This is a genomic window from Bradyrhizobium archetypum, from assembly GCF_013114835.1.
Taxonomy (GTDB): Bacteria; Pseudomonadota; Alphaproteobacteria; order Rhizobiales; family Xanthobacteraceae; genus Bradyrhizobium; species Bradyrhizobium archetypum.
In genome coordinates, this window is sequence record NZ_JAAVLW010000003.1 from 170,036 (window position 1) to 225,999 (window position 55,964).

The 55,964-nt window shown below is 63.4% G+C and carries 54 protein-coding genes and 1 tRNA gene (1 of these 55 cut by a window edge); 32 read left to right on the top strand and 23 right to left on the bottom strand.

Annotation, left to right across the window (positions count from 1 at the left end; all coding sequences use genetic code 11):
* The first annotated feature begins 27 nt into the window (after positions 1-27).
* Positions 28-813 carry a CarD family transcriptional regulator gene (locus tag HCN50_RS09435; protein ID WP_235976873.1) on the top strand — a complete coding sequence of 262 codons (786 nt, stop codon included), beginning with the start codon at positions 28-30 and terminating at the stop codon, positions 811-813.
* A gap of 358 nt (positions 814-1,171) precedes the next feature.
* Complete coding sequence (locus HCN50_RS09440; protein WP_171709378.1) at positions 1,172-1,543, top strand: hypothetical protein; 372 nt, start codon at positions 1,172-1,174, stop codon at positions 1,541-1,543.
* 117 nt (positions 1,544-1,660) lie between these two features.
* Here HCN50_RS09440 and HCN50_RS34750 read toward each other — a convergent pair whose 3' ends face one another.
* Positions 1,661-1,780 carry an IS3 family transposase gene (locus tag HCN50_RS34750; protein WP_171709963.1) on the bottom strand — a complete coding sequence of 40 codons (120 nt, stop codon included), beginning with the start codon at positions 1,778-1,780 and terminating at the stop codon, positions 1,661-1,663.
* 549 nt (positions 1,781-2,329) lie between these two features.
* On the opposite strand from HCN50_RS34750, the gene HCN50_RS09450 reads away from it, so the two are divergent.
* Positions 2,330-3,958, top strand: coding sequence for a peptidoglycan-binding protein (locus tag HCN50_RS09450; RefSeq protein WP_171709379.1), 1,629 nt, complete (start codon positions 2,330-2,332; stop codon positions 3,956-3,958).
* Positions 3,959-4,091: 133 nt separating this feature from the next.
* Here HCN50_RS09450 and HCN50_RS09455 read toward each other — a convergent pair whose 3' ends face one another.
* Together HCN50_RS09455 and HCN50_RS09460 are read right to left on the bottom strand one after the other, a co-directional pair.
* On the bottom strand, positions 4,092-5,579 hold the full coding sequence (locus HCN50_RS09455; protein WP_171709964.1) for a M48 family metalloprotease: 1,488 nt from the start codon (positions 5,577-5,579) through the stop codon (positions 4,092-4,094).
* Positions 5,580-5,679: 100 nt separating this feature from the next.
* Positions 5,680-6,468, bottom strand: a complete 789-nt coding sequence (locus HCN50_RS09460) for a thermonuclease family protein (protein ID WP_171709380.1) — start codon at positions 6,466-6,468, stop codon at positions 5,680-5,682.
* Between the two features lie 232 nt (positions 6,469-6,700).
* Between HCN50_RS09460 and HCN50_RS33050 the strand changes: the two genes are divergently transcribed.
* The 4 genes from HCN50_RS33050 to HCN50_RS09480 all read left to right on the top strand — a co-directional run bounded on the left by HCN50_RS33050 (position 6,701) and on the right by HCN50_RS09480 (position 10,266).
* Complete coding sequence (locus HCN50_RS33050) at positions 6,701-6,886, top strand: hypothetical protein (protein ID WP_210264863.1); 186 nt, start codon at positions 6,701-6,703, stop codon at positions 6,884-6,886.
* Positions 6,887-7,340: 454 nt separating this feature from the next.
* Positions 7,341-8,549, top strand: coding sequence for an ABC transporter substrate-binding protein (locus tag HCN50_RS09470; RefSeq protein ID WP_171709381.1), 1,209 nt, complete (start codon positions 7,341-7,343; stop codon positions 8,547-8,549).
* A 156-nt stretch (positions 8,550-8,705) separates the two neighbouring features.
* Positions 8,706-9,500 carry an enoyl-CoA hydratase gene (locus HCN50_RS09475; protein WP_171709382.1) on the top strand — a complete coding sequence of 265 codons (795 nt, stop codon included), beginning with the start codon at positions 8,706-8,708 and terminating at the stop codon, positions 9,498-9,500.
* Between the two features lies 1 nt (position 9,501).
* Entirely contained in the window at positions 9,502-10,266 is a 765-nt protein-coding gene (locus HCN50_RS09480; protein ID WP_171709383.1) for a VOC family protein, read from the top strand.
* 163 nt (positions 10,267-10,429) lie between these two features.
* Here the strand turns inward: HCN50_RS09480 and HCN50_RS09485 are convergent, their stop codons facing one another.
* Genes HCN50_RS09485 through HCN50_RS09495 form a run of 3 tightly spaced genes read right to left on the bottom strand, consistent with a single transcriptional unit; the run spans position 10,430 to position 13,512 of the window.
* Positions 10,430-11,230: an enoyl-CoA hydratase/isomerase family protein gene (locus HCN50_RS09485; protein WP_171709384.1), complete on the bottom strand. Its 801-nt coding sequence runs from the start codon at positions 11,228-11,230 to the stop codon at positions 10,430-10,432.
* 17 nt (positions 11,231-11,247) lie between these two features.
* Positions 11,248-12,408: an acyl-CoA dehydrogenase family protein gene (locus HCN50_RS09490; protein ID WP_171709385.1), complete on the bottom strand. Its 1,161-nt coding sequence runs from the start codon at positions 12,406-12,408 to the stop codon at positions 11,248-11,250.
* Between the two features lie 36 nt (positions 12,409-12,444).
* Positions 12,445-13,512, bottom strand: coding sequence for an acyl-CoA dehydrogenase family protein (locus HCN50_RS09495; protein WP_171709386.1), 1,068 nt, complete (start codon positions 13,510-13,512; stop codon positions 12,445-12,447).
* Between the two features lie 277 nt (positions 13,513-13,789).
* Between HCN50_RS09495 and HCN50_RS09500 the strand changes: the two genes are divergently transcribed.
* Positions 13,790-14,572, top strand: a complete 783-nt coding sequence (locus HCN50_RS09500) for an SDR family NAD(P)-dependent oxidoreductase (RefSeq protein WP_171709387.1) — start codon at positions 13,790-13,792, stop codon at positions 14,570-14,572.
* 80 nt (positions 14,573-14,652) lie between these two features.
* On the opposite strand, the gene HCN50_RS09505 is transcribed toward HCN50_RS09500, so the two are convergent.
* The gene (locus HCN50_RS09505) at positions 14,653-14,931 is read right to left on the bottom strand and encodes a GlsB/YeaQ/YmgE family stress response membrane protein (protein WP_171709388.1); all 279 of its coding nucleotides are present in this window, start codon (positions 14,929-14,931) and stop codon (positions 14,653-14,655) included.
* A gap of 162 nt (positions 14,932-15,093) precedes the next feature.
* Positions 15,094-15,672: a YidB family protein gene (locus tag HCN50_RS09510; RefSeq protein ID WP_171709389.1), complete on the bottom strand. Its 579-nt coding sequence runs from the start codon at positions 15,670-15,672 to the stop codon at positions 15,094-15,096.
* Positions 15,673-15,809: 137 nt separating this feature from the next.
* On the opposite strand from HCN50_RS09510, the gene HCN50_RS09515 reads away from it, so the two are divergent.
* Positions 15,810-16,838 (top strand): 2-dehydropantoate 2-reductase, encoded by a 1,029-nt coding sequence (locus HCN50_RS09515; RefSeq protein WP_171709390.1) that lies wholly within the window; start codon positions 15,810-15,812, stop codon positions 16,836-16,838.
* A complete protein-coding gene (locus tag HCN50_RS09520; protein WP_171709391.1) occupies positions 16,835-17,026 on the top strand; it encodes a hypothetical protein in 192 nt (63 codons plus the stop codon). Before HCN50_RS09515 ends, HCN50_RS09520 begins: the two co-directional genes overlap by 4 nt.
* A 69-nt stretch (positions 17,027-17,095) precedes the next feature.
* On the opposite strand, the gene HCN50_RS09525 is transcribed toward HCN50_RS09520, so the two are convergent.
* Positions 17,096-17,734: a hypothetical protein gene (locus HCN50_RS09525; protein WP_171709965.1), complete on the bottom strand. Its 639-nt coding sequence runs from the start codon at positions 17,732-17,734 to the stop codon at positions 17,096-17,098.
* Between the two features lie 254 nt (positions 17,735-17,988).
* Positions 17,989-18,945 (bottom strand): AraC family transcriptional regulator, encoded by a 957-nt coding sequence (locus tag HCN50_RS09530; protein ID WP_171709392.1) that lies wholly within the window; start codon positions 18,943-18,945, stop codon positions 17,989-17,991.
* A 267-nt stretch (positions 18,946-19,212) separates the two neighbouring features.
* Here HCN50_RS09530 and HCN50_RS09535 point away from each other — a divergent pair, with 267 nt between their 5' ends.
* Both HCN50_RS09535 and HCN50_RS09540 read left to right on the top strand, forming a co-directional pair.
* Complete coding sequence (locus HCN50_RS09535) at positions 19,213-19,581, top strand: cupin domain-containing protein (RefSeq protein WP_171709393.1); 369 nt, start codon at positions 19,213-19,215, stop codon at positions 19,579-19,581.
* Positions 19,582-19,639: 58 nt separating this feature from the next.
* On the top strand, positions 19,640-20,599 hold the full coding sequence (locus tag HCN50_RS09540; protein WP_171709394.1) for a tripartite tricarboxylate transporter substrate-binding protein: 960 nt from the start codon (positions 19,640-19,642) through the stop codon (positions 20,597-20,599).
* Positions 20,600-20,753: 154 nt separating this feature from the next.
* On the opposite strand, the gene HCN50_RS09545 is transcribed toward HCN50_RS09540, so the two are convergent.
* The gene (locus HCN50_RS09545) at positions 20,754-21,287 is read right to left on the bottom strand and encodes a PRC-barrel domain-containing protein (protein ID WP_171709395.1); all 534 of its coding nucleotides are present in this window, start codon (positions 21,285-21,287) and stop codon (positions 20,754-20,756) included.
* A gap of 542 nt (positions 21,288-21,829) precedes the next feature.
* Between HCN50_RS09545 and HCN50_RS09550 the strand changes: the two genes are divergently transcribed.
* Positions 21,830-21,906: transfer RNA gene (locus tag HCN50_RS09550), tRNA-Arg, on the top strand.
* A gap of 16 nt (positions 21,907-21,922) precedes the next feature.
* Here HCN50_RS09550 and HCN50_RS09555 read toward each other — a convergent pair.
* The gene (locus HCN50_RS09555) at positions 21,923-22,885 is read right to left on the bottom strand and encodes an alpha/beta hydrolase (RefSeq protein ID WP_171709396.1); all 963 of its coding nucleotides are present in this window, start codon (positions 22,883-22,885) and stop codon (positions 21,923-21,925) included.
* A 235-nt stretch (positions 22,886-23,120) separates the two neighbouring features.
* Here HCN50_RS09555 and HCN50_RS09560 point away from each other — a divergent pair, with 235 nt between their 5' ends.
* A complete protein-coding gene (locus HCN50_RS09560; RefSeq protein ID WP_171709397.1) occupies positions 23,121-23,363 on the top strand; it encodes a hypothetical protein in 243 nt (80 codons plus the stop codon).
* Positions 23,364-23,650: 287 nt separating this feature from the next.
* Here the strand turns inward: HCN50_RS09560 and HCN50_RS09565 are convergent, their stop codons facing one another.
* Positions 23,651-25,498 carry a di-heme-cytochrome C peroxidase gene (locus tag HCN50_RS09565; RefSeq protein ID WP_171709398.1) on the bottom strand — a complete coding sequence of 616 codons (1,848 nt, stop codon included), beginning with the start codon at positions 25,496-25,498 and terminating at the stop codon, positions 23,651-23,653.
* A gap of 117 nt (positions 25,499-25,615) precedes the next feature.
* Between HCN50_RS09565 and HCN50_RS09570 the strand changes: the two genes are divergently transcribed.
* Both HCN50_RS09570 and HCN50_RS09575 read left to right on the top strand, forming a co-directional pair.
* Complete coding sequence (locus HCN50_RS09570; RefSeq protein ID WP_171709399.1) at positions 25,616-26,299, top strand: alpha/beta hydrolase family protein; 684 nt, start codon at positions 25,616-25,618, stop codon at positions 26,297-26,299.
* A gap of 175 nt (positions 26,300-26,474) precedes the next feature.
* Positions 26,475-27,209, top strand: coding sequence for an aspartate/glutamate racemase family protein (locus HCN50_RS09575; protein WP_171709400.1), 735 nt, complete (start codon positions 26,475-26,477; stop codon positions 27,207-27,209).
* Here the strand turns inward: HCN50_RS09575 and HCN50_RS09580 are convergent.
* The 3 genes from HCN50_RS09580 to HCN50_RS33580 all read right to left on the bottom strand — a co-directional run bounded on the left by HCN50_RS09580 (position 27,201) and on the right by HCN50_RS33580 (position 29,512).
* On the bottom strand, positions 27,201-27,983 hold the full coding sequence (locus HCN50_RS09580; RefSeq protein WP_171709401.1) for an SDR family oxidoreductase: 783 nt from the start codon (positions 27,981-27,983) through the stop codon (positions 27,201-27,203). The two genes, HCN50_RS09575 and HCN50_RS09580, sit on opposite strands and share 9 nt — an antisense overlap.
* A gap of 132 nt (positions 27,984-28,115) precedes the next feature.
* Complete coding sequence (locus HCN50_RS09585) at positions 28,116-29,090, bottom strand: ketopantoate reductase family protein (RefSeq protein WP_171709402.1); 975 nt, start codon at positions 29,088-29,090, stop codon at positions 28,116-28,118.
* Between the two features lie 197 nt (positions 29,091-29,287).
* Positions 29,288-29,512, bottom strand: coding sequence for a hypothetical protein (locus HCN50_RS33580; protein ID WP_235976875.1), 225 nt, complete (start codon positions 29,510-29,512; stop codon positions 29,288-29,290).
* Positions 29,513-29,536: 24 nt separating this feature from the next.
* Here HCN50_RS33580 and HCN50_RS09590 point away from each other — a divergent pair, with 24 nt between their 5' ends.
* From HCN50_RS09590 to HCN50_RS09620, 7 genes are all read left to right on the top strand, one after another.
* The gene (locus HCN50_RS09590; protein ID WP_235976876.1) at positions 29,537-30,628 is read left to right on the top strand and encodes a Spy/CpxP family protein refolding chaperone; all 1,092 of its coding nucleotides are present in this window, start codon (positions 29,537-29,539) and stop codon (positions 30,626-30,628) included.
* 75 nt (positions 30,629-30,703) lie between these two features.
* The gene (locus HCN50_RS09595; RefSeq protein WP_171709404.1) at positions 30,704-31,501 is read left to right on the top strand and encodes an enoyl-CoA hydratase-related protein; all 798 of its coding nucleotides are present in this window, start codon (positions 30,704-30,706) and stop codon (positions 31,499-31,501) included.
* The gene (locus tag HCN50_RS09600; protein ID WP_171709405.1) at positions 31,502-32,308 is read left to right on the top strand and encodes an aspartate dehydrogenase; all 807 of its coding nucleotides are present in this window, start codon (positions 31,502-31,504) and stop codon (positions 32,306-32,308) included.
* Positions 32,309-32,384: 76 nt separating this feature from the next.
* On the top strand, positions 32,385-33,749 hold the full coding sequence (locus tag HCN50_RS09605) for an FAD-dependent oxidoreductase (RefSeq protein ID WP_171709406.1): 1,365 nt from the start codon (positions 32,385-32,387) through the stop codon (positions 33,747-33,749).
* 21 nt (positions 33,750-33,770) lie between these two features.
* The gene (locus tag HCN50_RS09610) at positions 33,771-34,775 is read left to right on the top strand and encodes an ABC transporter substrate-binding protein (RefSeq protein WP_171709407.1); all 1,005 of its coding nucleotides are present in this window, start codon (positions 33,771-33,773) and stop codon (positions 34,773-34,775) included.
* Between the two features lie 139 nt (positions 34,776-34,914).
* Positions 34,915-35,688, top strand: coding sequence for an ABC transporter ATP-binding protein (locus tag HCN50_RS09615; protein WP_171709408.1), 774 nt, complete (start codon positions 34,915-34,917; stop codon positions 35,686-35,688).
* On the top strand, positions 35,681-36,505 hold the full coding sequence (locus tag HCN50_RS09620) for an ABC transporter permease (RefSeq protein WP_171709409.1): 825 nt from the start codon (positions 35,681-35,683) through the stop codon (positions 36,503-36,505). The genes HCN50_RS09615 and HCN50_RS09620 overlap by 8 nt, the downstream gene beginning before the upstream one ends.
* Positions 36,506-36,626: 121 nt before the next feature.
* Here the strand turns inward: HCN50_RS09620 and gtdA are convergent, their stop codons facing one another.
* Positions 36,627-37,667, bottom strand: a complete 1,041-nt coding sequence (gene gtdA, locus HCN50_RS09625) for a gentisate 1,2-dioxygenase (protein WP_171709410.1) — start codon at positions 37,665-37,667, stop codon at positions 36,627-36,629.
* A gap of 107 nt (positions 37,668-37,774) precedes the next feature.
* Here gtdA and maiA point away from each other — a divergent pair, with 107 nt between their 5' ends.
* Both maiA and HCN50_RS09635 read left to right on the top strand, forming a co-directional pair.
* A complete protein-coding gene (gene maiA / locus HCN50_RS09630) occupies positions 37,775-38,407 on the top strand; it encodes a maleylacetoacetate isomerase (RefSeq protein WP_171709411.1) in 633 nt (210 codons plus the stop codon).
* Positions 38,397-38,906 carry a MarR family winged helix-turn-helix transcriptional regulator gene (locus HCN50_RS09635; protein WP_171709412.1) on the top strand — a complete coding sequence of 170 codons (510 nt, stop codon included), beginning with the start codon at positions 38,397-38,399 and terminating at the stop codon, positions 38,904-38,906. Before maiA ends, HCN50_RS09635 begins: the two co-directional genes overlap by 11 nt.
* Before the next feature lie 92 nt (positions 38,907-38,998).
* On the opposite strand, the gene HCN50_RS34455 is transcribed toward HCN50_RS09635, so the two are convergent.
* Positions 38,999-41,749 carry a benzoate-CoA ligase family protein gene (locus HCN50_RS34455; protein WP_171709413.1) on the bottom strand — a complete coding sequence of 917 codons (2,751 nt, stop codon included), beginning with the start codon at positions 41,747-41,749 and terminating at the stop codon, positions 38,999-39,001.
* Between the two features lie 211 nt (positions 41,750-41,960).
* Entirely contained in the window at positions 41,961-42,170 is a 210-nt protein-coding gene (locus HCN50_RS09645; protein ID WP_171709414.1) for a hypothetical protein, read from the bottom strand.
* 248 nt (positions 42,171-42,418) lie between these two features.
* Between HCN50_RS09645 and HCN50_RS09650 the strand changes: the two genes are divergently transcribed.
* Complete coding sequence (locus tag HCN50_RS09650; RefSeq protein WP_171709415.1) at positions 42,419-42,778, top strand: hypothetical protein; 360 nt, start codon at positions 42,419-42,421, stop codon at positions 42,776-42,778.
* A 41-nt stretch (positions 42,779-42,819) separates the two neighbouring features.
* On the opposite strand, the gene HCN50_RS09655 is transcribed toward HCN50_RS09650, so the two are convergent.
* On the bottom strand, positions 42,820-43,470 hold the full coding sequence (locus tag HCN50_RS09655; protein WP_171709416.1) for a hypothetical protein: 651 nt from the start codon (positions 43,468-43,470) through the stop codon (positions 42,820-42,822).
* A gap of 286 nt (positions 43,471-43,756) precedes the next feature.
* On the opposite strand from HCN50_RS09655, the gene HCN50_RS09660 reads away from it, so the two are divergent.
* Both HCN50_RS09660 and HCN50_RS09665 read left to right on the top strand, forming a co-directional pair.
* Positions 43,757-44,863: an efflux RND transporter periplasmic adaptor subunit gene (locus tag HCN50_RS09660; protein ID WP_235976877.1), complete on the top strand. Its 1,107-nt coding sequence runs from the start codon at positions 43,757-43,759 to the stop codon at positions 44,861-44,863.
* Between the two features lie 9 nt (positions 44,864-44,872).
* On the top strand, positions 44,873-48,040 hold the full coding sequence (locus HCN50_RS09665) for an efflux RND transporter permease subunit (protein ID WP_171709418.1): 3,168 nt from the start codon (positions 44,873-44,875) through the stop codon (positions 48,038-48,040).
* A gap of 157 nt (positions 48,041-48,197) precedes the next feature.
* Here the strand turns inward: HCN50_RS09665 and HCN50_RS09670 are convergent, their stop codons facing one another.
* A complete protein-coding gene (locus tag HCN50_RS09670) occupies positions 48,198-49,199 on the bottom strand; it encodes an NADP-dependent oxidoreductase (protein ID WP_171709419.1) in 1,002 nt (333 codons plus the stop codon).
* A 225-nt stretch (positions 49,200-49,424) separates the two neighbouring features.
* On the opposite strand from HCN50_RS09670, the gene HCN50_RS09675 reads away from it, so the two are divergent.
* Positions 49,425-50,714, top strand: coding sequence for a dicarboxylate/amino acid:cation symporter (locus HCN50_RS09675; protein ID WP_171709420.1), 1,290 nt, complete (start codon positions 49,425-49,427; stop codon positions 50,712-50,714).
* 11 nt (positions 50,715-50,725) lie between these two features.
* A complete protein-coding gene (locus HCN50_RS09680) occupies positions 50,726-51,652 on the top strand; it encodes an amino acid ABC transporter substrate-binding protein (RefSeq protein WP_171709421.1) in 927 nt (308 codons plus the stop codon).
* A 131-nt stretch (positions 51,653-51,783) separates the two neighbouring features.
* Here the strand turns inward: HCN50_RS09680 and HCN50_RS09685 are convergent, their stop codons facing one another.
* Positions 51,784-53,100, bottom strand: a complete 1,317-nt coding sequence (locus HCN50_RS09685; protein ID WP_171709422.1) for a bifunctional folylpolyglutamate synthase/dihydrofolate synthase — start codon at positions 53,098-53,100, stop codon at positions 51,784-51,786.
* A complete protein-coding gene (locus HCN50_RS09690) occupies positions 53,100-54,098 on the bottom strand; it encodes a hypothetical protein (protein ID WP_171709423.1) in 999 nt (332 codons plus the stop codon). Before HCN50_RS09690 ends, HCN50_RS09685 begins: the two co-directional genes overlap by 1 nt.
* A 290-nt stretch (positions 54,099-54,388) precedes the next feature.
* Between HCN50_RS09690 and HCN50_RS09695 the strand changes: the two genes are divergently transcribed.
* Together HCN50_RS09695 and HCN50_RS09700 are read left to right on the top strand one after the other, a co-directional pair.
* Positions 54,389-55,162 (top strand): ferredoxin--NADP reductase, encoded by a 774-nt coding sequence (locus HCN50_RS09695; protein WP_171709424.1) that lies wholly within the window; start codon positions 54,389-54,391, stop codon positions 55,160-55,162.
* Between the two features lie 212 nt (positions 55,163-55,374).
* Positions 55,375-55,964, top strand: partial view of a patatin-like phospholipase family protein gene (locus HCN50_RS09700; RefSeq protein ID WP_311967742.1) — the 5' portion only. Its footprint extends 283 nt past the window's final position; 590 of the gene's 873 nt are visible here — the first part of the coding sequence; the start codon lies at positions 55,375-55,377; its stop codon lies off the right edge, out of view.

A 55,964-nucleotide genomic window follows, 5' to 3' on the forward strand; every position in this document is an offset into this window, starting at 1 on the left:
AAGTCCTCAAAGAACAAAAGAAGCGCAATGCCAGAAAAGACTGCCAAGACCGCCGCGAAAGCGACGGGTGCGAAGACCAATGCCCCGAAAGTTGCTGCCAAGGCTCCCGTAAAGACTGCTGTCAAGGCTGCTGCCCCGAAGGCTGCCGTTGCACCGAAGGCCCCCGCCCACAAGCCGGCCGCCGCCGCGCCGCGCGTCGAGGAGCCCAAGAAGGTCGTGACCCAGCGTCAGGGCTTCAAGGCCAATGAGTTCGTGGTCTATCCGGCTCACGGCGTCGGCCAGATCCTGGCGATCGAGGAGCAGGAGATCGCGGGCGCCAAGCTCGAGCTGTTCGTGATCAATTTCATGAAGGACAAGATGACGCTCCGCGTGCCGACCGCCAAGGTCGCCAACGTCGGCATGCGCAAGCTGTCCGAGCCGGCGCTGGTCAAGAAGGCGCTGGAAACCCTGAAGGGCCGTGCGCGGATCAAGCGGACCATGTGGTCGCGCCGGGCGCAGGAATACGAAGCGAAGATCAATTCGGGCGATATCGTCGCGATCGCCGAAGTGGTCCGCGACCTTTACCGCTCGGAATCGCAGCCCGAACAGTCCTACTCTGAACGCCAGCTCTATGAAGCGGCGCTCGATCGCCTGTCGCGCGAAATCGCCGTCGTGCAGCACTCGACGGAGACCGAAGCGGTCAAGGAAATCGAAAGCCAGCTCGCCAAGAGCCCGCGCCGCGGCGCCAAGGCGGAAACGACCGAAGCCGAGGCCGATGAGGCGGACGTCGATGCCGACGGTGACGATACCGCGGTCGCCGACGAAGCTGCCTGAAAGGGTTCGACGGATTGAGATAAAAGCCCGGTCGCAAGGCCGGGCTTTTTGTTTTGGGGCATCACGGCACGCGATCGCCTGCCGCCCCGCGAAAGCAGGGGTCCGTAACCACCGGGGAGCGGCGCTGACGCGAGGCGTCTGTGATTGCCCCACAACGAGGGTCGCGACGTATGGGCCCGGAGCCCGTCATCGGGCGCGCGTTCGCGCGCCCCGTTGGCATGTCAGGGACGACGAGAGGTGAGGAATAGGCCAAACCTTGCAGCCACTTACGCGGAAAGTGGCCCAATTTTCGACCTCTTCTGACCAGAATCGGGGAAGAATGTCCGGCCCGCATCCAGATCTACCGCAAGGGGGTTCGATGAAAGGGCAGGTTCAGACAGTCTTGTTCGCCTTTGCCATGGCAGCTCTCTCGGCAGCTCTCCTGGCCGCGCTTGTTCCGGTCAGCGCGCCGGCCGCACAGGTCAGGGAGTGCCGTGCGGCGGCGTCAAATCACGGGCACTGGTCCTGGCGCCTGATCGACGGGCGCAAATGCTGGTACGCCGGCAAGGCCGTGATTTCGAAATCATCGCTGAAATGGCCGGCAGCGGCGCCAGCGCAAGCCAAGTCCGAGCCGGCGCCCGCCAGCGTCGTCACAGAGAAGCGCAGCGATCCCCTGGACGCGCAGGCGCGGCTGCTCGACGATGCCAATAGCTTCGAGGCGCGCTGGCGCGCGCGCGTGACGATCGAGTAGAGTTAAATCGCACAAATTCCCGGTAACACGCAGCGCTCTCCGTGTCATTGCGAGGAGCGCAAGCGACGAAGCAATCCTCTATCCCCGAGCTGCGCGTGGATTGCTTCGCGGAGCCTGTCATCCGGCGGCGCTTCGCGCCGACCAAGGCCTGATGGGTCTGTGGTTGTTGTAGTAGATGAGGTACTCGAACAGCTCTTTGGCGAAGTGGTCGAGATTGTCGAAGGTTGCGCCCTCGATGAGGTCCTGATCGAGCGTGCGCCAAAAGCGTTCGACCTTGCCATCGGTCTACGGCTCGCTTTCGGTGTTGCGCTGCTCAACGCTCGTAATTGATGCCCGCGAGAACGGTGGCCGAGCTAGCTTCGATACTGGTGTCGCAGACTTGTCTGGTCGCTATCATAAGACAACTGGTTTGACGGCAACCCTTTTTGGTGATCACCGGAAGCGGACACCCGCAGCGCCTATTTCAATCTGCACCGCACCGGCTCGACCGAGTGCGTCAATTGAGTCATCTCGCTTCTTCGCCACTGCAACATGTCCGCGCTGACCGACGTAGGTCCACTGGCGCCAATCGTAGAAACGAGTTTCGCTCCGGAACCGTGTGTCCCGCTGGCGCAACGGCATGAATGGGAACAAATGGCATTGGGGCTTCGTTTTCCCAGCAGACCGGAAACTCGGACGAGCGCGCTCGTTTGCAGCAGGTCCGTCACTCATGACGGAGCCTTGAACTGCGCAGTTCGAAAGTACCGCGTCGAAAAAATGCTGCGAGGCAAACGGAGGAGGGTTCACATGCACAGTATTAGAAAGAGCAGGTTCCTGCTGACCACAGCAGCGCTGCTCGCGGGCGTCAGTCTGGCGGCGGCACAAGGCATGCGTGATGGTGGCGGCGGTGGCGGAATGGGTGCCGGCGGAGGAGCAGGCGCCGGGGGCGGAATAAGCGCCGGTGGAGGAGCTGGCAGCGGTGCCGCCGAACAGAAGCAGTCGGGAGGTGGAATTTCGCAAGGCGCAGGCGGCGCATCCCGCGGCGAAGGGATGACGCAAGGCCGGGCAGAAAGCCCTGCTGCTGCGCCATCGCGCGCACAGCGTAGCGAAGGAATAAGGGAGAGCGGCCGCGCGATGGATAGGGGCGAGCGACAGACTGGCGCGGATCGGTCGTATCGCGGGCAAAAGGATCAAACGGTGGGACAGGGCCGTGGCGAGCGCGATCAACTGCGTCAGTCTGAACGAAAGGCGCAGGACAAGGATCAGTCGTACCGCGGGAAGGATCAGACCGTGGGGCAAGGCCGTGGCGATCAAACGCGTCAGTCCGAACAGAAGGCGCAGCAGAAACCGGCGAGCGCAGAGACGAGCCAGCAGCGCCGGGATAACATCGGAGCGACGACGCAGGGCCAGAAGGACCAGAGTGCAACCACAGGCACCAACACCAAGGGGCAAGCCCAAGGTCAGACCACGCAGCAGGGCCAGGCGACGCAGCAGGGTCAGTCGACAACGACCGGCGCCAACACCCAGGGACAGACCAGTGCGCGGGTAGAAGGCCAGGGTGCGGCCGCTCAGAGCATGTCGGGCCGCGTATCGGTGACTGCACAACAGCAGACAACGCTGCAGCAGTCGGTGCTTGGCTCGCGCAATGTAGCGCGGGTTAACGTCAACTCCATCAACTTCCGGATCAACACCGGCGTCGTGGTGCCACGGCATGTCTCCTTTGTGTCGGTCGCGGCATTCCCCGTATTGATCGACACGTTCCCGGCCTACCGCGACTACAGCTTCTTCGTCGTGGAGGACGAGATCGTGTTCGTGGATCGGAGCCGGAGGATTGTGGACGTTGTCCCGGCAGGACCGAGGACGCGGTTCACGGGTCGTGGCCGCATTGGCGGTGGCAGCGTCGCGGCGCTCGATCTGAGCCCGGACGAAATCCGCGTGGTGCAGCGGGTGCTCATCCAACGCGGTTTGCTGACTGGCAGAGCGGATGGCGTGTTCAGCGCCCGTACGCGCGAGGCTTTGATGGTCTTCCAGCGGCGGCAGGGCCTGCAGGCCAGCGGCACGATTGATACGCGTACTGTTGCCGCGCTCGGAGTGTCCAACAAGATAAGTGCCACTCAGAACCAGTCGACGACCGCCGGCCAGCAGCCATCGGCGCAGCAGAACGTGACCGGCCAGAATACCGGTCAGGCTAATGCGCCTGCCCGGCAGAATGAGCCTACGACAACCGGTCAGGCTGGACAAAACCAGCCGGCAACTACCGGCCAGGCCGGCACGCAACGGCCTCCGGCTGGTCAGACGACTGGACAGGCCCCGGCGCAAGGCGGCAATCAGCCGAGCTCCAACCAGCCGTCTGGGCAGACCAACCAGAACAACAATGCGCCGGCACCTGCGACGAAGGACCAGTCTGATCAGGGCGGTTCAGGTCGCAAGTATTGATCATCTTGAGCCCCGCTTCGGTGGGGCTCTTGTTTTTTCCGCTTGGACGAGACATGTCCTCGCGCGGTTACTGCTCTCGCGGTTCACTTCTGGGTGTGGGTCAGTACGGGAGTGATCTTGTTTCGGCCGCGCGTCAATCCACCACGATCTTCACGCGGTCCCTTGGCTTGACTTGGGCGTGTTGGTCGAGGCCGTTGAGGATGCGGAAGCGCTCGACGGGGCGGTCGAGGCCGGACATGCGGTGGGAGAGCGATTCGACGGTGTCGCCGGGCTGCACGGTGATGACCTTGATGCGCAGCGGGCGCGCGGCCTGGATTTCTTCCAGCGTCAGGCGGCGGAACGAGTTGACGGTCTCGCGCGCATTGCGCTCGCTTTCGGTGTTGCGCTGCTTGGCGGCGAAAATAAAGCGATAGACGTCACTGCCGTAGCGCAGCGCGTAGACCTTGAACTGCCACTGATCGCCGTTCGCGTTTGCCGAAGCCACCGGAAAACCGTTGATCATGAGGTCTTCGGTCGAACCCTTGTCGACGCCTTCCATCCAGCCGGAATTGAGATAGTCGGACAGCGACTGCTCGGCCGGCACCCGCACCACGTCGAAGCGCATCGCCTGGGTGCCGCCCTCGCGCACGCCGATCACGGCCTGCGCGGTGTTGTCGAGCGTGAACGTCTCGGGCGCCTGAAAGGTAAATCCGAGCTTCGGATGCAGGAAGCGGCGCCCGCGCACAAAGCCTTCGCTGGGGTCCTCGCCATAGACGATGTTATCGATAGCGGCGAGATAGGTCTCGCGGTCGCGCTCGCCGCTCTGCGGCGAGGAGTATTGCCGGGCGCTGGCCTGGGCGTTCTGCACGCGCTCGGGCGTTGCCGGATGCGACGACAGAAAATCCTGCGTACGCGGATCGAGCGAGGTCTTGCCGGCCTTCAGTGCCGCGTTGCGTTCCATCGCGGCGAGGAAGCGCGCCGCGCCATAGGGATCGAAATGGGCGCGGGCCGCAATGCCGACGCCGATGCCGTCGGCTTCGAATTCCTGCTGCCGCGAGAAGCTCGCCATCGTCAGCTTGGTTTTCGCCAGCGCCAGCGCCGTCAGATCCGGGTCGTTGCTCATGTCGGTGACCACGCGTGTCACCACCGCCGCCTGCCGCGCCTGGTCCTCGCGGATCGAGGCGTGCTTGGCCAGCACATGCGCCATTTCGTGGCTCAGCACCGAGGACAGTTCCGAGGTGTCGCTGGCGAGCGCGATCAGGCCGCGCGTCACATAGAGCTGCCCCGTCGGCAGCGCGAAGGCATTCACCGCGCCGGAATTGAGAATGGTCACCCGGTAGGCCTGGTCGGGGCGGTCGGAGGCCGCAACGAGGCGGTCGACGGTCTTGCCGATCAGGGTCGCGAGTTTTGGATCGTCATAGGCGCCGCCATAGGAGGCCAGAATGCGCTCATGTTCGCGCTCGCTCGCCGGCGTCTGCGCCACGGTCCGGCTCGGCTTCGGCGCGGGCACCGTCGGTGCGGCGGTCTCGATTTTTCCTAGATTTCCACAGGAGGCAAGTGTCAGCGCGACGCACAGTAGCGCCGGCGCGGCCAAAAGACGGCAGCCCGTGTTTCCCTCGCGCCGTTCTGCACGATTCGTCAAATCAGCCACTAAGATCACGACCCGACCGGGACCGTTGATCTCATCCCTCACTTTGCGCGTGATCCAAGCGAAAACCGGTGCCCAGTCTTCGAATCAAACGCTAATTCCCGCCCAGCACCTCAATTTGCCCCACCCGAAGCAACTCAATTCGCGGTCCTCCCCGCGACGAGACTACGCCGCGGACACGAATCCGTCGATTTTCGAGCGACTTAGGTCCCAGGCCGGCGTTCTCGAACGCCGGTATGATGCGCCTTGAAATAGTCGCAGCAAAGTCCCGTGTCCAGTTCCGCCCGAAGTTCAGGTACGTGATTGCCCCCGCCTGCCGGACCGACAGTACTCTTCCCTCGACCACCGTAAAGTGCCCCATCGCGGCCAGAATATCGCCCGGACTTTCCGCGTTTTTTATGGCCGTGGTTTCCGCCCAGATGCCCAATTTGGCATCGCGCGCCGCGCGCTCGGCCGCAGCCAGTGCTGCAGCGCAATTTTTGTCGGATATATCGCCCGAAAGCAGCGCTTCGCCGCGGCGCAGCAGCTCACCTTGCACCGAGTGTTCCGAACCCGCCACAAACACGAAGGCCGATTGGCGGCCATAGCGATCCGGCGTGTCGTCCTCGCCATGTAGCGTCACGTCGCGACCGGTGACAATGGCGGACAATGCGGCCCTGGCGCTGACCCTATCGGTTCCCTCGCGCTCGATGCTGGCGAGGCGGATTTCGCGGCCGTCGTCGAGGCGAAAGCTGCGCGCATCGACCACGGCGGCGACGCGGCCTTCGCCTTGCCGCTCAGCCAAGCAATCGGCGGCGCCGGCTTGTCCGAAGGACGTCAGCATGAGAAGCGACGCGGCGCATGCCGGAAGCGCAGCGCTGCCACGCGATGCCGGATCGATCATAATGCTGCGCTCCGACCTGCCTGTTTCTGTATGCTCGACTGTCAACGACATTGCTACCTAAGATTGCCACACAAAGGGAGACAATGGAAGTCAACGGCATCGCACATATTTTCCTCACCGCCTCGAATTACCAACGCTCGCGCGATTTCTATTCAAAGCTGCTGCCGTTTCTCGGCCTCAAGCCGGTGATCGACACCGAGACGACCTATTACTGGTCGGCGGCCGCACGGCGGTGGGCATCAACGCGCCGTCACCCGAGCACGAAGGCGCCGCGTTCGAACAGCACGCATCGGCCTCCATCACCTCTGCTTCCGCGCCCGCGAGCGCCGACGTCGATGAGCTGCACGGCTTCCTGAAGACACTCGGCGCCAAAATCATCCGCGCGCCGCGCGAGGACCAGTGGGCGACGGGATATTAGTCGATCCTGTTCGAGGACCCGGACGGCATCCGGCTCGAGCTCAATCATGTGCCGGGGAAGGGGCTGTTGGGTGAGTGAGCTGCGTTCCCCGGATGCTGCGCAACGCGCCGCGTTGGCGGCGTGGTGTGCTGCTGACCCGGGGTCCATATGAGGCGCCATGGGTCCCGGCTCTGCGGAGCAGCGTCAAGCGACGCCGCACCGCGTCCGGGACACGAACATTTCGATGCCGCTCGTCTTAATGCGTGCTGCCGTAGAATGGGTGGAGCGAAGCGATACCCATCATCTCTCCGCGTAACGGTATTTGACGGGTTTCGCTTCGCTCCACCCATTCCACAAGATCATTCCGCTTAGCGGAAAACGTCCAGTCCTTGCCGCTGCTGACCCCATGCGGCATGATCGCGCCGAACAATTTCAAAGCCGCAGGCAATGCGGCGCGGGCACAGGGAGAAACTCCATGAAGAGAGCAGTGACGGCCGTCTTCGCCGCCGCGCTTGCGATGTCGGCTACCGCGGCATTGGCGCAAGGAAAGCCGCCGCTCAAGCTCGGCGGCATTCTCGATATGTCCGGGCTCTACGCCGATATCACCGGGCCGGGCTCGGAGACTGCCGCGAAGATGGCGGTGGAGGATTTTGGCGGCGAGGTGCTGGGCCGCAAGGTCGAGATCCTCGCCGCCGATCATCTCAACAAGGCCGACCTTGCCGCCAGCATCGCGCGCGACATGCTCGACAACCAGGGCGTCGAGATGCTGTACGACGTCGCGGCGTCGGCGACCGCGCTCGCCGCCGGCGAGATCGCGAAAGCGCGCAACAAGATCGTGATGTATAGCGGCCCGGCCTCGATCCGGCTGAGCAACGAGGCCTGCGGTCCCTACACCGTGCACTATTCCTACGACACCTTTGCGCAGGCCAACGTGACCGGGCTCGCCACCGTCAAATCAGGTTTCGAGACCTGGTTCTTCCTCACCGCCGACTATGCGTTCGGGCAGGATCTGGAAAAGGACACCACCAATGTGGTGGTGAAGGCCGGCGGCAAGGTGCTCGGCAGCGTCAAGCATCCGCTCAACACGTCGGACTTCTCCTCATTCCTGCTGCAGGCGCAGAGTTCGAAGGCCAAGGTCGTGGGGTTGGCGAATGCCGGCGGCGACACCATCAATGCGATCAAGCAGGCGGCGGAATTCGGATTGACCAAGAGCGGCGGGCAAAAGCTCTCGCCGCTGCTTGCCTTCGTCACTGACATCGACAGTGTCGGGCTAGAGACCGCGCAGGGCCTGTTGCTGGCGGAAGCGTTCTACTGGGACCTCAACGACGACACCCGCGCGTTCTCAAAACGTTTCATGGAGCGCGTCAAGCGTCCTCCGACCGCGGCGCAGGCCAGCGTCTATTCGTCCGTCCTGCACTACCTGAAAGCCGTGAAGGCCGCGAACACCACGGACGCCGCCGCGGTCATGAAGGTGATGAAGGAGACGCCGGTCAACGACATGTTTGCGAAGAACGGCAAGATCCGCGAGGACGGCCGGATGGTGCATGACATGTATCTGTTCGAGGTCAAGAAGCCGTCTGAATCGAAGGCGCGCTGGGATTATTACAAGCTGCTAGCGACGATTCCCGGCGGCGAGGCATTCCAGCCGCTGGAAGCCTCGCGGTGTCCGCTGGTGAAGAAGTGACGGAGTGACGAAGTCACGCAGTCATCCCGGGGCGATGCGAAGCATCGACCCGGGATCTCGAGATTTCCCGGTGCGCAATTGCGCACCTGAGGTCTGGTGCTAGCGCACCATCCCGGAATGACGGCTTTAACAAACAACAAACGAAGGCACCATCCCATGAGCGCAAACGAAATGGTCCTCCAGAAACTCGAGCAGGGCTTGCTCACCATCACCATGAACCGCCCGGAACGGCGCAACGCGCTCAATCCGGACATGACGCGCGGGCTGGTGGAGGCGGCGCGGCGCGCGGCCGAGGATCACGAGGTGCGCGCGGTGCTGATCAAGGGCGCGGGCGGCACGTTCTGCGTCGGCGGCGACGTCAAGTCGATGGCCGAGGGTAGGGCGCCGCTCGGCTTCGAGGCCAAGATGGCGAACTTGCGCCGCGGCATGGAGGTGTCGCGCATCCTGCACCAGATGCCGAAGCCGGTGGTGGCGCAGCTCGATGGCGCGGCGGCCGGCGCCGGGCTCTCGATTGCGCTGTCCTGTGACCTGCGCGTCGCCAGCGCCTCGTGCAAGATCACGACGGCGTTTGCCAAGGTCGGATTGTCGGGCGATTACGGCGGCACCTATTTCCTCACCCACATGCTCGGCAGCGCCAAAGCGCGCGAGCTCTATCTGACCTCGCCGGTGCTGAGCGCGACGGAGGCCTACAATCTCGGCATGGTGACAAAAGTGGTGCCGGACGCCGACGTCGGCGCCGAGGCGCATGATCTTGCGATGTCGCTGGCGCAGGGGCCGTCGGTGACGCTCGGCTATATCAAGCGCAACATCAACAACGCCGAGACGATGTCGCTGGAAGCCTGCTTCGACGCCGAAGCCATCCACCATTCGCGCTCCGGCGACACCGCCGATCACAAGGAAGCGGCCAAGGCCTTTGTCGAGAAGCGCAAGCCAGTGTTTCAGGGACATTAAGATGGCCGAGTATCTCAGGCTGCGGCAGATCTGCCTGGTGGCGCCGCATCTGGAGCCGGTGATCTCGGACATCTCCGAAATCATGGGCCTCAACGTCTGTTACCGCGACGGCAATGTCGCCAAGTACGGCCTGGAGAACGCACTGCTGCCGATCGACACCATTTTGCTTGAAGTGGTGGCGCCGATCCAGCCGGGCACCGCGGCGGGGCGCTTCCTCGACAAGACCGGCGGCCGCGGCGGCTACATGGCGATCTTTTGCTGCGACGATCCGGACGCGCGCGGCAAGCATGCCAACGCGATCGGCGTGCGCACCGCGAACGTGATCACGCACGCGCCTTATCACGGCGTGCAACTGCACCCGCGCGACTGCCGCGCCGCCTTCATCGAGTTCAACCACACCGATGGCAGCGACGACGTGCTCGGGCCCTATCCGCCGGCGGGCCCGGACTGGCAGAAGGCGATCCGCAAGGATGTGACGCTGGCGTTGACGGAGGTCGAGATGCAGGGTCCCGACCCACACGGGCTCGCCGCGCATTGGGGGGAGATTTTGGAAGTGCCGGTCAGCAAGGGCGCGAGCGGCGAGGCGGAATTGAAGCTGCCCAATGCCAGCTTCCGCTTCGCCAAGGGCGCCAGTGATCTGATGAGCGGGCTGACGTTCAAGGTCGCCAATGTCGCCAAGGTACGTGATGCAGCCAAGACCAAGGGATGCAAGGTATCGAACGACGCGTTCGATCTCTGTGGCGTGACGTTCAGGCTGGTGGCGTAGCGAGATCCATCAACCCGTCGTCCCTGCGAATGCATGCGAACGCAGGGACTCATAACCACAGATGCTGATGGTGAAGGAAGCTCCGCTTGTGCTCTTTGCGCGGGCCGCGGCGTATGGGTCCCGGCTCAAGGCCGGGACGACGGGATGAGAGAGCTGCGCGAGATCACCGCCCCTTGAAGTTCGCCGCGCGGCGCTCCGCCGTCGCCTTGACGCCTTCCTTGAAATCCTCGGTCGCGCGGAGCCTGGTCTGTTCGGCGAGCTCGTGGTTGGTGGCGGCCATTACGCGGTCGGCGAGGCCGGCGCGCATGGTGGCGCGGGTCGAGATCAGGCCGAGCGGTGAGCATTCGGCAATCTCCGCTGCGAGCTTCATCGCCTCGGCGCGCACCTGGTCCTGCGGCACGCAGACATTGGCAAGGCCCATCCGGGTGGCGTCTTCGCCGGTGATGCGGCGGCTGGTGTAGAAGATCAGTTCGGCATTGTTCCTGCCGACCAGTTCGGGCAGCGTTGTTGTCAGGCCGAAGCCCGGATGGAAGCCGAGCTTGGTGAAATTGGCGGCGAAGCGCGCTTCCGGGCAGGTGACGCGGAAGTCTGCGGATACAGCAAGGCCCAGCCCGCCGCCGATGGCCGCGCCATGGACGGCGGCGACGATCGGCTTCTTGTTGCGGAAGATGCGCACGGCCTGAACGTAGAGGTGGTTGATCGGCAGGTTCGCCGCCGGGTCGGTCTCCGCCTGCGCTTCCTGCTCCTGCCGCTTCGGATCGGAGAAATCGGCGCCGGCGCAGAATGCCTTGCCTTGCGCGGCGAGCACGGAAGCTCGGATTTCGATATCGTTGTCGAACTCTTCCAGCGCATCCGCGATCTGGTTGATCAGCGAGACGTCGAAGAAGTTCAGCGGGGGCTTGCGGATTTCGATCAGGCCGACATGGCCGTGCTTCTCGACGCCGATATCCGTGTATTTGGTCATTGGGTTTCCTCGTTGAATTAGCGCAGACCCAGCCCGCGGGCGATGATGCCGCGCAGCACTTCGGTGGTGCCGCCCTGGATCGTCAGTTTCGGCGCGGTTTTGATCGCGAAGTCGAGTTGCTTCTCCAGCGTCTCGCGGTTGGTGGCGGTTTCCTCGACAAAGGCGGCGAGCTCGCGCACACGGTGCGGCAGTTGCTGCTCCCAGATGGTGCCGATGTCCTTGACGATGGAAGCTTCCACCACCGGCTCCTTGCCGGCCTGCAGCATGCCAGCCACCGAGACCGACATGCGCCGCATGGTGTGCACCTGCGCCACCAGCCGGCCGATGCCTTCGGCGCTGCGGGTATCCGGGTTGTTGCCGACGGCGCGGACCAGCTCGGTCAAGACGTAATAGGTCTCCAGGAAGCGTTCGGGGCCGCTGCGCTCATAGGCGAGCTCTGAAGTAGCCTGCTTCCAGGCGCCGTCGATTTCGCCGAGCACGTGATCGTCGGGAATGAAGTGGTCGGTGAACACCACCTCGTTGAATTCATACTGCCCGGTGATCTGGCCGATCGGGTTCACCTGGATGCCCGGCTGCTTCATCTTGACGAGAAACTGCGTCAGGCCGTGGCGGCGGTTCTCTTTGGTAGGGGGCGAGGTGCGGAAGATCGCGATCATGTAGTCGGCGATATGGGCCGAGGAGGTCCAGATCTTGGTGCCGTTGATCAGATAGCCGCCGTCGGTCTTGGTGGCGCGGGTCTTTGCCGCGAACAGGTCGGAGCCGGAATTCGGCTCGCTCATGCCGATCGCAAAGCAGAGCTCGCCTTTGCAGATGCGCGGCAGAATCTCCATCTTGATATGCTCGGGCGCGTATTTCAAAAGCACCGGGCCGCTCTGGCGGTCGGCGACGAAGAAGCGCCGCGTCGGCGCGTTCGCCACGCGCATTTCCTCCGTTACGACATAGCGCTCAAGGAACGAGCGCTCGTGGCCGCCATATTTCTTCGGCCAGGTCATGCCGAGCCAGCCGCGCGCGCCGACCTTGCGGGAGAACTCCGGCACGTCGGTGTCTTCGCGGTTCGGCTTGTGCGGATCGAAGGTGCCGGCGGCGATTTCTTCCGCAAGGAAAGCGCGCACTTCCTTGCGCAACGCTTCGCATACGGGCGGCAGGCGGATCGGATCGAAACGAAGGGCTGCGGTCATTGTGTGTCTCGACTTCTCAGCAAATCGGTTTGAATGTCAGCGCGAGGCGACCAGCGGCCACAGTTCGTCAGCGCCTCTGATAGCTATAAGCCTGCCAAGCTCGACCGCCCAGTAGCTTTCCGAGCCGAAATCGTCGCGCCAGGCCAGCGCCCGCAGCGAGTAGCGATGCAGGATGTGCTCGACGGTGAAGCCGATCGCGCCATGCACCTGATGCGCGATGCTGCCGCCTTTCTCCGCCGCCTCCGCGCAGCGGATCTTGGCCGCCACCGCTTCGAGAAACACTTCGTCGTTGAACGAGGTGGCGTTGGCGACGGCATCCGCGGCCGAGGTTGCCGCGGCCAAGGCCGCGGCCGACTCGCCGGCGAGCCGCGCCAGATTGTGCTGCACCGCCTGGAATTTGGAAATCTTCTTCTCGAAGGCGACGCGCTCGTTGGAATAGCGCACGGAAATTTCCAGCATCGATTCCAGCGCGCCGGCGATCTGCAAGGAGCGCGCGACGCCGCCCATCAGCATCAGCCGGGTTTGGTCGAAACCTTTTGGCGCGGGCTTGATCGCGACCGGCTGCACCCTGTCCAGCGTCACGACATCGGAAGGATCGCCGCCGAGGTTGAGCCCGGCGTCGATCCGGCATTTGCCGGCATCGACCAGCGCAATGGAGAAATCACCGTTGGCGTCGCTGGCGAGCACCGCGAAGTGTTTTGCGACCTTGGCAAACGGCACGCCGCGCGCCCGGCCGGACAGGCTGCCATCGGCGTTGACGGTAATCCGGTCCTTCGGGCTTGCGGGCACCACCGTCATCTCCCCGGCGGGCGAGGTGATCCTGGCCTGCGCCAAAAGCCAGCCGGCCAGCATGGTCTCGGCCACCGGCACCGCGATTGCAAAGCGCCCGGCCGCGCTCAACACGCTGAAACCTTCGGCGAGGCTTGCGCCCGAGCCACCGCAATCCTCGCTCACCCACGCCAAGGGCAGGCCGGCATCCGTCAGCGCCTGCCAGAGCGGGGCTTTCCACTCACCCTTCTTGTCGTGATTGATGGTTTGGGCGTCGGCGAGATCGGCAAAGATTTTCTCTGCGGTCTCGGCAACGATGTTCTCACTCTCCGCCACAGCGTTCCCCGATTTGAAATTGGCATGCCAATCCCAACTGATATTGCCGGGTCGGCTGCGGTCTTTTCTTGCGCTTTATGATGGGCAAAAGCCATAGCCGTGACAAGCGCTGCCCGCAGGGCGGCATGAGGCGGCGGCATGAAGATCGCGGCAGAAGAATAATTCCGCTGAGCGGACTTCTTCGGATTTGCACGCCCTTGGCCGCACGATATGCTAGCCGTGAAGCCTGTTCATGGCGGTTCGGACCCCAGCCAAAAAGCAACAAAGGAAATGCGAGATGTCGAAGGATGGTTTGTGCGCGATTGTGACCGGTTCTGCTTCGGGCCTCGGGGCCGCCACCGCCGGCATGCTGGCGAAGGACGGCGCGCGCATCGTCGTCAACTATTCCAACAGCAAGGCGGAAGCCGAGGCCACTGCCGATCTTTGCCGCAGCGCCGGCGCCGAGGTCGTGGTGGTGCAGGGCGACGTGTCGCGCGATGAAGACTGCAAAAAGATTGCGGCGGCCGCGGCGCCCTGGGGCCGGCTCGACGTGCTCGTCAACAATGCCGGCACCACCAAGCATGTGCCGCATCACGACCTCGACGGGCTTTCGGCGGAGGATTTCCAGCGCATCTACGCGGTCAACACGATCGGCCCATTCCAGATGATCCGCGCCGCGCGCGCGCAGCTCGAAGCCGGCGCGAAAGCGTCGGGACGGGCATCCGCCGTCGTCAACGTGTCGTCGGTTGCCGGCATTTCCGGTTGCGGCTCTTCCGTTGCCTATGCGGCGAGCAAGGGCGCGCTCAACACGATGACGCAGTCGCTGGCGCGGGCGCTGGCGCCCCTGATCCGCGTCAACACCGTGTGCCCCGGCTACATCGACACGCCCTGGTTCACCAAGGGCCGCGGCGAGGCCGGCGCGAAAGCGGTGCGCGATGCGGTGGTGGCGAAGGTGCCGCTGAAGGTCGCGTCCACCGCGGAGGATATCGCGCAACTCGTCTGCTTCCTGGCGTCACCGGCATCGAGCAACATGACGGGCGAGTTCGTGCGCATGGATGCGGGGATGCATCTGGTGCTCTAATGTCATTCCGGGGCGATGCGAAGCATCGAACCCGGAATCTCGAGATTCCGGGTTCGCTTCGCGCCCCGCAATGACGGCCGTCACCGATTCCCCGGATCCGAAATCACGCCGCGCGCCACCAGCCGGTTCCAGATGAACAGAACCACCAGCGCGCCGATGGTGGCGGTGATGAAGCCGGCGCCCTGGTCGGGACCGTAATGGCCGATCGCCTGGCCGACGAAGGTTGCGAGAAACGCGCCTGCGATGCCGAGCACCGTGGTCAAAATGAAGCCGGTCGGGTTGTTCTGACCGGGCGAAAGGATGCGCGCGATGATGCCGGCGACGAAGCCGACGACGATGATCCAGATGATGCCGCCCATTTCCGTCCCTTTCCAGTGCGTCGATAGTGACGCGGCACCTGTCGCGCCGCGCGAGATTCCTGTTTGACGCGTTTTCTACCGCAGCTAAGTCTACGCAATCTGCGTAAACTCGATTGCTATGCGAACCGGTATCCACTTCGCTCGAAAACGCTACGCGCGGCGTCAAATCCGTTCCGACATCTCGTTCTCGTTCGGCAGCCTTCCGTCCGGCGTCAGATGATTGACGACGTCGGGCAGATACTGGCTGAGGCCTTGCAGCAGATCCTCGCGCGACAGCCCGCTCTGCGCCGATAGCTGATCGATCTGGTCGGCGCCGAGCGCGTTGGCGAGATCGCCGGGCGAGACCCGCTTGTTGGGACCGTTGCTCACCCAGGAGTTGGCCTGGTCGCCAAGGCCGTTCTGTTGCAACTGCTTCATGAGGTCGCCAAGCCCGCCGCTCAAAATGCTGCCGGCGGCGCCGCCCGCGATCAGTCCACCCAATCCGCCCTTGAGCATGTCGCTGAGGCCGCCCCCCATGCCGCCGCCGGGCATCCCGGCATTTCCATTGCCCGGTGCAGGTGCCGGTTGCGGCGCCGAGCCGGTCTGGTTGCCGCTGAAATGCTTGATGCCTTTCCAGGCCAGCAATGCGAGGATTGCCATGGTCAGGGGCGACATTCCGCCACCGCTGCCGGATTGCGGGCTGGGACGGCTTGGGCCGCGCGGCCCGTTCATCATGCCGTTGAGGACGTCGAGTAAACCCATGGTTGATCTCCCTCCGTAGCCCCGTGCGAAACATAAAGGCGGCTCATGACCGTTACAAGGCGCGGCCGGCAATGCGCTCGATAGGCACCGGCTGGCGGTTCTGCTATCGAGGCTTGTTGCAACGCGATGGGTGACAAATGGTTTCGGGACAGGCGATCGGCATCGCCGGGGCCGGCAGCATCGGCTGCTTCGTCGGCGGCATGCTGGCGGTCGGCGGCCGCCGCGTTGCGCTTCTGGCGCGTCCGCGCGTGATCGCCGAAATCGAAGCAGGCGGCTTGCGGCCGACAAGCTTTGAGGGCTTTGACCGGACAATCCCGCGCGATCAGATCGTATTATCGGAAAATCCTTCCGTTTTTGCCGACGCCGCCGTCGTGCTGGTCACAGTCAAGAGTGCCGATACCGCGGCGATGGCGGATGTCATCGCTCGGCATGCACCATCTGATGCCGTCATCGTCAGCCTGCAAAACGGTGTCGGCAACACCGCCGTGCTGCGCAACATCCTGCCGGGCCGGCGCGTGCTCGGCGGCATGGTGCCGTTCAACGTGATCGCGCTCGGCGACGGACGGTTTCATCGCGCCACCTCCGGCGACATCGTCATCGAGCGCGACGAGGCGCGCATCGCCGAAACGCTTTCAGTCCCCGGCCTGGCGATGCGGCCGACCGACAACATCGACGGCGTGCAATGGGGCAAGCTGCTGCTCAATCTAAACAACGCGCTCAATGCGCTGGCCGATCTGCCGCTGCGAACGCAACTCGGCATGCGGTCATGGCGGCGCATGTTTGCCGAACAGCTCGCGGAAGGCCTGGCGGCGATGCAGGCCGAAGGCATCAAGCCGGTCTCGCCGACGCCCATTCCGCCGGCCTGGATGCCGCCGCTGCTGCGCCTGCCGGATCCGATTTTTGAGCTGCTCTTGGGACGTACCATGAAGATCGATCCCGAGGCACGCTCGTCGATGTGGGAAGATCTGCAGCATGGCCGCCGCACCGAGGTCGACTATCTGCAGGGCGTCATCACCGAGATCGCCGCGCGCCGCGGGCTCAAGGCGCCGCTGTCGCGACGGATTGTGGACTTGATCCGGCAGGCCGAGCGCGAGGCCAAGGGATCGCCCGGGCTGACGCCGGAGCAGATTCGATTCGGGAGCGAGCGCGAAGGGAGAGGCGAATGAAACGGACAGGTCTGATGCTCATTGCGGCTGCCCTCGCCGGGGCGGCATCGTCGATCCCCGCCCATGCCGTGCCGCCGACGGTAACACCGTCGCCAGGCTATGAAGCAAGGCTAAGGGAGCAGCGGGCGTCACGGGCCGTTGTCGCCCCGGTCGTCAAGTCGCGCCGCATCAAGCGGCGTGCGCATTGATGCTTGTTTCCGCCGGTTGTCATTCCGGGTTCGTGCTTCGCACGCCCCGGAATGACGGAGAAAAGCTCGCTAGCCCTTCTTCTGCTTTGCCGGCTGCTGCTGCTGCGGATTGAATAGCCGCTTCAGCTCGTTGATGCTTTCGGAGAGCCGCGGCCAATCACACGAGAACTGATTCTTGGCGCATTGCGCCGCCTTGATGCGTGCGGCCTGCTTGACCGGGCTCGCCACCGGTATCGGCACCTTTTCGGTTTCGATCGGCGGAGAAGTCGGCTCTGTGCGCAGCGAAACCTGCTGTATCCCCTCCGCTGGCGGCAGCTCGGGTTGCTGCTGCTTGGCTGCCTGTACCGCCGAGAGGTGGTTGCGGCGCTCGCGCTCGAGATAGGCGGTATATTGCTCGTCGATTTTCTTCTGCTCTTCCGGCGTCGGGTTGGGGCCGGCGATGTCGAACGTCCGGTCCTGCATGAAATCGTAATAGGTGTAACCGCCGCCGGGCTTGCGGCGCCCGGCGAACTTCGCGTTACACTCGGCGAGCTTCTCGGTCTTTTCTTCCCTGGTCTTCGCCTTCTCGGCCACGTCGGCGCAGGATTCGAAATCGTACGGCGCACTGCGCCACCACTGCGCATCCGAAGCCACCGGCGCGAGCACGAACAGCCCGCCGATCGTGGCCACAACAAATGAAGATGCACGTGAGGCGCTCACGGACGATATTCTCCGGTCGAATTCTCTAGGGAACCTTGATTGAGTCGATTGTCATCATTTTGGCAGCGCTGTCACGCCGAAATTGCACGATGTTCCCGCTGGCGTTGTGACTCTATCCTCAAGATGTGACCACTGGAACACAGCGCTAGGCCATTAAAAATCTTTAAGAAATTCAATGGCAAGCAAAGTTCCGCGCGCGATATTGAAGTGATTCTAACTGCACGATTGAGGGAGCGGATAAGCCCGCCACATTGTGGCAAGAATCAGTCAGCTCGTCGCGCGCGGGCCAGCGTCTGCGACGCAGTCTCATGGAACGTTGCGCGATACAGCCTGGCAAACTCGCCCATGTGATGGAAGCCGTTGGCGCGGGCGCACGACGTCACGGTGATCGCGTCGGACCCTTTGACGAGTTGTGCGCGCGCCGACCAAAGCTGCTTGAGGCGCAAATAGCGATGCAGGCTCATGCCGCGAACGCTCGCCACCGCCGTGCCCAGCGTCCTGACCGACACGCCGCATTGTTCGGCGAGCTCGGCGCTGTAGATCGCCGAGGCGGCGTGGAATCCGACATACTCGTCGATCATGCGAACAAGGTGGCAGTAGTTCCGGCTTGCAAGCCGGTTCGTCCATTCCGGCGTCCTGCTGCGGCGGAACATCTCGTCGATGGCGAGCAGCAGGTCTTCCTGGATGGCGAGCGCCGCGCTCGGGCTTTGCAACAGATCCGGTCTGGCGGAAGCGGTCTGCAGAATGCCGGTTGTGATCGATCTGACCGTCGCCAGGGTGTCGGCATCCGGTGTGAACGGGCATAGCTCGTCCGGCGTATCGAACCATTCGCGGTCGCGCAGCCCGGCTCCCAGGATGATGATGGCGTGCAGCGACCCGTGTGGCTCGACGAACTGGAGATCCACATTGCCGCGCATGCCGACAAAGGCCGGACGGTTCACGGAGAGGCCGTTGACCGATACTTCGTAAGCATCCTTGATCTGGAAGATGACGACGCCGTGCGCTGCGCGGTAGCTGACGTCGACAATGCGGGGAAACGACGTGAGCAGGGCGATCTGGCAGCCCGGCAACTGCACCATCGCGCGCGCCGTATGGAAATTTGCGAGGGTCAGCGGGACGCTGCGCGCGTCCGCCACAAACTCGACCGGCCGGAAGGCGTCGATGTCGGAAAACCGGGCGATTGAAAGCGCCGGTGAAGGCGAAAGGTTCTGAAACAGCATGTCGACGCGACCGGGTCCGAAATTTGAATCCCGTCTTTAAAGTCGAACGGTCTGGTTAACTTCGCATTAACACGTGTGGCCGGGTAGGTGCGATTTCGTGCCGCTACGAGTGGCTGAACCGCGGCCGGCCGGCGACCGGAGAGCAATCGATACCGCGGCGGGTGGTAAATCCATTATAGCTGCTCATGCGGCAGCATCCGGGGAACGCAGGCCGGTATGTGTCGCTTTGATCAAATCGGTCGCATCAGTTGCAGCTTCGGAGGAAAGATGAGTCAGAAGGACGAATTCCACAACCTCGATATCCCGGCCGACGGCCTGTTTCGCGAACTCGCCGCCGGCGTCACGACGCGCATTTTCTCCGGCGAGCACGCCATGCTGTCGGTGGTGACGCTGGCGCCGTATGCGCAGGGCACCCTGCATCACCATCCCGAGGAGCAATGGGGCGTGCTGCTCGAGGGATCGGCGATCCGGGTTCAGGGGGATGAGGAAATTCCGGTCAAGAAGGGCGATTTCTGGCGTACGCCCGGCAATGTGCCGCATACCATGCGGGCTGGACCGGAAGGCGCCCGCGTGCTTGACATCTTCAGCCCGCCGCGGCCCGAGTACAAGAAAGCCGGGTCCGGCTTCGGCACTTAAAGATAAGCCTAGCGAACAAAAACAAATAATCGCAGGCGTTCATGGGAGGAGAGTTCTGGTGAAGATTACAAGACGCAATCTGCTTGCGGCGACCGCCGCGTTGGCGGTGACGCCGGCGCTGGCGCAGGGCGGCAAGAACATGACGCTGGTGGTGCCGTTTCCGCCGGGCGGATCGACCGACGCGCTGGCGCGGCTGTTGCAGTCGCATTTGCAGACCAAGCTCGGCCGGACTGTGCTGGTTGAGAACAAGTCGGGTGCGGCTGGCTCGCTCGGCGCCATTCAGGTCGCCAAGAGCGCACCTGACGGCGCGACGTTCCTGGTGACCTTCGATTCGCACGCGGTCATTCCCTCGATCCTCGAAAAGCCCGGTGTCGATGTCGAGAAGGACCTTGTGCCGGTGTTCCTGGTCGGTACCGCTCCTTACGTCGTCGCCGCGAATGCCGAGCGGCCGTACAAGAACTTCGCCGACGTGGTCGCGGCCTGCAAGGCCAATCCCGGCGCGGTCAAATACGCCTCCGTCGGCATCGGCACGCTCGGCCATCTCGCGATGACGGTGCTCGGCAAGAAGGCCGGCGTCGAGATCACGCACGTGCCCTACCGCGGCGGCGGTCCGGCGATGAACGACGTGCTCGGCGGCCATGTCGACATGATCGTGGGCTCAGCGGCGCTGATCACGGCGCAGCTTGGCACCAACATGCTGCGTCCGATCCTGCAGATGGGGCGCGAGCGGATGCCCGTGCTCAAGGACACCCAGACCGCGATCGAGGCAGGCTTTCCCGATTTCGAGACGCTGGCCTGGTGGGGCATTTTCGCGCCCAAGGACACGCCGGCCGACGTCATCACCGGCATGGCAAAATCGGTGAAGGAGATCCTGAGCGAACCGGCGGTGGCGGCGCAACTGCAGGAGACGCAGCAGATGACGCTCCTACTTGCCGACGGCAAGGAGTTCTCGACCTTCTTCGCCAAGCAGGTGAGCATCTGGGGCCAGGTCGTCCGCGAGAACAACATCAAGGCGTAACGCTGGGGAAAACAATCGTGTTCCGGACGCGGTGCGGCGTCTCTTGACGGTGCACCGCATCCAGGACTTGCGGGCAGCCGCATCATGGACCGCGCATCGCGCATGATTAAGGCCCCACCTAAGTGCGGCCTTAATCATCAAAGCGACGAACGCCTCAGTTGTAGTCTGAATATTTGAACTGCGGCATCGCCTTGAGCTGCTCCTTGGTGCCGCTCATCACCGCGTGGTCGGGCATCCAATCGTTGGTATCGGCGCTACGTGGGGTCGTCGTGGTCGTCGCCGCGCCGGTCGTTGTCTCGCGCGGTGCAGTGGCTGTATCGCGCGTCGTCGTGGTCGCCGTGGAACTGGTGCGGACTGGCTCCTCCATGAATTTGAGCTTGTCCATGGAAACGGCGATGTCGTGCTCGCCCATGCCAAGGAAGCCGCCGACGCCGATGACCACGGCATTGACCTTGCCGTTCTTGTCGAGGATCAGCTCGTTGATGTCACCGAGCTTTTCATTGGCTTCATTATAGACGTCGAGGCCCATGAGCTTGGACGCGCGCCAGTTGCCCTTGAGCATCATCTTTTCCTGCGAGCCGGCGGTGGCGGCGGGGGCGGCGGGCTGAGCCGTCTGCGCGGTCTGCGCATAGGCGGGAGCACTGAAAACGGCGGCGCTCAAGAGAGCCGCGGCTAAAAGCTTCTTCATTTTTGTCCTCCTCGGAAGTTGATCGATGCTCCTAGAACAGAACGCATGCGCGAATGTTCCTCTGCGCCCGGAGCGAAGTTGCGCCTCAAGGATGCGGCGCAGCGATCGGCGGCCGAAAGACCGCCTCACATCAAGGCAAGTGTTGCGGGGGATTTGGTGCCTCGACTGGAAACATGTTCTCGCTGTCTGCGTTGAACTGACGGCTCATACCCTGGCACCGCCGGCGGGTGCCATTTTTGCGCCCCGTCGCACCGGTGCATTCGGCTTTCTCGGATGGCGTCACCCGCCGGCCACATGCGTTTGGCCGAATCAGTCGTATCTTGAAGTGGTATGGCCGCAAACAAGGTAACGGCGGTACACAGGGCCCAACAGCCGCAACTGGGGCCGTCGGCGACGGCTCCTTTTTGGCTTCCGGTTCGATCCCCGGCATCTTCCGACTGCCCGGGTTTTTCGCGGCTCAAAGCAGCGGTTTCGAAGGGCTGGCGATGCCAGGCCTGCTTTGCTATGAAGCGTGCCAGCCACCTGCCATCCAGCAGGTCCGCGGTCCCGTAGCTCAGCCGGATAGAGCGACGGTTTCCTAAACCGTAGGTCGGAAGTTCGAGTCTTCCCGGGATCGCCAGTTCTGCAATCGCGGCTTATGCACCTTTGTCCAGCAGCGCCTTGAAATCGGCGCGTGCGCGCTGCGCCTCGCGCTTCGCAGTCTCGGACGCCTCGCCGAACCCGAAATAGCCGTGGATCAGGCCGAGACCGTCATAATAACTGGTCGGAACGCCGGCGGCTTTTAGCGCGTCGGCATAGGCCTTGCCCTCGTCGCGGAGCGGATCGAACCAGGCGGTGCAGACGATCGCAGGCGCCACGCCGGCGAGGTTTTGGGTGCGCAGCGGCGAGACGCGCCAGTCGGCGCCATGCGTTGGGTCGGCAAGGTAATGGCCGCAAAACCATTCCATGGTGGCGCGGGTGAGGAAATAACCATCCGCGTTCTCGCTGCGCGACGGGAAGCGGGCGTTCTCTTTTGCGTCGGCGAAATTTCCGACCACGTCGGTGACGGGATAGACCAGCAATTGTGCGGCCAGCCTGATGTCGGCATCGCGGCAGGCGATCGCGGTGGTGGCCGCCAGATTGCCGCCGGCGCTGTCACCGGCGACACCGACGCGCGCCGCATCGCCACCGAATTCGGCGATCCGGGAGAAGACGTCCCTGGTGGCGGCGAAGGCATCCTCGAACGCGCCGGGGAAACGCACCTCGGGCGGACGGCGATAATCGATGGAGACGACGACCGCGCCGGTCTCGATCGCGAGCCAGCGCGCCTGCCGGTCATGGGTCTCGATGTCGCCGGCGACCCAGCCGCCACCGTGGAAGAACACCACCGTCGGCGACTTGTCGCTCGAGTTCCGGTAGGCCCGCGCGCCGAGGAATCCCGCCGCGCCCTTCACCTTGATATCCTCCGTGCTCGCAACTGGCGGCGGTGGCACGGCGGCGCGCGAGGCAGCCAGGGCGCGCAGGTCATCGCGGCAGGTCTGCGGCGTCATCGTCACGGGATCGCGCAGCGGCAGCAGAGGAATGATCTGGGCAACGACAGGATCGAGCGGCGGGATCATGCGGGGCCTCGCGTGGAACAGGCGGCAGCATAGGTTACCGGGGGCGGCTGCCGCAATCGCGGCGTTTTGCGGTATAACGGGCCGTTTCCTTCAACTGATAATGATTTCTTCAAGAGAGATGCGCGGCGCGCGTTGATAGAATGGCGTGCCGTTTACTTTTGGTTATCCCTAAATGGGCGCGCGCGCGGAACGGCCGGGCGCGCCGCTCATTACTCCCTTCAGAGGGAGTGGTGCGATGGATCAAATTGCCGGAATGGATCGGGCGCTGGACGAAATGCTGGTGCAGCTCGGCGGGATGGTGCTGAGGCTGTCCAGCCCGGAGGTGACGCGGACTCCCGAAGAGCGGCACGCGCTGGCGTGCTCGGTCAACCAATATTCGCGCTGCGCGGCGCGCTCGGCCGACCCGCGCGTGCACCAGCTCAAGTCCGAGCTCGAAGAAACCATCAAGCCGCACTTGCGGCTGGTCGCCAGCCGGTAAGGCAGGCCGCCTGATCGCATCTGCGATGCGTTGATCCGAAACGGCAACGGCCGGGCAAGGGCCCGGCCGCAGCAGTGTGTAAACAGCCTAAAAGCATGATGAAATTAGGTTTGATTGCGACCACGAAGAAGGTGCGCTCCCTCTCCCGCTTGCGGGTGGGGGTGTCTCCGGAGGCGACACTGCCCGAGCGGAGAGAGCCCCACCCGGCGCTTCGCGCCAACCTCCCCGCAAGCGGGAGAGGTGAAGCGCGTCTGTGGCCAAATTGATCTAACCAAAAATCATCACGCTCAGAGCGTCTTGAGGTATTCGATCAGCGCCTTTCGATCGCCCGCCGACAGCGCCGGTCCGATGACGCCCTTGATTTCTCTGTCCTTGCTGTACTCCTTCCTGAATTCGTGGCCCCGGTTCGAATTGCCGCGAATCGAGGTGTCGAATTCGAATCCGTTGGGAATCGGGTCCGTCTTGTACCCGATCTTCACGGCGTCGTATTCGCGGCTGCCGAGATAGAATTTGGCAGGCCGTTTCTCCGGGTCGCCCAGCAAGTCTTCGATGGTCGGCACCGAGCCGTTATGCAGATAGGGCGGCGTTGCCCAGATGCCGTTCAGCGGGCGGACCTTGTAGGCGAGTTCACCCCGCAGCTCGTTCGGCATGTAGCCGTCGATTCGTTTCCGCTCCGCCGCGCTCACCGGCGGCTTCTGCTGATCGAAGATGGAGTTGACGGTCTTCTCGACGAGTTCGCCGAGTGCGAACGCAAAGCTGGAGCTCTTGAGGCCGAGATGCTCGGGTACCGCGACCGTGCGGGCGAGCATGTCCGCCGCCTGCGCGGGATCAGTGCCGATATGCGAGATCGGAACGTTCTCGACCTTGAGGATCGCCTCGCCGGCCTCGTTCTTGGTCCACCAGTCCTTGTTGTTGAAATCATAGAACGCCTCGCTCGTCACCGGCGGCCGGTGGCATTCCTGACAATGGGTCTTGTAGAGCTCCGCGCCCTTCTCGGCCAGCTTCTGATCGATCGGCGGCAGGATGTCACCCGGCCATTTCGGCGACTTCAGGCCGGAGAATCCATCCTTTGCATTGGGCGGATTCTTGCCTTTGATCATCTGCTCCATCTCATCGAGCGACTTCACGTCGACGCTCGATTTGTACAGGCCCTTTGATGGATCGGTCAGATTGAGCTCCGCCGATACGCCGAGCGATTCGCCGGCGTTGCGCACCATCGGCTGCATGATCGAGCCGTTGTACTGCACCCAATCGAACCACGGCGTGTTCCAGATCCGCGGGAAATGCACCGGCGCGGAGGAGCCGGCGTAATTTTCCGGCTTCTTCAAGTCAATGGAAAACACCTGGTTGCCGATCCGGTTGAGCGCGTCGAGCCGTCCGTATCCTTCCAGGATGCTCTGGGAGGCGACGCGTTCTTCCAGGTTCTTGACCTGCTTGTACTGGGCCAGGACCTGGTCGAGCTGGTTCTTCAGCGTCTCGCGGTCGTCGACGGATGAGTCCGGCCCCAGGATGCGCTCGGCAAAGCGGCTGAAGCGACCGGGCCAGATACGCGTCAGCAGCAGCGAGATGCCCATGCCCTGTTTCATCTTGAACAGATCGGTGAGCGCCGGTCCGCCGTCGATGACGACCGCGGTGTCCTTGTAGGTGAGGCTGCCGGTATGGCAGGCCGCGCAGGTCAGCCCGACGCCGGTCATGTCCTGCTTGTTGCGCGGGTTCCTCCACGGCGCGCCGGTTGGGTCCAGCATCGGGCCGCCCTGCGCGAAGCCGATCGGCAGCGCCTGCTTGCCGGAGATGATGGTATCGGCAATGAAGCCGTAGCGATCAAGATAGGCGGGATCGCTGAACAGGCCGGGCGAGGTGAACAACAGCCACGGGATGGTCGGCTGTTCCAGCGCCATGAACCATTCGTAGGGAAAGCCGAAGGTCCGCGTGCCCTGATCGGCGTGATAGAACCAGCTCAGCTTTTCCTTGGGAATGCCCTGGTCGAGCCACACGGTCTTCTTCGGCGTCGGATGCTCGACGATCCTGACGTGAAGATCCTGCCACAGCTTGGCGACGTCGTCCTTGAAGGCGACGTAACCGATGCCGACGATCGCCAGCACGCCGACAATTTTCGCAATTCTCCAGCCACGCATGGCGTGCCCCTTCCCCAAAGCCGCGCTGCCAGCGCGCAATATTCCTTGAGCGCGCGGGATGCGCTGTGTTTTTCAGTATAGAGTCTCCATCATGCAGAAAAGTGACGGACAGATCACATGACGGCAGAGGCGGCAGAACACTTGCGGATCGAGATCAGTCCTGGTGACGCCGTTTCCGCGCTATTGATTCGGCCGCCGCAGGCGCGCGCGTGTTACGTGTTTGCGCACGGCGCCGGCGCGGGCATGACCCACAAATCCATGGCGACGGTTGCCACAGGCCTTGGCGAGCGCGGCATTGCGTCGCTGCGCTATCAGTTTTCATACATGGAGAAAGGCAGCAAGCGGCCGGATGCGCCCAAGCTCGCGCACGCCGCCGTTCGGGCGGCGGTGGCGGAAGCGGCGCGATGTTGTCCGTCGTTGCCGCTCGTCGCGGGCGGCAGATCGTTCGGCGGCCGGATGACGTCGCAGGCGCAAGCGCTGGCACCATTGTCTGGCGTTCGCGGGTTAGCGTTTCTCGGCTTTCCGCTGCACCCGGCCGGAGCGCCGTCCAGCGAGCGAGCCAAGCATCTCGCCGATGTCGAAGTCCCGATGCTGTTCCTGCAGGGCACGCGCGATGCGCTGGCGGAATTGAACCTGCTCGAACCCGTCGTCAAGAGCTTGGGATCGCGCGCGACGCTGCATTTGCTTGAGGGTGCCGATCACTCCTTTCACGTGCTGAAGAGCTCTGGGCGGAATGATCGCGCGGTGCTTGACGAAGCATTGGATGCGTTTGCAGCGTGGATTGAAGACGTCGTGCGTTAATCTCTCCGATGTCGTCCCTGCGAACGCAGGGACCCATAACCACGACTGTGCATTGTTGAAAAAAGCTGTCTCCCCTTCGTGACCTTTTCACAGGCCGCGGCGTATGGGTCCCGGCTCAGGGCCGGGGCGATGGCGAGAGAGTTGCGCTTCGCGTCATCCTAGCTACGATGGCGCCATGACAAAAATCCTCATCGTCAATCCGAACACAACCGCCGCAATGACCGAAACGATCGGCGCTGCCGCGCGCGCCGTCGCGGCAGCCGACACCGACATCGTCGCCGTCACCTCGGCGATGGGCCCGGTCTCGATCGAAGGCTATTACGACGAAGTGTTCGCCGTGCCCGGCCTGATCCAGGCGCTGATGAATGTGCCCGATGTCGATGCGGCGATCATCGCCTGCTTCGACGATACCGGCCTCGATGCCGCGCGAACCGCCGCGCCGTTTCCGGTGGTCGGTATTTGCGAGGCGGCGCTGGTGACGGCCGGCCAGATCGCAAAGCGCATCGCCGTCGTCACCACGCTGCCGCGCTCGATTGTGCCGCTGGAAGAGCTGGTGCGCCGCTATGGCTATGCGGAGCGGGCGCAGGTCACCGCCTGCGACGTCGCGGTGCTCGATCTCGAGAAGCCCGGCTCGGGAGCAGAGGCAAAACTGGAGGCCGAAATTGCCCGCGCGCTCGACAAGGGCGCCGAGGCGATCGTGCTCGGCTGTGCGGGCATGGCCGAGCTGGCGCAAAACCTGTCGCGAAAATTCGGCGTGCCGGTAGTCGACGGCGTAGCGGCCGCGGTCAAGCAGGCCGAGGCGCTGGCCGGATTGAAGCTCACCACATCCCGGCGCGGCTCCTATGCCTCGCCGAGCGTGAAGAACTACACCGGCTTGCTGGAGCGGTTCGCGCCGAAAACCTCAGGCTGATTGCGGCGCGCCGTAGATCTTGTCGCGCAGCCGGCGCATGCCGGCGAGCCAGCGGTCGCGGTTGGAGGCCTTGCGCAGCATGTATTCGGCGACCTGCGGGTGCGACAAAATGAGGAAGCGTTCTTCCGCCATCGCCTCGATCACCATCCGCGCCACTTCCGGTGGCTGCAGCACGCCGTCGACCCTTGCCGCGCTCGGGCCTGGTGTCGTCATGCCGGTCTGCACCGATTGCGGGCACAGCACAGAGACGCGGATGCCGCGGTCGCCATATTGAATGGCGAGATGCTCGGCAAGCGCGACGGCGGCGTTCTTGGTGACGCCGTAGGGCATCGAGTTCAGCGAGGCCAGCAAGCCCGCGGCGGAAGCGGTATTGAGCAGATAGCCCGAACCACGCGCGAGCATGCCCGGCACCAACGCGCGCGCCGCAAACACGTGGCTCATGACGTGGACGCGCCAGCTCACGTCCCAGTCGGCGTCGGAGGCGGTCTCCTGACCCTTGCGCGAAAGGCCAGCATTGGAAAAGAACACGTCCACCGGACCATACTTGTCCTCGGCCGCGGCGATCAGCGCCTTGATGTCTTCCTCCAGTCCGACGTCCGCCGTGATCGGCAGCCCGTCGATGTCGCCGGCGACCTTGGCGAGCTTCTCGCGCGAGGTCTTCAGATCGGCGAGAACGACGCCGCGCGCGCCGGCTTCCGCATAGGCGCGCGCCACCGCCTCGCCGATGCCGCTCGCGGCTCCCGTGACGACGCAGACCTTGCCTTTGACATGCATGGTGCGGTTTCCTCTTCTTGATTCGACTCCTCCGTCGTTGCGAGGAGCGCAAGCGACGAAGCAATCCATCTCTCAGCTTGCGGCGCGATGGATTGCTTCGCTGCGCTCGCAATGACGGTTCGGATGTCTTGCCTAACCTGCATAGAGCCCCTTGTCGCGCGCCTGGCGGATGGCGAGTGCGGCCATCATGTCGAGCATCGGTGTCGAAAGTCCGGCGGCGCGCGCAAACGCGGCGGGCGCGCGGACCAATACGTCGATCTCCATGGCGCGACCGAGTTCGTAATCCTGTAGGATCGACGGCTTGTGATCCGGCGCGGGGCCCGAGCGCGTCACCCGCTTGACTTGCGGAAAGCAGCTTTGTGCGACGCTGTTGGCTTCATCCAGCAGGCGCGGGACGATGTCGGCGAGGTCCGGATCATCGCGGACGGCGCGCGCGGTCTGTCCGGTCAAAAGGCACAGCACCGACATCGACATGTTGGTCAGGAGTTTTGACCAGATCGTCTCCCTGATCTGCGCGACCTCGGGCGAATCGATCGAAGCTTCGTTCAACGCGGCGCGCAGCTTTGCGACCCGCTCGCTGGCGCGATCGTCGCATTCGCCGATCAGGAGCCGATTGCGTTCGGGCGACAGGTTCGCCACCACCCCCGGCGCAACGACTTCGTTGGACGAAAACACCACGCCGCCGACAATCCGTTGTTTCGGGATCGCCGTGCGCAAGCGTCCGCCAAGATCGAGAAAGGCCAGGTCCGGCACGGGCGGATGGCTTGGCGAAAGCCCGATATCGTACCACCAGGGAATGCCGTTCTGCGCGAACACCACGGCGGTATCATCGCCGAGCAGCGGCAGCAAGCCGGCGGCGAGGCTGGAGAGGCTTGTCGCCTTCAGCGTGCAGATGACGGCGTCCTGCCGGCCGAGCGTCGTCGGATCGCTCGATGCATTCACCTTCGCCTTGAACTCGCCATCTCCGACACGCAGCGTCAGCCCATTCGCTTTCACGGCATCCAGATGCGCGCCTCGCATCACGCAGGAGACGTCGTGTCCTGCCTGCGCGAGCCGCACCGCAAAATGGCTGCCGACGGCGCCCGCACCGAAAACGCAAATCCGCATGGATGGAAATCCTGCTGGGGAAGGGGGACGTAGCTCTTGCTAGTTTTCACAAGCCTTGTTCATGCGCAACCGGCCGGTTCGTCATGGCGGTTTGCGCAAGATGGCGCGCTGCAGCGCCAGCGGGAACCTTCCTGTTCCATTAGCATTCATTATGCACCTTCAGTGTCAGTGACGTAGCGATGGTGGGGCGTGCCATGTCAAAACTCGGGTTGGGAATTGCCGTTGTTGTTCTCGCCACCGCGCTGTCGGCGGCCGGTTATGCCGTCGCGAAGGGTGGCGGCGGCCATGGCGGTGGCCACGGAGGTGGACATGGCGGCGGTCATGGAGGTGGACACGGCGGCGGCCATCGTGGCGGAGGTCATGGTCACCATTTCGGTGGCCGGCATCATGGCGGCGGTCATTTTCACGGCAGAGCGGCGCATTTCCGCTCCTTCTCCGCTCCTCGAATGAACCGTGCTATGGCCGGCGGCCGCGCGAATGCGCGTGCGTTTGCCCGCAGCTCGGCTGTCCTGCGTAGTCCCGCCGCCCGCGCCAGCCTGACCGCGGGCGCCGCGCTGGCAGGCTGGCAATACGGCCGGCCCCGCGGCGGCGGCTGGTGGCAGCACGGCAATGGCGGATATGGCTGGGTCGGGCCGCTGTTCTGGCCTTTCGCCTATAATGACCTCTACGACTACACGCTGTGGGGACCGGGTGTCGGCGCGCCGTTCTGGTACTATGGCTATGACGACATCTATGCCGGCGTGTTCGGCCCTTACGATTATGAGGGCCTATCGGGCTACCTGCCGCCGCGCGGGTCTCCGGATGATGGCCGGCTGGCGCAATTCTGCGGTGACGATAGCCGCGAAATCGCCGGCCTGCCGATCGATCTCATCGCGCGAGTGATCGAGCCGACCGAGGCGCAACGCACAGCGCTTGACGATCTCGCCAATGCGTCGGTGACATCGGCGCAGAAGATCAAGGCGGCGTGCCCGACAGCGATTGCGCTTACGGCATCTGGCCGGCTCGCCGCGATGCAGCAGCGTATCGAGGCCATGCTCGCAGGCGTCGCGACCGTGCAGCCGGCGCTGGAGAAGTTTTACGGTCTTCTGAATGACGAGCAGAAGGCGCGGCTGAATGCGGTCGCTGAGGAACAGGAAAGGAAAGCCGAGCGGCGCGGCAGAAGATCGTTGGCGCGGGCCTGCGACATCACGCAACCATCGGGCTTGAGATGGCCGACCGAGGAAATCGAGGCGCGGCTGCGCCCGACCGACGTGCAACGCACGGCCCTTACCGCCCTGCAGAATGCAAACACCAAGGCCAGCGAGATGCTGAACGCATCGTGCCGGCCCGAGGAAGCGGCCACGCCATCGGCGCGGCTCGCGGCGGCCGGCAAGCGGCTTGATGTCATGCTGCAGGCGGTCAAGCAGGTGCGCACCGCGCTCGATGACTTCTATGCGACCCTGAACGACGAGCAGAAGGCCCAGTTCGAGGCGATCGGCCCGCGGCGGACTTCCTTTGCCGACAGGTCCGATATGATGCGGCGGTACGGCCGACGGTAATTCAGCGGCCGTGACAGCGGCCGTGATCCCGGCCTATTGTTCGGCATAACAAGATGCCGAACAAAGGGGCTTCGAATGACTGCCAATCCGGTCTTGTGGAATCTCGATGCGCGCGGTGTCGCCACCGTCACGCTCAATCGCCCGGAGGTGAACAACGCCTATGACGGCGGACTGATCGGCGGCGTGCTCGCGGCGATGGACGATCTCGGCAACAAGCAAAACCTTCGCGTCGTCGTGCTCAAAGGCAACGGCAAGCATTTCCAGGCCGGCGCCGACCTGAAATGGATCAATGGCGTGCGGCCGAAATCGGTGGAAGAGAACGAAAAGGTATCGCGCGCGACGTTCGAGGCCGTGCAGCGGTTGAACACGCTGCCGATCCCGACGGTGGCGCTGGTGCAGGGCGGCTGCTTTGGCGGCGGCACCGGCGTGATCTCGGCCTGCGACGTCGTGATCGCCGCTGACAATGCGATGTTCTCGATTACCGAAGTTCGCTGGGGCCTGACGGCGGCGATCATCATTCCGCAGCTCTGCGACGCCATCGGCGTCCGCCAGGTGCGCCGCTACGCGCTGACCGGCGAACGGTTCGGCGCGGAGGAAGCGCGGCGCATCGGCCTGGTTCACGAGGTGGTGCCGCTGGCCGAACTGGAGGCGGCCGGCGCGAAGGTCGTCGAGCAACTGCTTGCCAACGGTCCCGAAGCGCTGGCCGAAACCAAGCGGCTTGCAATGGAGAGTTCTTTCGGGGGCATGGCCGTCGACGACGCGGCTTACGCGCGGCTGGTGAAAATGCACTCGGCGCGGCGGCAGACGAAAGAGGCCTCGGAGGGGCTGGCGTCGTTTGCAGAGAAGCGGGCGGCGAACTGGGGAGCGGCGTAAGTGTCCTCCAAACGCATCGCGATCGCCGGCTTGGGCGAGATCGGACGAACCGTGGCGCGCAAGCTGGCGCAGGGGTTGCCGGGCCTGTCGCTGGCGGCGATCGCGACCAGGGATCGCGAGAAGGCAACAGCGTGGCTCGATCGCGAGGGCATCTCGTGCCCGCTGGTTTCGCTCGATGAGCTGCCCGGCCATGCCGATCTCGTCGTTGAATGCGCGCCGGCTGTGATCCTCGACCAGATCTGCCGGCCGATGCTCGCCGCCGGCAAGCAGGTGATGGTGCTGAGCGCCAGCGCGCTTCTGCCGCGCGCTGATCTCGTCGATCTGGCGCGGGCCCATGGCGGCCAGATCATCGTGCCAACCGGCGCGCTGATCGGCTTCGATGCGGTTTCGGCGGCTGCCGAAGGCGCCATCCATTCGGTGCAAATGGTGACGCGCAAGCCACCCCGCGGCCTCGCCGGCGCGCCCTACCTGGTCGAGAACGGGATTTCCGTCGAGGGACTGACATCGGCGCTATGTGTCTTCAGAGGCTCGGCGCGCGAGGCCGCTGCCGCCTTTCCGGCCAACGTCAATGTCGTGGCGGCGTTATCGCTCGCCGGCATTGGACCCGACCGCACGACGATCGAGATCTGGGCCGATCCGGCGATGACGCGGAACTGTCACCAGATCAGGGTCGAAGCCGATTCCGCTTCGTTCACCATGTCGATCGAGAATGTTCCGTCGGAAAATCCACGGACCGGCCGCATCACCGCGCTGTCGGTGATCGCGGCGTTGCGCAAGCAGACCTCGCCGCTGCAGGTCGGAACTTGAGCCGCCTCGCGCGGCGCGCTAGCTAGGAAACCGTGACGGAGGCATCAGCCTCCCGCCATCGATCGGGAAGTTGCGCGTGCCTGCTAAAACCATCATCGAACCCGCCCGCCAGATTCCGCTCTACGGCGAGTACGAGGTCGCCGTGCTCGGCGGCGGGCCCGCCGGCATTGCCGCGGCTGTTGCCGCTGCGCGCGCCGGACGCCGCACGCTGTTGATCGAGCGCTACGGCTTTCTCGGCGGCATGGGGACGGCTGCGGGTGTCACGAATTTTTGCGGGCTGCATGCGAACGTTTATGGCGGGATGCATCGGGTGGTGCAGGGCATCGCGTCCGATCTGCTCGCGCGGATCGACCGGCTCGACGGGCTGAATGCGCCGCATCTGATCCTCGGCAAGATTTTAGCGCAGGCCTATGACACCGCGGCCTACAAGATCGCGGCGGACGATCTGCTGGCCGCGCACAAGGTCGATATCCTCTTTCACGCGCTGGGCGCCGGCGTCGTGATGGATGACGAGCGGCGCGTCGATGCGCTGATGGTGGAGACCAAGGCGGGGCGTCGCGCGGTACGCGCCGGCATCTTCATCGATTGCTCCGGCGATGGCGACCTTGCGGCCTGGGCGGGCTCGCCGTTTGAGGTCGGCGACAATTCCGGGGGCATGATGTACCCGTCGATGATGTTCCGCCTCAACGGGATCGATCCCGACAAGGCGGGCGAGGCCTGGCGGACGATTCCAGCGCTGATGGAAAAGGCGGAAGCTGCGGGCACGCATCGTTTTCCGCGCAAGACCGCGATCGTGCGGCCGCAGCGGTCCGCCATCGAATGGCGGGTCAATTTCACCCAGCTTGCGCGCGAGGACGGCAGCGCGGTCAGCGGGATCGAGCCTGACCAGATGACGCGGGGCGAAATCGAAGGGCGGCGGCAGGCGCTCCAGGCGTTCGAATTCCTGCGCACCGTGTCCGGCTTCGAAAAATCCTACATCGTCGACCTGCCGCCGCAGCTCGGCATTCGCGAGACGCGCCGCGTGATCGGCGGCTACATGCTGTCGGGTGAGGATGTGCTCGGCTGCGCCTCGTTCGAGGATTCGATCGGTGTCAATGGCTGGCCGATGGAGCAGCACGTCGCGGGCGACGTCGTCTTCAAGTTCCCGCCGATCCCGGAATCACGCGGCTTCAACGAATTGCCGTATCGTATGCTGGTGCCGGACGGCATCGACAATCTGCTGATGGCCGGGCGCTGCGCCTCCATGACCCATGAGGGCCAGTCGGCAGCAAGGGTCTCCGGCGCCTGCTTTGCGATGGGCGAGGCGGCGGGCCTCGCCGCGTCAATGGCGCTGTCAGGAAATACGATTCCGCGCGACATTGCGGTTGAAAAACTGCAACAGATGCTGAAACAACAGGGCGCGTTCATCGGGCGGGATCAGACCGTGCCCGAGGGCCTGTAAGAGAGTTGCGGAGGAAACCGGATGAGGAAATTTGCGCGGCTTGCACTGGCGGGTCTGTTGGCGATGGCGGCGGGCGGGATCGCGCGGGCCGATGATATGCTGAAGGCCAAGATCGGCGTGCTCAGGCTGTCGTCCTCGGCGCCGGTGTTCATCGCGCAGGACAAGGGCTATTTCCGCGAGGCCGGGCTCGACGTCGAACTGAAATTCTTCGACGCGGCGCAGCCGATCGCGGTGGCGACCACCTCCGGCGACGTCGATTTCGGCATCACCGCATTCACCGCTGGGCTCTACAATCTCGCCGGCAAGGGCACGCTGAAGGTGATCGGAGGCATGAGCCGCGAGAAGGCTGGCTATCCGCTGATCGGCTATTTCGCCAGCAACAACGCCTATGCGGCCGGGCTGAAGACGCCGAAGGACCTCGCCGGCAAGCGTATCGCGGTGACGCAGGTCGGCTCCAGCTTTCATTATTCGCTGGGGCTGCTCGCCGACAAATATGGCTTCAAGCTTGCCGACGTAAAAGTGATGCCGCTGCAGTCGCTGTCCAATGCCGCAGCGGCGCTGAAGGGCGAAACCGTCGATGCCGCGCTGCTGCCGATCTCGACGGCGCGGGCGCTGGTGGATTCCGGCGGCGCGAAATTCCTCGGCTGGGTCGGCAACGAGACACCCTGGCAATTGGGCGCGGTGTTCGCTTCGCCGAAGACGCTGACGAACAAGCTGCTGGTGACAAAGCTTCTTACCGTGCTGACGCGCGCCGACCGCGAGTATTACGACGTGATCCTGGCCTCGGTGAAGGACGGCAAGGCCGACATCAACGACAAGACCAGGCCGCTGCTCGAGATCATCGCGAAATACACTAACCTGCCGGTGGAGCAGGTGGTCGGCAATTGCGCCTATATCGATCCGGACGGCAAGCTCGACGTGAAGAATGTCGATAACCAGATCACGTGGCTGCAGGAGCAGGGCTTTGTCGACAAGGGATTTGACGCGGATGCGATCATCGCCAAGGAATATGTGAAGGCGGATTGATGCTGCGCTGTTCGTCATGGCCGGGCTTGTCCCGGCCATCCACGTCTTTGCTGCCGCGGAACAGTCAAGACGTGGATGCCCGGGACAAGCCCGGGCATGACGAGCCGGAACAAGCCTTTGGAGTGGGTAAGAGTGCCACATGGACCTGATCGCCCACCAAATCAGCCATCGCTTCGGCGCGCTCGACGTGCTCGACCGCGTGTCGTTCACCGTCGCTGCCGGCGAGGTCGTCGCGATCGTGGGACCCTCCGGCTGCGGCAAGAGCACGCTGCTGTCGATCCTCGGCGGGCTGCTGCGGCCGAGTGATGGCGCTGCCGAGCTGCGCGGCGCGCCGCCGGCCGACAGCCTCAATCCGCTGACCTTTGTGTTTCAGGATTTTGCGCTGCTGCCGTGGTGTACGGTGGAAGAAAATATCGAATTCCCGCTGGTTCATGCCGCGCTTGATGCCGCCGCGCGCCGGGCCGTCGTCGATGAGGCGTTGCGGCGCACCGGCCTGTCGGATTTTCGCGGCGCCTATCCCAAACAATTGTCCGGCGGCATGCGCCAGCGCGTCGGCATCGCGCGGGCGCTGGCGGTGCGGCCGGCGATCCTGCTGATGGACGAGCCGCTGTCGGCGCTGGACTCGCAGACGCGCGAACTGCTGATGGAGGATTTCATCCGACTGCTCGCCGACGGCACGATGGGTGCGGTCTATATCACGCATAATCTGGAGGAGGCGGTACGGCTCGCCGACCGTGTGGTGGTGCTGTCGCGCCGGCCGGGGCGTATCCGCGAGATCGTGACGATTCGGATGACGCGCGCCGAGCGCGGCGGCATCGATGCGCGCGGCAAGCTGCTCAGCCTGCAGAACCAGTTGTGGTCGCTGATCCGTGACGAGGCAATCGACGCCGAGCGCGAGGTGCAGCATGCTTGAGCGCGCGCCGCAGGAAACGCAACGGGATGAGAGTACGCCGCGGCCGGTTGCGTTCCGCGGCGCAGGCTTTATGCCGGGTGGCGGGCGTGCGTCGGGGTGGATCGCGCTGGCGCTCGTCCTTGCGCTGTGGCAGCTCGCCGGCAGCGCCGGCTGGGTCAATCCGCTGTTCCTGCCGGCGCCATCGGCGATTGCGGTAGCGATGTACAAGCTCGCCGTGTCAGGGGCGCTCTGGCAGCACGTTGCGGCGTCGATCGTTCGCATTGGCTCCGGCTGGCTGATCGGGACTTTGTTAGGGGTGATCGTCGGCTTGGGCATTGGACTGTCGACGCTGGTACGCGGCGTCGGCATGACCTTCATCTCGGCGCTGTTCCCGATTCCGAAAATCGCGCTTTTGCCGCTGCTGATCCTCTGGCTCGGGATCGGCGAGGAGCCGAAGATCGCGACCATTGCGTTAGGGGTGTTCTTCTCCACCGCGATCTCGGTCTATAGCGGCGTCGATGCGGTGCCGCGCAACCTGATCCGGATGGCGCAGAGTTTTAATGTGCCGTTCCACGCCATCGTTGCCAGAGTGATCTGGCCGGGCGCACTGCCCTCGATCCTCGCAGGTTTTCGCATTACGGCGTCGGTGGCGCTATTGCTGGTGGTGAGCGCGGAAATGATCGGCGCCCAGTTCGGCATCGGCGCTTTCGTGCTGCAGGCCGGCAATCTGATGCAGACCGATCAACTGCTGGCCGGCGTCGTGATCCTGTCGCTGTTCGGACTGGCAGTGGGCAAGGCGATCAACGTGCTGGAGGCACGATTGCTGCACTGGCGATGAGGCGCCGACGCTGCCGTCATTCCGGGATGGCCCGACCAAACCCGGAATCTCGAGATTCTCAGGTGCGCAATTGCGCACCATAGTTCGGCTCTGGGAGCCGCCCCGGAATGACGCTTATCCCTCACGCGTTGCCGCGATCCTCGCGGAACAAATCGAGCTTCTGCTGCACCGGGCGGTCGGAGAAGGAGAACAGCACCGCATCGGTGTCCGCCTCGTGCGTGACCCAGTGCCAGCTTGGCACCACGAACAGGTCGCGCGCGCCCCACTCGAAGGTCTGGTCGCCGATCCTGGTGCGGCCCTTGCCCTCAATCGCCACGAACACGGTGGCGTCGGTCGAGCGGTAGCGCGCGGTCTTGAAGCTCTTCGGCAATAGCTGAATGAAAGTGCCGATCGTCGGCATCGCGAAATCGCCGGTCTCGGGATTGGAGAATTTCAGCTTCAGCCCGTGGCAGGCGTCCCATTCGTCGCGCATCTTGGCGCGCTCCAGCGCCTCGCGCGTATGGCTGTAGGGATAGTTGAAGATCGGCGACGTCCTGGATTTGCGCCTCTCGTCGACCGGCAGCAGGTTGTGGCCGTAGCGCGCAAAGCTGTCGCCGGCGGGCTTACTGATCTTCTGCTGGTCCTCGTTCGCACCTTCGGCGAAGGAAGCGTCGAAGAACTGCACCATCGGAATGTCGAGCCCGTCGAGCCAGAACATCGGCTCGTTGGTTTCGTTGGAATGATCATGCCAGGTCATCGACGGCGTGATGATGAAATCGCCGGGTTCCATCGCGGTGCGTTCGCCGTCGACGGTGGTATGGGCGCCCTTGCCCTCGAGCACGAAGCGCAAAGCCGACTGGCTGTGCCGATGGGCGGGGGCGACGTCGCCCGGCACCACCATCTGCACGCCGGCAAACAGCGAGGTCGTGACCTTCGATTGGCCACGCAAGCCCGGATTCTCCAGTACCAGCACCCGCCGCTCGGCCTCCTTGGCGGTGATCAGCTTGCCGGCTTCGTTCATGTAGTCGCGAATGGAATCGAACTTCCAGAGATGCGGCCGGCAGGCGCTGCGCGGCTCCGGCGTGACGAGATCGCCCAGCACATTCCACAGTGCGGATAGATTTTCACTGTCGATCTTCTTGTAGAACGCCTCGCGTTCCGGCGTCTTCTGCACGGCTTCCATGGCAAGCCTCCCGCCATTCTTGTGTCTCTCAGATTGACAGTATACTTACAATATCGGTAGCGTCAATGTGGTAAACCCGAAGGATCAGAACAATCAGGGAGGTTCCGATGAAGCTGCACGGCTATTTCCGCAGCAGCGCGGCATACCGCGTCAGGATCGCGCTCAATCTCAAGGGGCTCACCGCAGAGCACTTGCCGCATCACCTTCGCAAGGGCGAACAGAGCGCGCCGGCCTATCTCGCAATCAACCCGCAGGGGCTGGTGCCGACGCTGGAGGAAGATGCGGGCGCGGTGCTGACCCAATCGCTCGCCATCATCGAATGGCTGGACGAGACCCATAGGAACCCGCCGTTACTGCCACAGGATCCGCTGCGCCGGGCCAAGGTGCGTGCTTTTGCACTCGCGATCGCGTGCGACGTCCATCCGGTGCAGAATCTGAAGGTGTTGGCGCGGCTGCGCCAGCTCGGCGTGCCGGAAGAGAAAGTGGCGGAATGGGCGGCCTGGGCCAATCGCGAGGGGCTCGCCGCCTGCGAGGCCCTGATCAAGCACGAGCAGGGACCGTTCTGTTTCGGCGACAAGCCCACGATGGCCGACCTCTGCCTGGTGCCGCAGATGGCGAATGCGCGGCGCTTCGGCGTCGATGTCGCAAGCTTTTCCCGCCTGCTCGAGGCGGAAGCCGCAGCCAAGGCCATGCAAGCGTTCGCGGACGCCGCACCGGACAGGCAGCCCGATGCCGAGTAAGCCAGCTCCGATCACCATGGATGCGGTCTACACCGCGCCCGGCTATCTGTTCCGCCGGATGCAGCAGATCGCGGTGTCGATCTTCATCGAGGAATGCAGCGCGTTCGATCTCACGCCGGTGCAATATGCGGCGCTGGTGGCGATCCATACCCATCCAGGTATCGATGCGACGCGGCTATCGGCGGTGATTGCCTTCGACCGCTCCACGCTCGGCAACGTGATCGAGCGGCTGGAAAGCAAGACCTTGATCGAGCGCAAGCCCTCGCAAGGGGACAAGCGCGTCAAGCTGCTCTATCTCTCGAAAGCGGGCGCATCCGTGCTGCGCGACATTATGCCTTCAGTGGAGCGCGCGCAGGTGCGGATGTTGCAGCCGCTGAAGCCGACCGACCGCAAGACGCTACTGGCGCTGCTGACGCAGCTCGTCGATCTCAACAACGAAGCCTCGCGCGTGCCGCTGCGCGCGGAGGATGCGCTGGAGCATCTGGGCAAGGCGGGGTGATTGTCATTGCGAGCGCAGCGAAGCAATCCATAGCGCCACAAGCGGAGAGGTGGATTGCTTCGTCGCTTCGCTCCTCGCAATCACGGGCGCAACTACATCCTCATCAACGCCTGCCGGTCGATCTTGCCGGTGCCGGTCTTCGGCAATTCCGCGATGAAGGTGATTTCCCGCGGGTATTTGTACGGCAACAGCTTTGCCTTGACGTAATCCTGCAATGTCTTGGTCGCGCTCTTCGCGTCGAACTCGCCCTTGTTCATCACCACAACCGCTTTCAGCGTCATGCGTCGATCGGGCAGTTCGGCGGCGAACACGGCGCATTCCCTGATATCGGGGTGCTCGGCAAGGCAGAGCTCGACCTCGAGCGGATAGACCCATTGTCCCGATATCTTGACCAGGTCGTCGGCGCGGCCGCGGAAGAAATGAAAACCGTCGGCATCGCGCATGAAGCGGTCGCCGGTGTAGATCCAGCCGCCCTCGCGAATCGTCTCCGCCGACTTCTCCGGTCGGTTCCAGTACAGCGGCGTGTTGGAATCGCCGCGCACCCACAAAATGCCTTCCTCGTTGTCGCCGACCTCGCGGCCGTCCTTGTCCTTCAGCAGGATTTCGTAGCCTGGCACGCGCAGGCCTGCGGCGCCGAGCTTTTTTTGCTCGGGCCGGTTGGAGAGATAGATGTGCAGCACTTCGGTCGAGCCGAGGCCTTCGATGATCTCGAGCCCTGTCAGCTTCTTCCAGCCGTTGAATACTTCCGCCGATAAGACTTCGGCGGCCGATAGCGCCATCCGTAGCGACGAGAAGTCCGTGGCTGAAGCGCCCTCGGCATTGGTCAGCGAGGTATAGAGCGTCGGCAATCCATAGAACACGGTCGGCCGGTATTTTTCGATCGCCTCGAAGATCGTTGCCGGCTTCGGCTGGCCCGGCAGCAGCAGCGTCGCCGCGCCGACCGAGAACGGGAAGGTGATGGCGTTGCCGAAACCGTAGGCGAAGAAGATTTTAGGTACCGAGAAGCAGATGTCATCGGCTGTCAGCTTGAGCACGCTGCGGGCAAACGCCTGCTCGCTATAGGCCATGTCATGCTGCAGATGCACGATGCCCTTCGGGCGTCCGGTCGAGCCGGATGAATACATCCAGAACGCCATGTCGTCGCGCTGTGTGTCGGCTTCCGGCAAATCGGTCGGGAACGCTTGCAGCCATTGCTGCGCAACGAGTGCTTTCGGCACCGCGTGTTCGCCGGCCGCTCCGTTCACAACGATCAGGCTTTTGAGCGGCGTGTCCTTGCAGGCCTCCACGTTGAACCGCGAGGTAAACTCCGCTTCCGCGACCGCTACCGTAGCGCCGGCGTCCGAGAGATAGAACTGCAGCAGGTCCGGCGGCGTCAGTGTGTTGATCAACAGCGGCACGAAACCCGCGCGCACCGCGCCGAAAAAGGCCGCTGGATAAGCCGGCGTATCGTCGAGAAACATGAGGATGCGATCGCCGCGCTTCAGGCCGAGCGACTGAAAGCCGTGGCCCCACTGCGCGGCCTCGGCGCAGAGCTCGGCGTAAGTTCGCGTGCCGCCGGGGCCGGTCAGCGCCAGCCGCTCGCCGCGCCCAGCCGCGAGATTGTCGAATAGGATGCGGCTGGCGTTATAGCTTTCCGGAATCGAAAAGCCGATCTCGCGTGCGCCCGGATTGTCGCGGGGAACCAGATCGGAAATTTGTGACGTCATGCCTGGCTCCCGATTTTTCTTCGCCGCCTCGTAGCGCGCCATGAATTCCGGCGACATCGCACGCAGCCGGCCGTTGGCGATCCGCCCCGACCGGGTGATGTAGCTGTAGGCAAAATCCATCAGGTCGAGCCTCATGTGCTCGGGAAAGCGCTCGTACCAGTCGGCGCTGGTGCGCGCTGCCGTCACCAGCTTCTGCACGATCGGCTTGCGTTCGGCCTGATAGCGGGCGAGGCCCGCCGGAATTTCCGTCTCGGCCTCGAGCGCCTTGGTCAGCGCGATCGCGTCCTCGATTGCGAGCCGCGTGCCCGACCCGATCGAGAAATGCGCTGTATGCAGGGCATCGCCGATCAGCACCATATTGCCGTGCGACCAGTTCTCGTTCCAGATCCAGGGAAAATTGCGCCACACCGACTTGTTCGAGACCAGCGGATGGCCGTCGAGGGTATCAGCAAAAATCTGCTCGCAGATCGCCTGCGACTCTTCGATCGTCTTGTGCTCGAAACCATAGGCCTGCCAGGTCGCCGCATCGCACTCGACCAGGAAGGTGCTCATGGAAGGCGAATAGCGATAATGATGCGCGTTGAACGATCCGCGATCGGTTTTGACAAAAGTCTGCGACAGCGTGGCAAAGCGTTTGCTGGTGCCATACCAGGCGAACTTGTTGGTCGAGTGTGAGACCGAGGCGCCGAACTCCTTCTCAAAGCCGCGGCGCACCAGCGAGTTCAACCCGTCGGCGGCGACGATCAGATCGTATTCCTTGAGTTCGCTAACTGATTGGATCGTGGTGGCGTATCGCGCCACGACACCCGCCGCGCGCACGCGCTGCTGCAGGATCGTCAACAGTTCGAGCCGGCCGATCGAGGAGAAGCCGACGCCGTCGATCTCGACGCTCTGCCCATGCAGGTTGAGCGTGATGTTCTTCCAGCTCTCCATCCGCGGTGTGATGGCGTCGACCGTATCAGGGTCGTCGGCGCGCAAGAATTCCAGCGCCTGCTCGGAGAACACGACGCCAAACCCCCAGGTCGCGCCTTCGGGATTCTGCTCGAACAGGTCGATATTGGCGTCTGGATGACGCCGCTTCCAGAGATAGGCGAAATAGAGGCCGCCGGGGCCTCCGCCGATGACGGCGATACGCACGTCTTCCTCCCAATCGACAGTATACTTACTAATTTGGGACGGAGACTAATCCGCGCCGAAAATTTGCGCTACAGAAAAATGATGACGGCGCGCGACCCGGCCCCGGTCAGGGCCGGTGCCCCATGGTGCTGCGCCAGTTCTGTCCGCGAACGATTGTCCGCTCTGCGGCAGCCCCGGCCCGACCCAAGCCCGCGGCGAAACGCGCCAGGGTTCAGGTGCAGCGCCGAACCTTCGCGCCGTTCACCCACACGGTCCTGCAAACCACGGCGGGTTTGCGAACGACGACCGCGCCCCGCGCTCCGGCGCAGCCGGCGCGATAGACGCCCTTGGCGCATACAGCGGCGTTGGCATCGGCCGACTCAAGGGTCATGGTGGCACCGACGACGAAGAGGGCGGATGCAATGATCAGCAAGTAACGCATGTCGGTCTCCCGGACAGGTACTGGTTGATGTTCTGGTCCTGAAAGCTTCCTGTTTCTAAGGTCTTCTTCGGAAAGTTCTGCGGATGCTGTCGCGTCGGCTTTTGCGTGCCGATCTCGTTTCGGTTGCCGGCCGGTCGTCGAGGTGAGTATCCGCGTATCGGGCTGGCCAGCCTTCTTGCTTCCCAATCGCGGACCCGTTGTAGTCAAGCGCCGATTCATCGCCGCAAGCAAAACCCAAGGGAAAATCCATGGCGCAGGTCAGAGCCAAATGGCTGGCGTTCTATGCCGAACATGTCGAGCCGGTCTCCAAGGAAATATTCTCTCACGTCGAGAAGATGATCATCGGGACGTTGATCATATCCGCCGGCGCCCATGTCTCGAGCACCGAGCCGGCGATCGTTCTCTTCGGCTATCTGCGGCACGGTCTCGTCGGCCGCGGTGTCATGCTGTTCGGCGTGATCCTCCTGCTGCTGAACTTCCTCGACGGCTTATGCAAGCTTGCCAAGCTCAACTGGCATGTCGCGTACCAAGTCCTGATGACGATTATCTATGTCGCGCTCTCGGTTCGCCTCATTCAGCTCATCCTCGCCTTTCGCGGCGGCGAGTGACCGGCGATCCCCGGATCATTCGAGGATCGCCGCGTATGTGATTATCGTGCCGCGAATTGGGACAGCACGTCCTTGCAGGCCGGTGAGAGCTGGGCGGCATTGGTCGCAAGACACTGCACGATCCGGCCGCCACCAGCGGGCACGCCCCCGCAAATCGTGCGCACGTCGGCGCCGCAGGCCGAGCGCAGCACGAACAGTTCTTCACGGGGGCGCATCGGCCGCAGCACGATCGCGGTCGGTGCCGCCGGCGCAGCGGTAGCCGCGGCTCCCGCTGCGGCCGGAGCAGCGGCCGCTGCCGCAGCCTTGGGCTGGCCGGACTTGGCCGGCGCCGGCGTTGCGGCAGCAGGCGCTGCGGATTTCGGTGCTGCGGTCTCGGCCGGCTTGGCGGGTTCGGCGGACTTGGCCGTCTCTGCCGGCTTGCCGGGCGCGGCTGCAGGTACTTCCACCGCGCGCACGGCGCTCTGGCAGCCCGACGAGAGACCCGACATGTTCTTCTGCAGGCATTGCAGCGCCGCCTCGCCGCCCGGCGGCACGCTGGAGCAATGCGCGATGTAATCGGAACGGCACTGCGACTTGATTGCGTCGCGCTGCGCCTGGCTGGGCGCTTGCGCAAGCGCGGGTGCAGCAATTGCGTATGTCGCGGCTGCCAGTAACGGTCCAAGCTTTGTTGCGCGCGTCAACGTGTTGATCATTTGAATAAATCCTTTGTCGTCGGAAGCCGCCGCTTCAACCGAAGTGAAATGTGTCTTTAGAAAAAATCCGGTCGTATCATTTTCGCTTTCCGGTTCCGCTGCAAGCGGATTGTTGCTATTTTCATGGGGTGGCGGAAAGCCGATTTCTGAATAAAGCCTTTTCCAGAACAAACCTATTGGGGCACTACAAATGAAGGCTTCGCGTTCGCCTGCACGTTTGAGACTTTGCGGCACTGCCGCACAAAGAGGCGCGAACATCTGCCGTGCCGGCTTCGCGGTTGCCGCGATGACCATCGTAAGTGGCTGCGAACAAAATACTTTCGTGCCGCCCCCGCCGGCGAAGGTCGAAGTGGCGGTGCCGGTACAACGGCCGTTCACACGTTATCTGGAAGCCACCGGCAATACCGCTGCGATCAAGAATGTCGATCTGGTCGCGCGCGTGCAGGGATTTCTGCAATCGATCAACTATAAGGATGGCGCCTTCGTGAAAGAGGGCACGTCGCTGTTCACGATCGAGCCGGATACCTACAAGCTGAAGCTCGAACAAGCACAGGCCGCCGAATCCGGCGCGCAAGCATCGCTGCGGCAGGCCGAGGCGGACTTCAAGCGTCAGCAGGAATTGGTCCAGCGGCAAGCCGTTTCGCAGGCCACGCTGGATACTTCCACCTCTAACCGCGACAACGCGCAGGCCAACCTGCTGCAGGCCCAGGTCAATACCAAGATCGCGGCGGTCAATTACGGCTACACCAATGTGGCCGCGCCGTTCGACGGCGTCGTCAGCGCGCACCTCGTCTCCGTCGGCGAACTGGTCGGCGCGTCGTCGCCGACGCAACTTGCCACCATCGTGGCGCTCGATCCGATCTATGTGAATTTCAACGTCAATGAGCAGGACGTGCTGCGGATCCGCGAGGAAGCCCGCCGGCGCGGGATGACGCCAGACGATCTCCGGCAGATTCCGATCGAGGTCGGGTTGCAGACCGAGACCGGCTTTCCGCACAAGGGCAAGCTCGACTATGTCGCCACGACGCTCAACCAGTCGACCGGCACGCTTCCCGTGCGCGGCGTGCTGCCCAATTCGGACCGCGCCTTGCTGCCGGGATTCTTCGTCCGCGTTCGCGTACCCGTGGACCAGGTGCAGAATGCGCTGTTCGTGCCTGACGTGGCGCTTGGCAGCGATCAGTCGGGGCGCTACCTGCTGATCGTGAACGGTGAAAATGTCGTCGAGCAGCGCAAGGTGCGGGTCGGACCATTGGAAGGCGAGTTGCGCGTCATCGAGGAAGGCCTGAAGGCCGACGATCGCGTGATTAGCGCCGGGCTGTTGCGTGCGATTCCCGGCCAGAAGGTCGATCCGCAACTGAAGAAAGTCGAAGCGCAGCCGGCGGCAGCCAAGTAGGAGCCGGTCATGATTTCAAAATTTTTCATTGAGCGGCCCGTTCTGTCCAACGTCATCGCGATCCTGATGATCCTGATCGGCGGCGTCTGCCTGTTCCGGCTCGCGGTTGCGCAATATCCCGATGTGGTGCCGCCCACGGTGCAGGTCACCACCCGCTATCCCGGCGCCAGCGCCAAGACCGTGATCGACACGGTGGCGCTGCCGATCGAGCAGCAGGTCAATGGCGTCGAGGACATGCTCTACATGCAATCCTACAGCGGCGCCGATGGCTCCTACTCGCTGACGGTCACGTTCAAGATCGGCACCGATCTCAACTTCGCGCAGGTGCTGGTGCAGAACCGGGTCTCGAGCGCGCTATCGCAACTGCCGCAATCGGTGCAGAGCCAGGGCGTCACCGTGCAGAAGAGGTCGACGGCAATTCTCCTGTTTGTGACGCTGACATCGCCGAAATCGACCTATGACAGCCTGTTCCTGAGCAATTACGCCACCATCAATATCCGCGACGAGCTGTCGCGTTTGCCCGGCGTCGGCAACGTCACCGTGTTCGGCGCCGGCCAGTATTCGATGCGGGTCTGGCTCGATCCGAACAAGCTGCAGGCGCGCAACCTGATGCCGCAGGACGTCATTTCGGCGATCCAGCAGCAGAGCCAGCAGGTCACCGCCGGCCAGGTCGGCGCCCCGCCGGCGCCGGCAGGGCAGGCGTTCCAGTATACGCTGAACGTTGCCGGGCGGCTCGACGACACCACCGAGTTCGAGAACGTGATCGTCAAGACCGGTAACAGCGGCGACGTTACACGCGTGCGCGACGTCGGCTGGGTTGAACTCGGCGCCCAGACCTACAGCCAGATCTTTTCGCTCAACAACAAGCCCGCCACCGGCATCGGCGTTTTTCAGTCGCCCGGTGCCAATGCGCTCGAGGTCGAGAAGGCGGTCAAGCAGAAGATGGAGGTGCTGGCGAAATCGTTTCCGCAGGACGTGGTTTACGACGCGCCGTTCGACACCACCAAATTCGTCTCCGAATCGATCAATGAGGTCTACAAGACGCTGATCGAGGCCGGCTTTCTCGTGCTGATCGTGATCCTGATCTTCCTGCAGGATTGGCGCGCGATGCTGGTGCCGGCAACGACGGTGCCGGTGACCATTATCGGTGCCTTCGCGGCGATGGCGGCGCTCGGCTTCACCGTCAATATCTCGACGCTGTTTGCGATCGTGCTGGCGATTGGCATCGTCGTGGACGACGCTATCGTCGTGGTCGAAGGCGCGGCCCACAATATCGAGAAGGGGATGTCCGGCCATGACGCCGCGATCAGCGCGATGGACGCGCTGTTTGCGCCGATCATCGGCATCACGCTGGTACTGGTCTCGGTGTTCCTGCCTTCGGCCTTTCTGCCGGGATTGACTGGCCGGATGTATGCGCAATTCGCGCTGGTCATCGCCGCCACCGCGCTGCTCAGCGCCATCAATGCGGCGACGCTGAAGCCGACGCAGTGCGCGTTGTGGCTGCGCCGGCCCGCGCCGCCGGAGCAGCGCAACTTCTTCTACCGCGGCTTCAACAAGGTCTATAACCGGCTGGATGCCTGGTACGGCCGGCTGATCGGCCGGCTAGTCGCGCACAGCAACATATCTGTCATCTGTGCGCTGATCCTGATCGCGATCGGCGGCTATGGCCTGTCGCGGGTGCCGACCGGCTTCATCCCGATCGAAGACCAGGGCTATCTGCTGGTGGCCGTGCAACTGCCCGACGGCGCGTCGCTGGACCGTACCCAGCGCGTGCTCACGCGGGTCAGCGAAATCACCGGCAAGGCGGCAGGCGTCGAGCAGGTGATCACGATTGCCGGCATTTCCGCGCTCGACAATTCCTCCAGCCTCGCCAATGCCGGCGTGGCCTATCTGATCCTGAAGGAGTGGAGCGCGCGCGGCGAAGGCGAGGATCTGCGGTCGCTGTTCGTCGGATTGAATGAGAAGCTGTCTGTGATCGAGGAGGCGCGGATCTTGGTGGTGCCGCCGCCGCCGATCCAGGGCATAGGCAATGCCGCAGGCTTTGCGATGCAGGTGCAGCTCCGTGATGGCAATTCCGATTTCAGCAAGCTGCAGGCCATTACAGGGGCGATCGTCTCCAATGCGTCGTCGCAAAGCGCGCTGCAGCGGGTCAGCTCGCCGTTCCGTTCGATGGTGCCGCAGTTTGACGTCGAGGTGGACCGGGTCAAGGCCCAGACCATGCACGTCACGACCGACCAGGTGTTCTCGACGCTGTCGTCCTACATGGGGTCGAGCTACGTCAACCAGTTCAACAAGTTCGGCCGCACCTTCCAGGTCTATGCGCAGGGAGACGCGCAATTCCGCCTGACGCCGCGCGATATCGAACGGCTGACGGTGCGCAACAGCCAGGGCGACATGATCCCGCTTGGCGCAGTCGCGAAGATCACGCCGGCTGTAGGCCCGTCGCTGATCAGCTTGTACAACCTCTATCCGTCGGCAACCATCATCGGCCTGCCGGCGACGGGCTACAGCTCCGGCCAGTCGATGAACCTGATGGAGCAGATCGCCGCCAAGACGCTGCCGCCGGGCACGGGATTCGAGTGGACGGCGATGTCTTATCAGGAGAAGGTCGTCGGCGGCCAGATCTACTGGGCGTTCGGCCTGGCGCTGCTGCTGGTCTACCTCGTGCTGGCCGGCCAGTATGAAAGCTGGTACGCGCCAGTCTCGGTCATCCTTGCGGTGCCGCTGTCGCTGCTCGGGCCGATGCTGGTGCTGAGCGGCCTCCGGATCGAGAACAATCTCTATACCCAGATCGGCATCATCCTGTTGATCGCATTGTCGGCCAAGAACGCCATCCTGATCGTCGAGGTGGCGCTGGAGCTGCACGTGCGCAATCGCAAGCCATTGTTGGAATCCGCCGTCGAGGCAGCACGGGCCCGCTTCCGTCCCATTCTGATGACGTCATTCGCGTTCATCCTTGGCGTCGTGCCGCTGGTGCTCGCGACCGGCGCCGGCGCCAATGCGCGGAAGTCGATCGGCATCACCGTGTTTTCAGGCATGCTGGCCTCGACCTGTCTCGCCGTGCTGTTCGTGCCGACGTTCTTCGTGGTGATCCAGCGGTTCGAGAACTGGCTGAAAAAGCAGAAGGCGAAGAAGGCGGGGGTGAAAGCGGCGCAGGCGCCGGCCGCGACGCATTAGGGTGCGAGATTTTGATTTCGTCGTCCCGGCCTTGAGCCGGGACCCACAACCACCGTTTTGAATTTTGCGACGAGTTGGAGCTACAGCGTGCCGTAACCACGCGAACCTGTGGTCTGGGTCCCGCTTTCGCGGGGACGACGCATTGATAGATCGTGGACTACACCTTCACCATGCGCTTGCCGCGGTTCTCGCCGGCGAGCAGGCCGATCAGCGCCTTCGGCGTATTCTCGAAACCGTCGATCACGTCTTCCTGCACCTTCAACTTGCCGGCGGTGACCCACGACTGCAGCTCGGCGAGCGCCGCATCGCGCTGGTCTATGAAATCCATCACGATGAAGCCCTGCATGATGAGACGCTTCACCACGATCAGGCCGGGCACGCCGCGCGGGCCGTGGGCCGACGGCACGCCGTCATATTGCGAGATCGCGCCGCAACAGGCGATGCGGCCGCGGTTGTTCATCAGCGCAAGGCAGGCTTCGAGAATGTCGCCGCCGACATTGTCGAAATAGACATCGATGCCGTTGGGCGCTGCGGCGCGCAGCGCCTTGAAGGTGGCGCCATCCTTGTAATCGACCGCGGCGTCAAAGCCGAGCTCGGCGGTCAGCCAGTTGCACTTGTCCTTGCCGCCAGCAATGCCGATGACGTTGCAGCCTTTGATCTTGGCGATCTGGCCGACGATTGACCCGACGGAGCCGGCCGCGGCCGACACCACCACCGTCTCGCCTTCCTTCGGCTTGCCGACATGCAACAGGCCGAAATAGGCCGTGAGGCCGGCCACGCCATAGATGCTGAGCAGATGCGTCATCGGCTCCATCCTGGGCATCTTGGTGAGATGTTTGGCAGGCACGGCGGCATAATCCTGCCAGCCGGTATCGCCGAACACGATATCGCCCGGCACGAGCGCTGGGCTGTTCGAGGCGACGACCTCCGCGATGCTGCCGCCGGCCATCACCGTATTGGCCTCAACGGCGGCGCGATAAGTCGCGCCGTGCATCCAGGCACGGTTGGCAGCATCGAGCGAGATATAGCGCGTGCGCACCAGCGCCTCGCCGTCCTTCGGCGCGGGCATCGCGCCGTCGACCAGCTTGAAATGCTCGGGTCCCAACTTGCCGGTCGGTTTCTCGACCAGCAGGATCTGACGATTAACGGCCTCGCTCATGATGTTCCCTCTCCTCGGTGTAGTTGTTCTGGCATTTCTGGATGCAGTTGACTGCGCATGAAGCGGTCAACTGCACAGATTGTGCGCTGCATGAACGCTAGTCGGCGTGTGCGCTTTCTACAACAGGAACATTCCGGCAAATCCGTCGAACTCCGACTTCTATTGCGCAGGTTGTGAAATCTGCCAAACTCCCGTCTGCCGGTTGCAAAAAGACGGGGGCAAGCAATGTCCAACAGGTTCACGCAACTCATCCTGATCGCGATGGCACTCGGCATCGTGATGGGCTCCGTGGTCTACAACTACATGCCCGACAGCCGCGTCGAGATCGCGGCGTCCGTCAACCTGATCGCGATGTTGTTCCTGCGCCTGATCAAGATGATCATCGCGCCGTTGGTGTTCGCTACCCTCGTCGGCGGCATCGCGCATATGGGCACCGGCTCCAAGCTCGGCCGTGTGTTCGCCAAGACGATGGGCTGGTTCGTCAGCGCTTCCTTTGTTTCGCTGCTGCTCGGCCTCATCATGGTCAATCTGCTGCAGCCCGGCGCCAATTTCCCCGGCACGCTGCCCGACAAGGCGCAATCGACCGGCCTGCCGGTCTCGGCCTTCTCGATCGAGAAATTCCTGACACATCTGATTCCGACCTCGATCGCGGACGCGATGGCGCAGAACGAAATCCTGCAAATCGTAGTGTTCGCCGTGTTCTTCGCCGTCGCGCTCGGGGCGTTGCCTGATCGCGCCAAGCCGATGCTGGGGCTGATCGACGATCTCGCCCACATCATGCTGAAGGTGACCGGCTATGTAATGCTGTTCGCACCGATCGCGGTGTGGGCGGCGATCATGGCCACCGTGTCGAAGAACGGCCTCGGCGTCTTATGGAAGCTGATCGTGTTCATGGGCGGCTTCTATCTGTCGCTCCTGATCCTGTGGGTCATCCTGGTCGTGGTCGGCTTCATCGTGATCGGGCCGCGGTACAGCCATTTGCTGCGCCTGATCCGCGAGCCGCTGATGATCGCGTTCTCGACCGCGTCGTCCGAAGCGGCCTATCCCAAGACCCTCGAGGGGCTCAACCGCTTCGGCGCCTCGTCGCGGATCTCGGCCTTCGTGCTGCCACTCGGCTACTCCTTCAATCTCGACGGCACGATGATGTATTGCACCTTCGCAGCCGTCTTCATCGCGCAGACCTACCACATCGACATGTCGCTCGGCACGCAGCTCGCGATGCTGGCGACGCTGATGATCACCTCGAAGGGCGTCGCCGGCGTGCCGCGCGCCTCGCTGGTGGTGATTGCCTCGACGCTCGCCCAGTTCGGCATTCCCGAGGCCGGGCTGTTAATGATCATGGGCATCGATACCTTCCTCGACATGGGGCGCAGCGCCACCAACGTGATCGGCAATTCGCTGGCGACCGCCGTGGTGGCGAAATGGGAGGGCGAGCTGAAGGCGGAGCATGAGCTCGGGCCAGATGACGTCGTTCCATCCGATGCCGTTCCGGGCGATCCCGTGCCGGCTCAGTGAGGGAGAGATGCATGCATCAGCCCCCAAGGAGTGCGATCAGGGCGGGCGGAATGGTGCTGGCAATGTGCTTGCTGGCTAGACCGGTCTCGGCCCAGACCGTCAGCGAAGGACTTAGCCCGACGCTCGCCAACGTCAAGCGAACGCATGTGGTGCGTCTCGGCTATCGCGAGAGTTCGCCGCCGTTCTCGTTTCTGGACCAGTCCAATCGGCCGATCGGCTACAGCCTCGAACTGTGCGAGGCCATCGTCGAGGAGATCGGCGTCGAGGTCGACGACGCCAACCTCAGGATCGAATACGTCAAGGTCACCTCCGATGACCGCATCCCGGCTATCGTGCAGAACAAGATCGACCTCGAATGCGGTTCGACCACGGCCAATGCCGAGCGCGCCAAGCAGGTGGCGTTCTCACCGCTGATATTCGTGGCCGGAACGAAGCTGATGGTGCCCAGGGCGTCGACGATCTCGGCGCCCACGGACCTGAAAGGCAAGACCGTGGTGGTGACCAAAGCGACCACCAACGAGCAGGCAATGCACACGGTCGACAAGAAGTTTTCGCTTGGCCTGAATATCGTGCCGGCGCCGGATCACGAGCAATCCTACCAGATGCTGGCCGACGGCAAGGTGGATGCGTTCGCGACCGACGACATCCTGCTCTACGGCCTGATTGCGCGGCACAAGAGTCAGGACAAGTTCAAGGTGACGGGCGAGTATCTGTCCTACGATCCCTATGGCATCATGTATCGCAAAGGCGAGCCGCAATTGAAGGCCGTGGTCGAACGCGCCTTCCGCAAGCTCGGCTCGGGACGCGACCTGGTCCCGCTTTACAACAAATGGTTTGTCGGGCGGCTGCCGACCGGCGAGAAGCTCGGCGTCGCGATCTCGCCGCAGCTCGAAGAGGCTTTCAAGGTGCTCGACGATACGCAGGGGTCGAGTAATTAGGCATCTCGCCCTCATGGTGAGGAGCGCGTCTTCGCGCGTCTCGAACCATGAGGCCGAGAGCCGGGCCTACATCCTTCGAGACGCGGCCAAGAGGCCGCTCCTCAGGATGAGGATCAGCGATCGAATCGCGGTCAGAAAAAATTCAAATCTTCCGCCCGCCCGCCTTTTAGGACGGTCGCATATTCGATTGCCAGGAACAGGCCTCCGGCGACATAGACTTTTTGCGCCGCCGTTCTCGCGATCTCCTGCGAGAATTGCACGGCGTCCTCGATCGTTGCAGCTACACGAACACCGGCTGAGGGGTTGGCAAGCCGCGCTGCGGCAGCGATGCCTTGTACATCGGCTCCCTTGTGGTGCGCGGCCGTACAGATGACTGTGTCAAAGGACGGCGCCAGCGTGCCGACGATTTCGTCGGCCTTCTTGTCGCGTGAGGCGCCGGTGACGAGAATCCAGTCGCCGGCGCCATGGATCGCCGTGAGGCTTGCCAGCGATTGCCGGATGCCGTCAGGCGTATGGCCGACATCGATCACGGTGAGCGGGTTTTGCTGGATGGTCTCGAGGCGTCCGGGCCATCGCGTGTCGCGCAGGCCCGAACGGATGGCGGTCTCGATCCGCCCGGGAGCCTTGCGCGGCTGCTCGCGTTGCAGCCAGAGCAGAAACAGGGTGATCGCGATGGCCGCGTTGTTGAACTGGAACGCCCCTGGAAGGCTCAGCTCGACGCGGCGAAAATCATGATAGCCGAATTGGAAGTCGAAATGCTGCCCTGACCCAGATTGGGCCTCATTGTCGATGGCGATCTCGTCCCGGATGAACAAGGGGATACAGCCGCGCCAGCGGTTATACTCGACGAGATGCCGCCGCAGGCCCCGGCAGTTTTCGCCATAGATAATCGTGCCGCCGGCGGCGCAGGCGTCGCTCTTGTCCGATGCAATCAGTTCAAGCGTGTTGCCAAGCAATTCGACATGCTCGTAGTCGACCGAGGTGACGCAGGTCGCGTGCGCCCCGACCAGGCGGACCGGATCGTAGCGGCCGCCGATGCCGGCCTCGAACACCACGAAGTCGCATTCGTCTTCCTGGAAGTGAAGGCAGGCGAGCGCGAACAGCGCCTCGAAGGCGCCGAATTTTTCGCCGCGGCGCTGTGAGACGTCGGCGATGGCGGCTTCGACCGAGCGCTTGAGCCTGGCGAAGGTATCGTCATCGATCTCGATCCCGTTGACCTGAATCCGCTCGTTGAAGCGAAAAAGATGCGGCGACGTGAACAGTCCGGTACGCAGGCCGTAAGCGCGGCCGGTCGCAGCGCACATCGCCGCCGTGCTGCCCTTGCCGTTCGAGCCGGTCACCACCACCGCGATGCGCTGCAGGCGTGCGCGATCGATAGAAAGCCGTTCCAGCAACTCGGCCATGCGCGCCAGGCAGATGCCATCGCCGTATTTCGGCAGGTCGAACACTAGAGCAATCCCATGGTGGAAAAGGTGTGATGCCAGATCTTCAGGATCAGGTCGCCGCGAGTGGAATCTTCCAGCAAGCGGATCGCGGGATTGGAATTCACCTCGATGATCTCGATTGCATCCGGATCGCCGCCGATATCGACGAACATGTCCACCGCCGCGACGCGCAGCCCGAGTGCGCGCGCTGCCTGCCGCGCCAGTACGACGGCTTTCTCGGAAGGTGCCGGTGCCAACACCATCGTGCCGCCCGCGCTCAGATTCATGCGTCCGGGGATTTCCCATCGTCCGCCTTTCGCCGGCACCATGTCGAGCGACGGATCGTGGTTGGACAGCGCCACAGGTGACAGGCCGCGTCCGCGCAGGGCATTGTTGTGGGCGGCGAGCAGTTCGCGCAGGGTGCGCACGCCATCGCCTGTGACGGACGGCGGATATTTTCGCGCGCAATAGAGCGCGTCATCGTCGAGCAGGAAAACGCGATACTCGGATCCTTCCACGATCGGCTGGATCAGGACCGCGTCGTAGTACTCCGCCACCTCGTCGAGATAGCGAACCAGCGCCGCTTCGTCGTGAACGGCCTGCGCGAAATCGCCGCGCGAGCCCGTGAGCGGCTTGACGAACGCAGACCCGCCCATTGCCCTGAAACAGTCGATCGCGTCGCTGCGCTCGTGGCCAGGCGGGCGATGCGCGCGATGACGGTCGTGCAGGAAGAAGTATTCGCCGCGAAGTGCCGGTACGCCGGCCTCTTGCAAAATGCTGCTTGCAAAGCCCTTGTCGGAGGCGAGTGTCGAAGCGGTGGCATTGTTCTGCGGATACCAGGAGCATCGGCCGGCGCCGAAGTAGAGCTGCCGGTCGCGCGAGGCGACGCTGAAGATCAATCCCGATCCGCCGTCGAGATCGCGAAACGCCAGTCCGAATTCGGTGCAGGCGAATTCGGCGTAGATCGCCTGGTCCGGATAGAAGCCCGGTTTTCCCTTCCGAAACTCAACGAGGCTTCGCATGCGATCTCTTTTGAAACGTTCTTAATTCGACGTAGTCATTTATTGCCAGATCGACGTCGAATTCAGCAAGTTAATTGCGTGAAGGTGGCGTTAACGAAGGCTATCGAACCTTTTTGCAAATTAGGCCGACAGCCATTCCGAGTTCTCAATTGTGCTGCAGGTCATATTGACTATGTGTGTCCCGTGCGCAAATGAAGCGCCAAATCGCCGAAGATTTCGCTGATTTTTGGTACTTCGAGGCCCGAAGAACGAAACGTTCTACACCGAGACGTCAGGAAAAACGAAAACCCATGAGCGCGTTCTATAGAGAGAAGGTTCTTTCCGTTCGCCACTGGACCGATACGCTTTTCAGCTTCCGAGCCACCCGCGATTCAGGTTTCCGCTTCCAGAATGGTCAGTTTGCGATGATCGGCCTCGAGGTCGAGGGCCGGCCGCTATTGCGCGCCTATAGCATGGCGAGCGCCAATCATGAGGAAGAACTCGAGTTCTTCTCCATCAAGGTCCCGGATGGCCCGCTGACCTCGAAGCTGCAGAAGATCCGCGAGGGTGACGAGATCCTGGTCGGCCGTAAGGCAACCGGCACGCTGATCACCGACAACCTGATCCCCGGCAAGCGCCTCTTGTTGCTGTCGACCGGCACCGGCCTCGCGCCGTTCGCCAGCCTGATCAAGGACCCCGATGTCTATGAGCGCTACGAGACCATCGTGCTCGTGCATGGTTGCCGGCAGGTCTCCGAGCTCGCTTACGGCGAGGAGCTGGTCGCCAAGCTGCGCGAGGACGAGCTGTTCGGACCGCTGCTGTCGGAGAAGCTCCTGTACTATCCGACGGTGACCCGCGAGCCGTTCCGCAACCGCGGCCGCATCACCGACCTGATCTCGTCGGAGCAACTCTTCAACGACATCCACCAGCCGCCGCTCGACATCGAGACCGATCGCATCATGATGTGCGGCAGCCCGGCGATGCTGGAAGAGCTGAAGCAGATGTTCGAATCCGGCGGCTTCGTCGAGGGTAGCGGCAACACGCCGGGCCATTTCGTGATCGAAAAGGCGTTCGTCGAGCGTTGAGACGATCGCCCGTTATTGTCATCCCGGGCCGATGCGAAGCATCGAACTATGGTGCGCAATTGCGCACCTGAGGATCTCGAGATTTCGGGTCTGGTCCTTCGGACCATCCCGGAATGACGACCGGCTATGTAGCCGATACCTTCCCCTCACTGCTATAATTCTTCCCGAACGCCGCGCGGCGCATCCGACGCGGCGATTAAGGGAGCGTTTGCGTGCCGGTGCGCGATGAGATTGGTCCGGGGAAGACCGCCTTCGTGTTCGCGGGCGGTGGCAGCTTTGGCGCCATCCAGGTCGGCATGCTGCATTCGCTCGCCGCGCATGGCGTGACCGCCGACATGGTGGTCGGCTGCAGCGTTGGTGCCCTGAACGGCGCATTCTATGCCGGCGATCCCACGCCAGATGGCGTGCAGCGGCTGGCCGACATCTGGCGCGGGCTGCAGCGGCACGATGTGTTTCCGATGAGCTGGCGGACGGTGCTGAGCTTCCTGTGGCGCCGCGATTTCCTCATTCCCCATGACGGCATCCGCAAGCTGATCGATGATCATATTCCCTATCGCAATCTGGAAGAGGCGAAGCTGCCAGTGCACATCGTCGCAACCGACATCATCTCCGGCGACAGCGTCGTGCTGTCGGAAGGCTCCACGGCGGAAGCGATCGTCGCCTCCACCGCCATTCCGGGCGCGTTCTCGCCGATCCGTTACAAGGACTATTTTCTCGCCGACGGGGCGATTTCCAGCAACACGCCGATCCAGGTCGCCGTCAAGAAGGGCGCCAGGCGCCTGATCGTTCTGCCGACCGGACA

Bases quoted from the DNA above. Each gene is read 5' to 3' on its own strand.
- HCN50_RS09435 (WP_235976873.1), top strand. From the start codon at position 28: ATGCCAGAAAAGACTGCCAAGACCGCCGCGAAAGCGACGGGTGCGAAG.
- HCN50_RS09440 (WP_171709378.1), top strand. From the start codon at position 1,172: ATGAAAGGGCAGGTTCAGACAGTCTTGTTCGCCTTTGCCATGGCAGCT.
- HCN50_RS09450 (WP_171709379.1), top strand. From the start codon at position 2,330: ATGCACAGTATTAGAAAGAGCAGGTTCCTGCTGACCACAGCAGCGCTG.
- HCN50_RS09460 (WP_171709380.1), bottom strand. From the start codon at position 6,468: ATGATCGATCCGGCATCGCGTGGCAGCGCTGCGCTTCCGGCATGCGCC.
- HCN50_RS09470 (WP_171709381.1), top strand. From the start codon at position 7,341: ATGAAGAGAGCAGTGACGGCCGTCTTCGCCGCCGCGCTTGCGATGTCG.
- HCN50_RS09475 (WP_171709382.1), top strand. From the start codon at position 8,706: ATGAGCGCAAACGAAATGGTCCTCCAGAAACTCGAGCAGGGCTTGCTC.
- HCN50_RS09480 (WP_171709383.1), top strand. From the start codon at position 9,502: ATGGCCGAGTATCTCAGGCTGCGGCAGATCTGCCTGGTGGCGCCGCAT.
- HCN50_RS09485 (WP_171709384.1), bottom strand. From the start codon at position 11,230: ATGACCAAATACACGGATATCGGCGTCGAGAAGCACGGCCATGTCGGC.
- HCN50_RS09490 (WP_171709385.1), bottom strand. From the start codon at position 12,408: ATGACCGCAGCCCTTCGTTTCGATCCGATCCGCCTGCCGCCCGTATGC.
- HCN50_RS09500 (WP_171709387.1), top strand. From the start codon at position 13,790: ATGTCGAAGGATGGTTTGTGCGCGATTGTGACCGGTTCTGCTTCGGGC.
- HCN50_RS09505 (WP_171709388.1), bottom strand. From the start codon at position 14,931: ATGGGCGGCATCATCTGGATCATCGTCGTCGGCTTCGTCGCCGGCATC.
- HCN50_RS09510 (WP_171709389.1), bottom strand. From the start codon at position 15,672: ATGGGTTTACTCGACGTCCTCAACGGCATGATGAACGGGCCGCGCGGC.
- HCN50_RS09515 (WP_171709390.1), top strand. From the start codon at position 15,810: ATGGTTTCGGGACAGGCGATCGGCATCGCCGGGGCCGGCAGCATCGGC.
- HCN50_RS09520 (WP_171709391.1), top strand. From the start codon at position 16,835: ATGAAACGGACAGGTCTGATGCTCATTGCGGCTGCCCTCGCCGGGGCG.
- HCN50_RS09530 (WP_171709392.1), bottom strand. From the start codon at position 18,945: ATGCTGTTTCAGAACCTTTCGCCTTCACCGGCGCTTTCAATCGCCCGG.
- HCN50_RS09535 (WP_171709393.1), top strand. From the start codon at position 19,213: ATGAGTCAGAAGGACGAATTCCACAACCTCGATATCCCGGCCGACGGC.
- HCN50_RS09545 (WP_171709395.1), bottom strand. From the start codon at position 21,287: ATGAAGAAGCTTTTAGCCGCGGCTCTCTTGAGCGCCGCCGTTTTCAGT.
- HCN50_RS09555 (WP_171709396.1), bottom strand. From the start codon at position 22,885: ATGATCCCGCCGCTCGATCCTGTCGTTGCCCAGATCATTCCTCTGCTG.
- HCN50_RS09560 (WP_171709397.1), top strand. From the start codon at position 23,121: ATGGATCAAATTGCCGGAATGGATCGGGCGCTGGACGAAATGCTGGTG.
- HCN50_RS09565 (WP_171709398.1), bottom strand. From the start codon at position 25,498: ATGCGTGGCTGGAGAATTGCGAAAATTGTCGGCGTGCTGGCGATCGTC.
- HCN50_RS09570 (WP_171709399.1), top strand. From the start codon at position 25,616: ATGACGGCAGAGGCGGCAGAACACTTGCGGATCGAGATCAGTCCTGGT.
- HCN50_RS09575 (WP_171709400.1), top strand. From the start codon at position 26,475: ATGACAAAAATCCTCATCGTCAATCCGAACACAACCGCCGCAATGACC.
- HCN50_RS09580 (WP_171709401.1), bottom strand. From the start codon at position 27,983: ATGCATGTCAAAGGCAAGGTCTGCGTCGTCACGGGAGCCGCGAGCGGC.
- HCN50_RS09585 (WP_171709402.1), bottom strand. From the start codon at position 29,090: ATGCGGATTTGCGTTTTCGGTGCGGGCGCCGTCGGCAGCCATTTTGCG.
- HCN50_RS33580 (WP_235976875.1), bottom strand. From the start codon at position 29,512: ATGCGCCGCTCTGCCGTGAAAATGACCGCCGCCATGATGCCGGCCACC.
- HCN50_RS09590 (WP_235976876.1), top strand. From the start codon at position 29,537: ATGAACCGTGCTATGGCCGGCGGCCGCGCGAATGCGCGTGCGTTTGCC.
- HCN50_RS09595 (WP_171709404.1), top strand. From the start codon at position 30,704: ATGACTGCCAATCCGGTCTTGTGGAATCTCGATGCGCGCGGTGTCGCC.
- HCN50_RS09610 (WP_171709407.1), top strand. From the start codon at position 33,771: ATGAGGAAATTTGCGCGGCTTGCACTGGCGGGTCTGTTGGCGATGGCG.
- HCN50_RS09615 (WP_171709408.1), top strand. From the start codon at position 34,915: ATGGACCTGATCGCCCACCAAATCAGCCATCGCTTCGGCGCGCTCGAC.
- HCN50_RS09620 (WP_171709409.1), top strand. From the start codon at position 35,681: ATGCTTGAGCGCGCGCCGCAGGAAACGCAACGGGATGAGAGTACGCCG.
- gtdA (WP_171709410.1), bottom strand. From the start codon at position 37,667: ATGGAAGCCGTGCAGAAGACGCCGGAACGCGAGGCGTTCTACAAGAAG.
- maiA (WP_171709411.1), top strand. From the start codon at position 37,775: ATGAAGCTGCACGGCTATTTCCGCAGCAGCGCGGCATACCGCGTCAGG.
- HCN50_RS09635 (WP_171709412.1), top strand. From the start codon at position 38,397: ATGCCGAGTAAGCCAGCTCCGATCACCATGGATGCGGTCTACACCGCG.
- HCN50_RS09645 (WP_171709414.1), bottom strand. From the start codon at position 42,170: ATGCGTTACTTGCTGATCATTGCATCCGCCCTCTTCGTCGTCGGTGCC.
- HCN50_RS09650 (WP_171709415.1), top strand. From the start codon at position 42,419: ATGGCGCAGGTCAGAGCCAAATGGCTGGCGTTCTATGCCGAACATGTC.
- HCN50_RS09655 (WP_171709416.1), bottom strand. From the start codon at position 43,470: ATGATCAACACGTTGACGCGCGCAACAAAGCTTGGACCGTTACTGGCA.
- HCN50_RS09660 (WP_235976877.1), top strand. From the start codon at position 43,757: ATGACCATCGTAAGTGGCTGCGAACAAAATACTTTCGTGCCGCCCCCG.
- HCN50_RS09665 (WP_171709418.1), top strand. From the start codon at position 44,873: ATGATTTCAAAATTTTTCATTGAGCGGCCCGTTCTGTCCAACGTCATC.
- HCN50_RS09670 (WP_171709419.1), bottom strand. From the start codon at position 49,199: ATGAGCGAGGCCGTTAATCGTCAGATCCTGCTGGTCGAGAAACCGACC.
- HCN50_RS09675 (WP_171709420.1), top strand. From the start codon at position 49,425: ATGTCCAACAGGTTCACGCAACTCATCCTGATCGCGATGGCACTCGGC.
- HCN50_RS09680 (WP_171709421.1), top strand. From the start codon at position 50,726: ATGCATCAGCCCCCAAGGAGTGCGATCAGGGCGGGCGGAATGGTGCTG.
- HCN50_RS09690 (WP_171709423.1), bottom strand. From the start codon at position 54,098: ATGCGAAGCCTCGTTGAGTTTCGGAAGGGAAAACCGGGCTTCTATCCG.
- HCN50_RS09695 (WP_171709424.1), top strand. From the start codon at position 54,389: ATGAGCGCGTTCTATAGAGAGAAGGTTCTTTCCGTTCGCCACTGGACC.